This window comes from Methylosinus sp. sav-2 (genome assembly GCF_004366495.1).
Taxonomy (GTDB): domain Bacteria; phylum Pseudomonadota; class Alphaproteobacteria; order Rhizobiales; family Beijerinckiaceae; genus Methylosinus.
This window is the reverse complement of the sequence record NZ_SOEJ01000011.1, coordinates 114,512-170,039: the sequence shown is the minus strand read 5'-3', so window position 1 is coordinate 170,039 and position 55,528 is coordinate 114,512. Positions and strand designations below refer to the sequence as shown.

General features: G+C 65.9%; 50 protein-coding genes (1 of these 50 only partly in view). 21 read left to right on the top strand and 29 right to left on the bottom strand.

Annotation, left to right across the window (positions count from 1 at the left end):
- Positions 1 to 371 precede the first annotated feature (371 nt).
- Together EDE12_RS16930 and EDE12_RS16925 are read left to right on the top strand one after the other, a co-directional pair.
- Positions 372 to 1,616, top strand: coding sequence for a glycosyltransferase family 4 protein (locus tag EDE12_RS16930; RefSeq protein WP_026600191.1), 1,245 nt, complete (start codon positions 372 to 374; stop codon positions 1,614 to 1,616).
- 496 nt (positions 1,617 to 2,112) lie between these two features.
- On the top strand, positions 2,113 to 4,563 hold the full coding sequence (locus EDE12_RS16925; protein ID WP_026600190.1) for a TonB-dependent receptor: 2,451 nt from the start codon (positions 2,113 to 2,115) through the stop codon (positions 4,561 to 4,563).
- Between the two features lie 3 nt (positions 4,564 to 4,566).
- Here the strand turns inward: EDE12_RS16925 and mdoH are convergent, their stop codons facing one another.
- Both mdoH and EDE12_RS16915 read right to left on the bottom strand, forming a co-directional pair.
- Positions 4,567 to 6,804 (bottom strand): glucans biosynthesis glucosyltransferase MdoH, encoded by a 2,238-nt coding sequence (gene mdoH, locus EDE12_RS16920; RefSeq protein ID WP_026600189.1) that lies wholly within the window; start codon positions 6,802 to 6,804, stop codon positions 4,567 to 4,569.
- Positions 6,792 to 8,330 (bottom strand): glucan biosynthesis protein, encoded by a 1,539-nt coding sequence (locus tag EDE12_RS16915; RefSeq protein ID WP_026600188.1) that lies wholly within the window; start codon positions 8,328 to 8,330, stop codon positions 6,792 to 6,794. Before EDE12_RS16915 ends, mdoH begins: the two co-directional genes overlap by 13 nt.
- 266 nt (positions 8,331 to 8,596) lie before the next feature.
- On the opposite strand from EDE12_RS16915, the gene glmU reads away from it, so the two are divergent.
- From glmU to glmS, 4 genes are all read left to right on the top strand, one after another.
- The gene (glmU, locus tag EDE12_RS16910) at positions 8,597 to 9,955 is read left to right on the top strand and encodes a bifunctional UDP-N-acetylglucosamine diphosphorylase/glucosamine-1-phosphate N-acetyltransferase GlmU (RefSeq protein ID WP_026600187.1); all 1,359 of its coding nucleotides are present in this window, start codon (positions 8,597 to 8,599) and stop codon (positions 9,953 to 9,955) included.
- A 109-nt stretch (positions 9,956 to 10,064) separates the two neighbouring features.
- Positions 10,065 to 10,346 (top strand): type II toxin-antitoxin system RelE/ParE family toxin, encoded by a 282-nt coding sequence (locus tag EDE12_RS16905; RefSeq protein ID WP_026600186.1) that lies wholly within the window; start codon positions 10,065 to 10,067, stop codon positions 10,344 to 10,346.
- A gap of 14 nt (positions 10,347 to 10,360) precedes the next feature.
- Positions 10,361 to 10,720, top strand: a complete 360-nt coding sequence (locus tag EDE12_RS16900) for a HigA family addiction module antitoxin (RefSeq protein WP_084484781.1) — start codon at positions 10,361 to 10,363, stop codon at positions 10,718 to 10,720.
- Between the two features lie 229 nt (positions 10,721 to 10,949).
- A complete protein-coding gene (gene glmS, locus EDE12_RS16895; RefSeq protein WP_026600185.1) occupies positions 10,950 to 12,776 on the top strand; it encodes a glutamine--fructose-6-phosphate transaminase (isomerizing) in 1,827 nt (608 codons plus the stop codon).
- Positions 12,777 to 12,864: 88 nt separating this feature from the next.
- Here the strand turns inward: glmS and EDE12_RS16890 are convergent, their stop codons facing one another.
- Positions 12,865 to 13,509, bottom strand: a complete 645-nt coding sequence (locus tag EDE12_RS16890) for a PadR family transcriptional regulator (protein ID WP_083967395.1) — start codon at positions 13,507 to 13,509, stop codon at positions 12,865 to 12,867.
- Between the two features lie 152 nt (positions 13,510 to 13,661).
- A complete protein-coding gene (locus tag EDE12_RS16885; RefSeq protein ID WP_051592648.1) occupies positions 13,662 to 15,857 on the bottom strand; it encodes a methyl-accepting chemotaxis protein in 2,196 nt (731 codons plus the stop codon).
- A 651-nt stretch (positions 15,858 to 16,508) separates the two neighbouring features.
- Here EDE12_RS16885 and EDE12_RS21910 point away from each other — a divergent pair.
- Positions 16,509 to 16,736, top strand: a complete 228-nt coding sequence (locus EDE12_RS21910) for a hypothetical protein (protein ID WP_166671876.1) — start codon at positions 16,509 to 16,511, stop codon at positions 16,734 to 16,736.
- Positions 16,655 to 17,317, top strand: a complete 663-nt coding sequence (locus EDE12_RS16880) for a hypothetical protein (RefSeq protein WP_026600183.1) — start codon at positions 16,655 to 16,657, stop codon at positions 17,315 to 17,317. The genes EDE12_RS21910 and EDE12_RS16880 overlap by 82 nt, the downstream gene beginning before the upstream one ends.
- Before the next feature lie 95 nt (positions 17,318 to 17,412).
- Here the strand turns inward: EDE12_RS16880 and EDE12_RS16875 are convergent, their stop codons facing one another.
- Genes EDE12_RS16875 through EDE12_RS16865 form a run of 3 tightly spaced genes read right to left on the bottom strand, consistent with a single transcriptional unit; the run spans position 17,413 to position 19,414 of the window.
- Positions 17,413 to 18,051 carry a hypothetical protein gene (locus EDE12_RS16875; RefSeq protein ID WP_024878748.1) on the bottom strand — a complete coding sequence of 213 codons (639 nt, stop codon included), beginning with the start codon at positions 18,049 to 18,051 and terminating at the stop codon, positions 17,413 to 17,415.
- Positions 18,048 to 18,872, bottom strand: a complete 825-nt coding sequence (locus tag EDE12_RS16870) for a hypothetical protein (protein WP_024878747.1) — start codon at positions 18,870 to 18,872, stop codon at positions 18,048 to 18,050. Before EDE12_RS16870 ends, EDE12_RS16875 begins: the two co-directional genes overlap by 4 nt.
- Positions 18,869 to 19,414: a hypothetical protein gene (locus tag EDE12_RS16865; RefSeq protein WP_026600182.1), complete on the bottom strand. Its 546-nt coding sequence runs from the start codon at positions 19,412 to 19,414 to the stop codon at positions 18,869 to 18,871. Before EDE12_RS16865 ends, EDE12_RS16870 begins: the two co-directional genes overlap by 4 nt.
- A gap of 597 nt (positions 19,415 to 20,011) precedes the next feature.
- Between EDE12_RS16865 and cobT the strand changes: the two genes are divergently transcribed.
- Entirely contained in the window at positions 20,012 to 21,022 is a 1,011-nt protein-coding gene (cobT, locus tag EDE12_RS16860; RefSeq protein WP_026600181.1) for a nicotinate-nucleotide--dimethylbenzimidazole phosphoribosyltransferase, read from the top strand.
- 34 nt (positions 21,023 to 21,056) lie between these two features.
- Here cobT and glpE read toward each other — a convergent pair whose 3' ends face one another.
- On the bottom strand, positions 21,057 to 21,854 hold the full coding sequence (gene glpE / locus EDE12_RS16855) for a thiosulfate sulfurtransferase GlpE (protein ID WP_024878744.1): 798 nt from the start codon (positions 21,852 to 21,854) through the stop codon (positions 21,057 to 21,059).
- Positions 21,855 to 22,077: 223 nt separating this feature from the next.
- Here glpE and EDE12_RS16850 point away from each other — a divergent pair, with 223 nt between their 5' ends.
- The 5 genes from EDE12_RS16850 to EDE12_RS16830 all read left to right on the top strand — a co-directional run bounded on the left by EDE12_RS16850 (position 22,078) and on the right by EDE12_RS16830 (position 29,373).
- Entirely contained in the window at positions 22,078 to 23,847 is a 1,770-nt protein-coding gene (locus EDE12_RS16850) for a symporter-like protein (RefSeq protein ID WP_026600180.1), read from the top strand.
- A gap of 41 nt (positions 23,848 to 23,888) precedes the next feature.
- A complete protein-coding gene (locus tag EDE12_RS16845) occupies positions 23,889 to 25,622 on the top strand; it encodes a DUF6270 domain-containing protein (protein WP_134188180.1) in 1,734 nt (577 codons plus the stop codon).
- 175 nt (positions 25,623 to 25,797) lie between these two features.
- Positions 25,798 to 26,067, top strand: coding sequence for a 30S ribosomal protein S15 (gene rpsO, locus EDE12_RS16840; RefSeq protein WP_018266720.1), 270 nt, complete (start codon positions 25,798 to 25,800; stop codon positions 26,065 to 26,067).
- A 358-nt stretch (positions 26,068 to 26,425) separates the two neighbouring features.
- Positions 26,426 to 28,570, top strand: a complete 2,145-nt coding sequence (gene pnp, locus EDE12_RS16835; RefSeq protein WP_024878741.1) for a polyribonucleotide nucleotidyltransferase — start codon at positions 26,426 to 26,428, stop codon at positions 28,568 to 28,570.
- 233 nt (positions 28,571 to 28,803) lie between these two features.
- Positions 28,804 to 29,373 (top strand): hypothetical protein, encoded by a 570-nt coding sequence (locus EDE12_RS16830; RefSeq protein WP_026600179.1) that lies wholly within the window; start codon positions 28,804 to 28,806, stop codon positions 29,371 to 29,373.
- Positions 29,374 to 29,469: 96 nt separating this feature from the next.
- Here the strand turns inward: EDE12_RS16830 and EDE12_RS16825 are convergent, their stop codons facing one another.
- Complete coding sequence (locus EDE12_RS16825; RefSeq protein WP_134188179.1) at positions 29,470 to 29,880, bottom strand: hypothetical protein; 411 nt, start codon at positions 29,878 to 29,880, stop codon at positions 29,470 to 29,472.
- Positions 29,881 to 30,096: 216 nt separating this feature from the next.
- On the opposite strand from EDE12_RS16825, the gene EDE12_RS16820 reads away from it, so the two are divergent.
- Together EDE12_RS16820 and hisG are read left to right on the top strand one after the other, a co-directional pair.
- A complete protein-coding gene (locus tag EDE12_RS16820; protein ID WP_036291406.1) occupies positions 30,097 to 31,236 on the top strand; it encodes an ATP phosphoribosyltransferase regulatory subunit in 1,140 nt (379 codons plus the stop codon).
- Positions 31,233 to 32,207: an ATP phosphoribosyltransferase gene (gene hisG, locus EDE12_RS16815; protein ID WP_026600177.1), complete on the top strand. Its 975-nt coding sequence runs from the start codon at positions 31,233 to 31,235 to the stop codon at positions 32,205 to 32,207. The genes EDE12_RS16820 and hisG overlap by 4 nt, the downstream gene beginning before the upstream one ends.
- Before the next feature lie 428 nt (positions 32,208 to 32,635).
- On the opposite strand, the gene EDE12_RS16810 is transcribed toward hisG, so the two are convergent.
- The 11 genes from EDE12_RS16810 to coxB all read right to left on the bottom strand — a co-directional run bounded on the left by EDE12_RS16810 (position 32,636) and on the right by coxB (position 42,308).
- Positions 32,636 to 33,415, bottom strand: a complete 780-nt coding sequence (locus EDE12_RS16810; protein WP_024878736.1) for a WecB/TagA/CpsF family glycosyltransferase — start codon at positions 33,413 to 33,415, stop codon at positions 32,636 to 32,638.
- A gap of 151 nt (positions 33,416 to 33,566) precedes the next feature.
- Positions 33,567 to 34,166, bottom strand: coding sequence for a GNAT family protein (locus tag EDE12_RS16805; protein ID WP_026600176.1), 600 nt, complete (start codon positions 34,164 to 34,166; stop codon positions 33,567 to 33,569).
- A gap of 10 nt (positions 34,167 to 34,176) precedes the next feature.
- Entirely contained in the window at positions 34,177 to 35,589 is a 1,413-nt protein-coding gene (gene thrC, locus EDE12_RS16800; protein WP_026600175.1) for a threonine synthase, read from the bottom strand.
- Between the two features lie 95 nt (positions 35,590 to 35,684).
- The gene (locus EDE12_RS16795; protein WP_026600174.1) at positions 35,685 to 36,413 is read right to left on the bottom strand and encodes an SURF1 family protein; all 729 of its coding nucleotides are present in this window, start codon (positions 36,411 to 36,413) and stop codon (positions 35,685 to 35,687) included.
- Positions 36,403 to 36,783, bottom strand: coding sequence for a DUF983 domain-containing protein (locus tag EDE12_RS16790; RefSeq protein WP_024878732.1), 381 nt, complete (start codon positions 36,781 to 36,783; stop codon positions 36,403 to 36,405). The genes EDE12_RS16795 and EDE12_RS16790 overlap by 11 nt, the downstream gene beginning before the upstream one ends.
- Before the next feature lie 105 nt (positions 36,784 to 36,888).
- The gene (locus EDE12_RS16785; RefSeq protein ID WP_026600172.1) at positions 36,889 to 37,752 is read right to left on the bottom strand and encodes a cytochrome c oxidase subunit 3; all 864 of its coding nucleotides are present in this window, start codon (positions 37,750 to 37,752) and stop codon (positions 36,889 to 36,891) included.
- A 107-nt stretch (positions 37,753 to 37,859) separates the two neighbouring features.
- Positions 37,860 to 38,450 (bottom strand): cytochrome c oxidase assembly protein, encoded by a 591-nt coding sequence (locus EDE12_RS16780; protein WP_026600171.1) that lies wholly within the window; start codon positions 38,448 to 38,450, stop codon positions 37,860 to 37,862.
- Between the two features lie 7 nt (positions 38,451 to 38,457).
- Entirely contained in the window at positions 38,458 to 38,643 is a 186-nt protein-coding gene (locus EDE12_RS16775; RefSeq protein ID WP_024878729.1) for a hypothetical protein, read from the bottom strand.
- Between the two features lie 12 nt (positions 38,644 to 38,655).
- A complete protein-coding gene (locus EDE12_RS16770; RefSeq protein ID WP_024878728.1) occupies positions 38,656 to 39,594 on the bottom strand; it encodes a heme o synthase in 939 nt (312 codons plus the stop codon).
- Between the two features lie 154 nt (positions 39,595 to 39,748).
- Positions 39,749 to 41,416, bottom strand: a complete 1,668-nt coding sequence (ctaD, locus tag EDE12_RS16765; protein WP_024878727.1) for a cytochrome c oxidase subunit I — start codon at positions 41,414 to 41,416, stop codon at positions 39,749 to 39,751.
- A 55-nt stretch (positions 41,417 to 41,471) separates the two neighbouring features.
- Entirely contained in the window at positions 41,472 to 42,308 is an 837-nt protein-coding gene (gene coxB, locus EDE12_RS16760; protein WP_245511942.1) for a cytochrome c oxidase subunit II, read from the bottom strand.
- Positions 42,309 to 42,696: 388 nt separating this feature from the next.
- On the opposite strand from coxB, the gene EDE12_RS16755 reads away from it, so the two are divergent.
- Positions 42,697 to 43,230: an invasion associated locus B family protein gene (locus tag EDE12_RS16755; protein WP_024878725.1), complete on the top strand. Its 534-nt coding sequence runs from the start codon at positions 42,697 to 42,699 to the stop codon at positions 43,228 to 43,230.
- 59 nt (positions 43,231 to 43,289) lie between these two features.
- On the top strand, positions 43,290 to 43,946 hold the full coding sequence (locus EDE12_RS16750) for a hypothetical protein (protein ID WP_024878724.1): 657 nt from the start codon (positions 43,290 to 43,292) through the stop codon (positions 43,944 to 43,946).
- Here the strand turns inward: EDE12_RS16750 and EDE12_RS16745 are convergent.
- The 6 genes from EDE12_RS16745 to EDE12_RS16725 form a co-directional block, all read right to left on the bottom strand.
- Positions 43,924 to 45,258, bottom strand: a complete 1,335-nt coding sequence (locus EDE12_RS16745) for an FAD-binding oxidoreductase (RefSeq protein WP_245267434.1) — start codon at positions 45,256 to 45,258, stop codon at positions 43,924 to 43,926. The genes EDE12_RS16750 and EDE12_RS16745 overlap by 23 nt on opposite strands.
- A 135-nt stretch (positions 45,259 to 45,393) precedes the next feature.
- Entirely contained in the window at positions 45,394 to 45,516 is a 123-nt protein-coding gene (locus tag EDE12_RS22490; RefSeq protein ID WP_256367021.1) for a hypothetical protein, read from the bottom strand.
- 241 nt (positions 45,517 to 45,757) lie between these two features.
- Complete coding sequence (locus tag EDE12_RS16740) at positions 45,758 to 47,026, bottom strand: methyltransferase (protein WP_198029898.1); 1,269 nt, start codon at positions 47,024 to 47,026, stop codon at positions 45,758 to 45,760.
- Positions 47,026 to 47,766 (bottom strand): TlyA family RNA methyltransferase, encoded by a 741-nt coding sequence (locus tag EDE12_RS16735; RefSeq protein ID WP_026600166.1) that lies wholly within the window; start codon positions 47,764 to 47,766, stop codon positions 47,026 to 47,028. Before EDE12_RS16735 ends, EDE12_RS16740 begins: the two co-directional genes overlap by 1 nt.
- A complete protein-coding gene (locus EDE12_RS16730; protein WP_026600165.1) occupies positions 47,760 to 48,398 on the bottom strand; it encodes an NrsF family protein in 639 nt (212 codons plus the stop codon). The genes EDE12_RS16735 and EDE12_RS16730 overlap by 7 nt, the downstream gene beginning before the upstream one ends.
- Positions 48,395 to 48,952 carry a sigma-70 family RNA polymerase sigma factor gene (locus tag EDE12_RS16725; RefSeq protein ID WP_026600164.1) on the bottom strand — a complete coding sequence of 186 codons (558 nt, stop codon included), beginning with the start codon at positions 48,950 to 48,952 and terminating at the stop codon, positions 48,395 to 48,397. The genes EDE12_RS16730 and EDE12_RS16725 overlap by 4 nt, the downstream gene beginning before the upstream one ends.
- Positions 48,953 to 49,218: 266 nt before the next feature.
- Between EDE12_RS16725 and EDE12_RS16720 the strand changes: the two genes are divergently transcribed.
- Both EDE12_RS16720 and EDE12_RS16715 read left to right on the top strand, forming a co-directional pair.
- On the top strand, positions 49,219 to 50,511 hold the full coding sequence (locus EDE12_RS16720; RefSeq protein WP_036291401.1) for a L,D-transpeptidase family protein: 1,293 nt from the start codon (positions 49,219 to 49,221) through the stop codon (positions 50,509 to 50,511).
- Between the two features lie 4 nt (positions 50,512 to 50,515).
- Entirely contained in the window at positions 50,516 to 50,884 is a 369-nt protein-coding gene (locus EDE12_RS16715; RefSeq protein WP_024878717.1) for a hypothetical protein, read from the top strand.
- Between the two features lie 37 nt (positions 50,885 to 50,921).
- Here EDE12_RS16715 and EDE12_RS16710 read toward each other — a convergent pair whose 3' ends face one another.
- The 3 genes from EDE12_RS16710 to EDE12_RS16700 all read right to left on the bottom strand — a co-directional run bounded on the left by EDE12_RS16710 (position 50,922) and on the right by EDE12_RS16700 (position 55,317).
- Positions 50,922 to 52,655, bottom strand: a complete 1,734-nt coding sequence (locus EDE12_RS16710; protein WP_026600162.1) for a methyltransferase domain-containing protein — start codon at positions 52,653 to 52,655, stop codon at positions 50,922 to 50,924.
- Positions 52,656 to 53,035: 380 nt separating this feature from the next.
- Positions 53,036 to 53,464, bottom strand: coding sequence for a hypothetical protein (locus EDE12_RS16705; RefSeq protein ID WP_036291399.1), 429 nt, complete (start codon positions 53,462 to 53,464; stop codon positions 53,036 to 53,038).
- A complete protein-coding gene (locus EDE12_RS16700; RefSeq protein ID WP_024878714.1) occupies positions 53,464 to 55,317 on the bottom strand; it encodes a methylmalonyl-CoA mutase family protein in 1,854 nt (617 codons plus the stop codon). The genes EDE12_RS16705 and EDE12_RS16700 overlap by 1 nt, the downstream gene beginning before the upstream one ends.
- 190 nt (positions 55,318 to 55,507) lie before the next feature.
- Here EDE12_RS16700 and EDE12_RS16695 point away from each other — a divergent pair, with 190 nt between their 5' ends.
- Positions 55,508 to 55,528, top strand: partial view of a phosphopantetheine-binding protein gene (locus tag EDE12_RS16695; RefSeq protein ID WP_026191495.1) — the start only. It continues 255 nt past the right edge of the window; only the first 21 of its 276 coding nucleotides appear in the window; its start codon is at positions 55,508 to 55,510; the stop codon falls past the right edge of the window.

Genomic DNA, 55,528 nt, shown 5'->3' with positions numbered 1-55,528 from the left:
GACGAACCAGCCGGGTGGCTGAACTCCGCTAAAGACGAAGAAACGACTTCGTTCGCCGCTCGTTGGCAGCGCCGCCGTCGATGAATGCCTTATAGAGCGACCCCCTCTGGACTGTCAACGGCTCCTTTCAAAATTTTTCACGAAACCGTCGTGAAAATTATATCCATTTGAAAAACAATGGATAATATTTCCTCGGGCGGGCGTGTCGTTCCGGGGATGACGGTTTTTCTACGAGCGCGGCGCCTCGGAAAGCCAGCGTCGGCTCTGCTGCGCCGGCAAAGCGATAGATAAAACCCGAGCGCCGCGGCGCTTACCTCGGCTTAATGCGCGGAAGGCTAAGCTCGCGCTAAAGCCTTTTGACGGGAGCCCCCATGGCTGGTTTCGCGCCCAATGTCGTCATCTGCATCGACCACGCCTCCGTCACCGGCGGCCAGGCCAAAGTGGCGATCGAGAGCGCATTGGGTCTCGCCGCCCATGGCGCTCGGCCGATTGTCTTCGCCTCGGCTGCGCCGGTGGACGAGCGGCTCACCGCGGCCGGGATAGAGGTCGTCTGCCTCGGCCAGCATGATCTTCTCGGCAATCCGTCGCGGATCGCCGCCGCCTTTCAGGGCACGTGGAACTTGCGCGCCGCCAAAGCGCTGGGCGATTTGCTCGCCCGCCTGCCGCGCGACAATACGATCGTCCATGTGCATGGCTGGGCCAAGGCGCTGTCGCCGGCCATTGCCGCGCCGATCCGCGCGTCAGGCCTGCCGCGCGTCTACACGCTGCACGAATATTTTCTGTTCTGCCCGAATGGCGGCTTCTACAATTACCAGAAGCACGAGCTCTGCCGGCTGGAGCCGCTCTCCGCCGCCTGCTGGGCGACGGCCTGCGATGCTGTGAATTATCCGCGCAAGATCTGGCGCAGCGCCCGCCTCGCCTATGCGCGCGGCCCCGCCAAATTCGCCGAGCTCTTCGCCGATTACATCTGCATCTCGAATTATCAGGAGGAGATCATCGGCCGCTATCTGCCCCAAGGCGTGCGGCTGCATCGCGTCTCCAATCCGGTGGACGCCCAGGACCTCGGCCGCAAGAGCGACCCGGCCTCGGGGGATTTCATCTTCGTCGGGCGCCTGTCGCCGGAAAAGGGCGCCTTTCTCTTCGCCGAGGCGGCGGCGCGCGCGGGGGTCGATCCGGTCTTCATCGGCGATGGGCCGATCGCCAATGAGCTACGCGCGCGCTATCCGCAGGCGCGCTTCCTCGGCTGGCTGCCGCCGAGCGAGGCGCGAGCGCATATGCGCGCCGCGCGGGCGCTGGTCTTCCCCTCGCTGTGGTACGAGGGCCAGCCCCTCACCGTCATGGAGGCGAAGGCGATGGGAACGCCTGTCATCGTCTCCGACGTTTGCGCTGGACGAGAGGAAGTGACGGATGGCGAGACCGGCCTGTGGTTTACGAGCGCCAATGTCGAATCGCTCGCCGGCGCGCTGACGCGGATGAAGGATGATGCGCTGGTCGCGCATCTGTCGGCTGGCGCGCACGCCGCCTATTGGCGCGATCCGCCGACGTTGGATCGGCATATCGAGCGCATTCTCGCGGTCTATCGCGAGATCGCCGAGCGCCACAAGACCGCGGCGTGAGGCGTAGCTCTTCCTGATTTCGTCATTTGTGACGATGATATTCGTCGCGAAGACGTGTGTGCGCGGACTTCCTTCTCTTTCGAGCGCCATTCGTCTCGACGGAACTCCCGGCGCCGGCAAAATGAACGCAGCGTTCCTGCGGCCTGCGACTGCCGACGCATGAAAATTCTCGATATGCGCTACATGATAGAATGAATTGACGAATAGTATTGCATATATGAAATAGCCGTTCTTAATATATACGATGCTTGCGGAGTTAATTCTAAAGACATCGCCATCGATATTGAAATGAATGGCAATTTGGCCTTGCAGAAGCTCGAATATAGCGCTTAAGCTGCGAATAATTCAGCCAGAAGGCCGTCGATCGACATCGGCCGGCGCGAGTGTTCGCGCGTTCGCGGCAACACCAATTCGTTCTTTTCCGAGGAGAATAGCCATGACTTTCCTTCGCGCCGACCTCCGCCCCGCTCGCGCCGCCTCTCCTTCGTTGAATCGGATGACGAAACGCCTCGGCGCGAGCGTGCTGGCGCTGGCGGCGGCGATCATGTCCCCGGCGGCGCGCGCCCTCGACGGCGGCGAGCAGAAGCCGCGCGAGGCGGCGATCGAGGACGTCATCGTGACCGGCACGCGCGACTATGGCGTCAAGGCGCGCGAGAGCACGGCGCCGATCACTGTTGTGAGCGGCGAGCGGCTGAAGGCGACGGGACGCACAAATCTCGTCGACGCGCTGCAGCGGCTGGATCCCTCCTATTCGATCTATGGCGTCGGCGGCGACATCAACAATCTGGTGCGCTCGCCGCGGCTGCGCGGCCTGACCGCCAGCCATGTGCTCGTGCTCGTCAACGGCAAGCGGCGGCACGGGACCGCCAATCTGTCCTCGACCGGCTTCACCAAGGGCGCGGCCGGCGCCGATCTCGATCTCATTCCCGTGGCGCTCGTCGATCATGTCGAGATTCTGGAGGACGGCGCCGCCGCCCAATATGGCTCCGACGCCATCGCCGGCGTGATCAACGTCATATTGAAAGCCGATTCCGAGGGCGGCGGACTCTCCGCGCTCGTCGGCTCCTATGGGCAGAGCTACAATCCCAACACGCATGGCAATGGGCTGACGCGCAATCTCCAGGCGGACAAGAGCTTCGCGCTCGGCGATCAGGGCTTTCTGACGCTCGGCGCCGACATCACCTCGCATCTGCACAGCAATCAGACCGGCCCGGACCGCACGCAGGACGGAACCGGTCTGCGCGTCGGCCCCGGCACGCCCTATCCTTGGGTCGATCCCAACGTCTCGGCGATCATAGGCGATCCCGCCTATATCACCGGCTCGGCCGGCCTCAACGCCGGATATGAGCTGGACAATGGCGTCCAGCTCTATCTCTTCGGCACGGGCGCGGGCCGGCGCGGCGAATCCTTCCAGAACTATCGCGCGCCCAATCTCAACGGCGCGGCGGGGAACAAGATCATCGACCCTTCGGGCTTCGTTCCCGCCGAGACGATCCACGAGGAGGACTGGTCACTGAGCGGCGGCGCCAAGGGCAAGGTCTTCGACGATGTGCGATGGGATCTCAGCCTGACCTACGGCTCCGACAAGATCGACGTCGGGCTGAATCGATCCGCCAATGTCGCGCTGTTCAACGACACGCTCAAAGCCTTCGGCGCCGGCTGGACTCCGCGGCAATTCTACATCGGCCAATATTTCCGCACGCTGCGCACCATCAATCTCGATCTCGGCAAGGAGTTCGCGCCGAGCTTCCTGCCCGCGCCCGTCAATGTCTCCGTCGGCGCGGAGAATCGCCACGAGACCTATGCGGTCCGCCAGGGCGACTTCTTCTCCTATTATTCCTCCGGCCCTGCGGCCTGGGTCGGCATCCGGCCGACCGACGCGAGCGACCACAGCCGCGAATCCTTCGCCGGCTATGTGGACCTCTCCAGCAAGCCGCTGCCCGATTGGAAGATCGACATCGCCGGCCGCTACGAGACGTTCAACGACTTCGGCGACACGATCAACGGCAAGCTCTCGACGCGCTACGACATTTCCCCCGCGATCGCGCTGCGCGGCACCGTCAGCACCGGCTTTCGCGCTCCCACGCTCGCAGAGCAGTTCTTCTCGCAGACGACCGTCTCGCCGACCACCGCCAATATCGTCCTGCCGCCCAACTCTTCCGCGGCGAGCGTCGCCGGCGCACAGCCGCTCAAGCCGGAAAAATCGACGAATATCAGCCTCGGCGTGGTGACCGAGCCGCTGCGCGATCTGCATGTCTCGGTCGACGCCTATCAGATCGACCTGCGCGATCGCATCGTCGCGACCGGCAGCCTCACCGGCCCCTCCGCGCTCGCCGCCATCGCCGCGAGCGGCAATACGTTGCAGGCGGGCGCGACAGGCACGGTCAGCTTCTTCGTCAATGGCGCCTTCACGCGCACGCGCGGCGTCGATGTGAAGGCCGATTACGCTTACGACCTCGGCCCCTATGGCGCGCTGCGCTTCGACGCCGCGGCGAGCTTCCTCGAGACGACGATCCTGTCCGTCTCGCAGTCGCCGGCGGCGTTCAACGGCGCGCCGCTGCTCAACGCCGCGGCGCGATCGAACATCACCGATCTCACGCCACGAACCAAGGTCATATTCGGCGGGTCCTACAGCTATGACGCCTGGACGTTCTCGCTGCACTTCACGCAATATGGAAATGTGAGCTCGGTCGTCGCCTCGCCGCTCACCGGCAGCGCGCCCTTCTACACCAATGTCATCACGCCGAAATTCATCACGGACGGCGAGATCGCCTATGATTTCGGCTCGGGCCTGAGTGCAGCGATCGGCGGCAACAATCTCTTCGGCGTGCGGCCCGATCAGACCCTGCCCTGGACGCGCAGTCTCGGCGCCGCGATCTTCCCGACCTTCTCGCCCTTCGGCGTCAATGGCGGCTACTACTACGTGCGCGCGTCGCTGAAGTTCTGACGCTCAGCTCGCGAGCCGCGTCGCATCCTCTTGCGCCGCGGCCTCTTCCTTCTCGGCGCGGCGCGGCAGGCGCGCGAGCATGCCGAGCAGAGCGCGGTCGCCGAGCACGACCAGCCGCTCGCCGCGGTTGAGCCATTCGACCGCATCCTCGAGCGCTTCCGCATCGGCGAGCTTGGCCTCCGCCAAAGCGCGATCGGCGGAAACCATTCCGCGCTTGCGCGGCGGGCGCGCCGGCAGCCAGGCCTCGTGCAGCGTGCGCAAATCGGGATCGCCATGGATGGCGACGAGGCAATTCTCCTCGTCCTGTCCGGCGCGCGCCAGCAGACGATGCAGCGCGCGGCCCTTACGCGCGATCTTGGGCGTCGTCGTCTCCTCCGGCGTCACCAGCACGCCGGCGCGGCGGAACACGAGGCCGAGCCAGCGCTGGCCGGTGATATAGGAGATGCCGATCGCCAAAATGAGGCCGGCGATGGTCGGCGACATCCAGGCGACGAGCGAGGGCGAGATCATCAGGCCGGCGATCAAGGTCAGCGCGCCGAGCGCCACATGCCATTGATGGCGGCGCACGATAGCGTTGAAAGGAACCGAGCCGTCGTCGCGCCGCTGCGGGTCCCAGCCGGTGTCGAAGCCGAACAGAATGTGGAAGACATGGCCCGTCTGGATCAGCATCATGATGGGCGCGAGCAGCGCCGACATCAGCACCTCGAACAGAGTCGAGACGAGCAGCATGATAATGCCGCCGGAGCCGCGCCGCGTCTCGCGATCGATCATCGCGAGAATGAGGCCGAAGAATTTCGGCGCCAGCAATATCGCCATTGTGAGCGCGAACAGCGCTAGCGAACGTTCCGCGTCGAAGCGCGGCCACACCGGGAAGAGCGTGAATTTGGCGGTGAAATATTCCGGCCGGAAATAGCTCGCCTGAAAGACGAGCGCGATGCCGACCAGCAGCTGGCAGAGCCATAGCGGCGAGGTGAGATAGCCGAAGATTCCGGTGAGGAAATGCTGCCGCGTCGCCCAGTGGAATCCGCGCGCCCCGAGAATGCGCGAATGCTGCAGATTGCCCTGGCACCAGCGGCGGTCGCGGATCGAGAGATCGATCAGCGAGGGCGGGCTCTCCTCGAAGGAGCCGCCGAGCGTCGGCATCATATAGACGGCGTAGCCGGCGCGGCGGATCAGCGCCGCCTCGACGAAATCATGGCTGAGAATATGCCCGCCGAAGGGCGGGCGGCCCTTGAGATCGGGCAGGCCGCAATGATGCGAGAAAGCCTGCGTGCGGATGATCGCGTTATGACCCCAATAATTGCCGTCGCGCCCCATCCATTGCGCGAGGCCGGCGGCGATGACGGGACCATAGATGCGCGCCGCGAATTGCTGCACGCGCGCGAATAGCGTGTTGCGATTGATGATGAGCGGCAGCGTCTGGATGATGCCGGCGTCGGGGTCGGCCTCCATCGCCGCGGCGAGACGCACGATGGCGTCGCCGGCCATCAGGCTGTCGGCGTCGAGCACCACCATATGCTCATAGGCGCCGCCCCAGCGCGTGACGAAATCGGCGATATTGCCGGCCTTGCGGCTCGTGTTCTTCTCGCGGCGGCGATAATAGACGCGCGCCTGCGGCCCCAGCCTGCGGCGCATGGCGGCGAAGGCGCGCTCCTCGGCGATCCAAATATCGGGATTCGTGGTGTCGGAGAGGAAGAACCAGTCGAAATGCGCGCCGAGGCCGGTCGCCTCCACATCCTGCAATATGGCCTGCAGCGCGCCGAAGACGCGGCTCGGCGCCTCATTGTAGATGGGCATGACGACGGCGGTGCGCGCTGTGAGCGTTTCCGGCGGCGGCGGCGGCCTCCGCGCGAACAGCAGCGCGACGAAGCCGACGACGGCGCTGGCGAAGGAGAGCGCGATCCAGGAGAAGTTCAGCACGAAGAGCGCGAGCAGCGCCCATTTCAGCGTGGTGACGCCGCCGACGTCGATGACGCGGTACATCTCGTAGCCGCCATAGGCGGTCAGCGCGAGGCCGCCGCCGAAGGTGACGAAGCGCGAGATCCAGGGCGTGCGCCAGAACTTCGGCGCCAGGCGGCGACGACGCTCCTTCGCCTTGAAGCGCCAGAAGGATTGCGTCGGCATCTCGAGCCGGCGCTCCGCCGGCATGGGCGGCGCGGCGGCGGGATCGACGGGCGGCGTCGGCGGGGCGGCGACGTCCGGCGGAACGGGTTCGACGAGGGAGAGAGCTACACCGTCCATCTATAGAGCCAGGTTTCGCTGATCGGCTCGTCGCCCGATTGGAGGACGAGGCGCAGCTCGCAAAAGGTCTCGCCGACAGGATCGACGTCGAAGACGACGCGGCATGTCTTCGCCTTCGGATTGGGATAGATGCGAATGTTCGTCGCCGATCCGGGCGATGTCGTCAAGGCGGGCCGCAAATTGGCGACACGTTGCGGATCGCCCAGATTGTCGCCTGCAAACTGGACGATAAAGCGGCGCAGTTTCGGCGACGGCGCGCGGCCGCCGAAAGCGGCGACGGCGACCGCGAAAGGCGGGCGCGCGGGCGGGCTCCAGCACCAGAATTGCCGATAGGCGAAAGTCGCCTCCTTGCCCGCGGCGAGCGGCTGCTTGGGCCGCCAATAGGCCACGATATTGGCGTTCACCTCCGATTCGGAGGGGATCTCGACGAGCTGCACCGAGCCCTCGCCCCAATCGCCGATCGGCTCCACCCACAGCGAGGGACGCAGCTCCCAATGCTGTATGTCGTCCTGATAGGTCTCTATGTCACGGTCGCGCGTCAAAAATCCGAAGCCCTTCGGATTGGAGTCGACAAAGGCCGAGATTTGCAGCGTCTCGCGGTTGGAGACCGGGCGCCAGAGCCATTCGTCCTTGCCGGTGAGCATTTGCAGCCCATTGGTCTCGGCGACGAAGGGGCGCGGATCATCGGAACGGCGATGGTCGAGCGGGGTGAACAGCGAGGCCGCCGCCGCGCCGCCGAGCCCCAGATGATCGATGGCGACGCGCGGAAACAGCGTGAATTCCGCGTCGATGATCGTCGCCTCGCCCGGCCGCAGCGTGAACAGATAGGCGCCCGTGACGCTCTGCGAATCGAGCAGAGCGTGAATGACGAGGGCGTTGCCGGCGAGCGTCGGCTTCTCGATCCAGAAGCTGCGGAAGACGGGAAACTCCTCGCCGCGGGGATCGGCGGTGCGGATGGAGAGGGCCCGGGCGGTGACGCCCAAAGTCTGGCCGCGGGCGAGCGCGCGATAGAAGCTCGCGCCCTGGAAGAGAGCCAGCTCCGTGTCCGGCGCCCCGGCGCTCTGAGGGGCGATGATGCGAAAGCCGGAGAAACCGATGTCCGGCAGCTTGTCGCCGACTTTCAGGCCGCCATAGTCGAATTTGGCCTGGTCATAGACGACGCGCTTGGCGACCCTGTCCTCGACGACATAGAGCTCGACCGGCGCGCCGAAGATGAACCCCCTATGCAACGGCTCGAGCGAGAAGCCCCGATTCTCGCCGCTCCATATGGCCGCGCCGGCCTTGGTCTTTATGCCGACATATTGCTCATAGCTCAGATTGGCGAAAGGCTCGCGCAGCTCCGCCGGCGGGGCGGCGAAGGGGCGCTTGGCGAGCGCGCGGGCGAGCTCGACCACCACTTCACGGCCGAAGACGGCGGGCGCCGGCGGCGGGGCCGACGGAGCCGATTGGGCGAAAGCGCGGCCGCCGGAGACGCCGCCGGCGAGCGCGGTCAAGGAGGCTTTCAACAGGTCTCTGCGTACGAACATGCGGGACCGGGACCCGTGACTGACGAAGGAGCGGGAAAAAACGGCGGACTTGTCTATCGGATATACCTGAAAGACCGGACTTCGGAACACGAAACTTTCTTTTTTGGTTGCGCGGAGGAAACCTCGCGCCGAGCCTGCGCTTGCTCCCCCGCCCGCGAATCTGCCAAGACGAATATGATCAGGACGAATATGAACGAGAGGAAAACGGCGCCGGGGGCCGCCCCCGCTGTCCCCTCCCCGCCATGAGCCAGAGGCCGCGCAGCAAGATGGAAGCTCGATCGACCGACCGCCGCTCCCTCGCCGTAATACTCGCCGCCGGCGAGGGCACGCGCATGAAATCGCGCCGGCCCAAGGTCCTCCATGAGGTCGCCGGGCGATCCATGCTCGGCCATGTGCTGGCCGCCGCCGCCGCTCTGGACGAGATCGCCGTGGTCATCGGCGCCGGCAAGGAGGATGTCGCCGCCGAGGCCCGCCGCCAGCGGCCGGACGCGAAAATCTTCGTTCAGGAGAAGCAGCTCGGCACCGCCCATGCCGTGCTGGCGGCGCGAGAGGCCCTCGCCGGGGCGGACGATATCGTCGTGCTCTTCGCCGACACGCCGCTGGTGCGCGCCGAGACGATCGCCGCTTTGCGCGCGGCGCTGGCCGAGGGCGCCGCCGTCGCCGTGCTCGCCTTCGAGGCCGCCGATCCGCACGGCTACGGCCGGATACTCTGCGACTCAGAAGGGCGCCCCGCCGCTATTCGCGAGGAGAAGGACGCGAGCCCGGCCGAACGCGCCTGCCGGCTCTGCAACGCCGGCTTGATGGCCATATCCGGCGAAAAGGCGCGGGCGCTATTGGACGGGATCGACTCGGCCAACGCCCAAAGGGAATATTATCTCACCGATATCGTCGCCCGCGCCGCCGCGGCCGGGCTGGGGACACGGCTGGTGGTCGCGGCGGAGGAGGAAGTTCTCGGCGTCAACGACCGGGTCCAGCTCGCCCGCGCCGAATCTGTCGCCCAGGAGCGCCTCCGCCGCGCCGCCATGCTGGGAGGCGCGACGCTGATCGCCCCGCAAACCGTCTTTCTCTCCCATGACACGAAGATCGGCCGCGATGTGACGATCGAGCCCGGCGTCGTCATCGGCCCCGGCGTCGAGATCGCCGATGGCGCGGTTATTCACGCCTATTCGCATCTCGAGGGGGCGCTGGTGGGCGAGCGGGCCACGGTCGGCCCCTATGGGCGGCTGCGGCCGGGCGCCAGGCTCGCGGCGCAGGCCAAGGTCGGCAATTTCGTCGAGATCAAGGGCGCGGACATCGGCGAAGGCGCCAAGGTCAATCATCTGACCTATATCGGCGACGCTTCCGTCGGCGCGCATTCCAACATCGGCGCCGGCGTCATCACCTGCAACTACGACGGCTTCTTCAAATATCGCACCATCATCGGCGAAAACGCCTTCATCGGCTCCAATTCGGCTCTGGTCGCCCCGGTGACGATCGGCGACGGCGCCTATGTCGGCTCCGGCTCGGTCGTCACCAAGGACGTCTCGGCGGACGCCCTCGCCGTGGCGCGCGGCCGGCAGATGGAGAAGCAAGGCTGGGCGGAGAGCTTCCGCCGCGTCCAGAAGGCGAAGAAATCGGGCAAGTGATCTTCTCCGGCAGCGATCTCCAACCACGCCAAACGTATCTGCGAGTGATACAAGCGCCTTGCTTTCCGTATCTCTGAGCGATACATAATGGCCGGCGACAAGGCTGCTTATGATCCGATCATTCCGGGACCGGGCGACTGAGGCTCTTTTCCGCGGGCGGCTTCCGAAGGGATATCCCGCGGACGTGTTCAAGGCAGCGCGGCGTAAGCTGGAAATGCTCAACGCCGCGGCTCGGCTCGACGACCTGCTCATTCCGCCGGGCAACCGGCTCGAGGCGCTGTTCGGCGATCGGGCCGGACAACATTCGATCCGCGTAAACGACCGCTGGCGCATCTGCTTTGTCTGGACCGACGCCGGCGCAGAACAGGCCGAGTTCGTAGACTATCACTGAGCAGGACTAGAACCATGGCGAGCGAGATGGAGATCGTCGAGACGCTTCCGCCGATGCACCCGGGCGAAGTGCTACGGGAAGAGTTCCTCGAGCCGCTCGGCCTATCCGCCGGGCGCGTCGCCAAGGCTTGCGGCGTGCCTCGGACGCGAATCGAGCGTATCGCCAGTGAAGAGATCGGGATCACCGGCGACACGGCGGCGCGGCTGGCCCGCTTCTTCGGCACGACGGCGGAATTCTGGTTGAACCTACAGGTTCGCTATGAGCTGGCGACGGTCGAGAACGCCGCCCACGCCGAGCTGGCGAAGATCACGCGGTTCGAGGCGACGGCGGCGATGAAGGCCCGCCCAGCTTCATCGGTCGAAAAAAAATTATAGCCGAACCAAAAGTCGCAGCGACCCTTGCATCCGCCCTCGCCAAAGCTCGTCGCTCGCGACGGGCGTCCTCGAGGACGCCCTATGCCGGAGCCACTTCTCCCGCGAACGGGAGAAAGAATCGCGTCCTGGCCGGCTCCGAGAAATGCCCTAATGCTCTGTCTAGGATAATCGTAACCGAAATCGCGGTAATCTGATCGCCCCCGAGCGCTTGGACCGAGGAGACATTTGCATGTGCGGCATCGTCGGCATTCTCGGACGCGAGCCCGTCGCGCCCTCTCTCGTCGAGGCGCTGAAGCGGCTCGAATATCGCGGCTATGATTCCGCGGGCGTCGCGACGCTGGAAAAGGGCAAGCTCACGCGCCTGCGCGCCAGCGGCAAGCTGCGCAATCTCGAGGAGAAGCTTTCCACCTCGCCGCTGCTGGGAACGAGCGGCATAGGCCATACGCGCTGGGCGACGCATGGCCGCCCCACCGAGACCAACGCCCATCCGCATACGAGCGGCGGGCTCGCTGTGGTCCACAATGGCATCATCGAGAATTTTCGTGAATTGCGCGAGGAGCTGACCGGCAAGGGTCATGTCTTCGCCACCGAGACGGATACGGAAGTGGTCGCCCATCTCGTCGGCGAGGAGCGCAGCAAGGGCGCCGCGCCGCGCGAGGCGGTCGCGGCCGCGCTCGCTCGGCTGGAGGGCGCCTTCGCCCTCGCCTTCCTCTTCGAGGGCGAGGAGGATCTGCTGATCGGCGCCCGCCGCGGCGCGCCGCTCGCCACGGGCTGGGGCGACGAAGGCGTCTATCTCGGCTCCGACGCTCTTGCGCTCGCGCCTTTCGCGCGTCAGATCGCCTATCTCGAGGAGGGCGATCATGTCGTGCTGACGCGCGAGAAGATCACCTTCTACGACGTCGCCGGCAAGGAGTCGGAGCGCCGCCGCCAGCCGTTGCAGGCGGGCTCCTTCCTCGTGGACAAGGGCAATTACCGCCATTTCATGGCCAAGGAGATTCACGAGCAGCCGGAGGTCGTCGGCCGCACGCTCTCGCATTATCTCGATCTCTCGGCCGGCGAGGTGCGCCTACCCTTCACCCTGCCCTTCGACCCCAAAAAGCTCTCGCGCGTCACCATTTCCGCTTGCGGCACGGCCTATTACGCAGGACTCATCGCGCGCTATTGGATCGAGCGCTATGCGCGGCTCGCGGTGGATATCGATATCGCCTCGGAGTTCCGCTATCGCGAGGCGCCGCTGGCCGAGAATGGGCTGATGATCCTGGTCTCGCAATCGGGCGAGACGGCCGACACGCTGGCCGCGCTGCGCTACGCCAAGGCGCAGAGCCAGCACATTCTCTCCATCGTCAATGTCGAGACCTCGACCATCGCGCGCGAGAGCGACACCGTGGCTCTGACGCTCGCCGGCCCGGAGATCGGCGTCGCCTCGACCAAGGCCTTCACCTGCCAGCTCGCCGTTTTCGCCAGCCTCGCCATTGCGCTCGGCCGCGCCCGCGGCGTGCTGAGCGAGGCGGACGAAAAACGCCTGGTGCGCGAGCTGGCGGCGACGCCGGGCCAGATGGCCGCCGCCCTCGCCCGCGAGGCGCTGGTCGAGCCGGTGGCCCGCGATGTGGCGCGCGCCTCCAGCGTTCTGTATCTCGGCCGCGGCGGCGCCTATCCGCTGGCGTTGGAAGGCGCGCTGAAGCTGAAGGAGCTCTCCTATATTCATGCGGAAGGCTATGCGGCCGGCGAGCTGAAGCACGGGCCGATCGCGCTGATCGACTACGCCATGCCAGTGATCGTGCTGGCGCCGCCGGACGCCACTCTGGAGAAAACCGTCTCCAACCTACAGGAGGTCGCCGCGCGCGGCGGTCATCTCATCCTCATCGGCTCCGCCGCGGCGCGCGAGGCGGCGGCGGCCGAGCTCGCCGGCTTCATCGAGCTGCCGGAGATCGCCGGCGCCTTCGCGCCGCTGGTCTATGCGGTCCCCGTGCAATTGCTCGCCTATCATGTGGCGGTGTTCATGGGGAAGGATGTGGACCAGCCGCGCAATCTGGCCAAGAGCGTCACTGTGGAGTGAGGCGTCCGCTCCCCTCATCCTTCGAGACGCGGCCTGCGGCCGCTCCTCAGGATGAAGGGTTCGGCTTGCCGTCGCGAACGACAACGCGTCACAGCCGCTCGATCTTGCGGGCCGCCTCGTCGATGAGATCGGCGACCTGAAACAGCAGCTCCTTGTCCGGCGCGCCGGCGAGGCGCTGCTGCAGCACGGTCTTGAGATTGCCCATCGCCCGGAACACCGGCCCCGTGTCGACGCCCGCGCTTCTGGCGCGCAGCTCCTCCAAACGGGCGAGCGCCGTCTCCGCCTCCTTGCGATTCTCCGCGAGATGGGCCTTGCCCGCATCGGTGATCGCATAGAGCTTCTTGGCGCCCTCGGTCGGCTGGACCTCCACCTGTCCCAGCTCCTCGAGCAGGGTCAGCGTCGGATAGACGATGCCGGGGCTCGGCGCATAGGCGCCGCCGGTGCGCGTCTCGATCTCGCGGATGACGTCATAGCCATGGCGCGGCTCGCTCTCGAGCAGCAGCAGAATCACCAGCCGCAATTCGCCGCCCTCGAACATCCGCCGCCGTCCGCGGCCGCCGCCCCGCTCGCCCTCGCCGGGACCAAAGCCATGCCGCCCGCCGGCGCCGCGCATACCGCGGCCGCCACGGCCGAAGGGCTCGTCCCCGCCGCCGCGCATTCCCCTCATCCAGCCTCGCATCCAGCCGAAGGCCGGATGATCGCCGTGATCGGAATGTATGTGTTGATGCCTCATAAATGTGTCTCCTTTCGTTTAGACAGCTCTAAGATATATCTTATAACCATCTCGTCAAGCCCCTTCCGCGAGAAAGGTTGCGCCGGGACTCGAGGCGAACGAGACGCGCGGCGGGAAAAAGCAGTCAGGAGGGGCGACTTGAAAGATCGGCTCTAGGCGGCGCGCAGGCCTTTGGGCGGGCGCCGGGCGCCGCCGACGTCGAAAAAGTCGGTCATGTCGCGCAGCGCCCGCGCGCGCTCAGCGAGCATGTGACTCGCCGCAGTGCCGTCCTCGACCATTGCGGCGCTGTGCTTGGTCATTTGATTGAGCTCGCCGATAGAGGCGTTGATCTGCTGCAGCGCGGACGCCTGCTCGCCGGTTGCGCGCGAGATTTGCCGCACGGCGCCGTCCAGCGCATTCACCTCGCCGACGATCGCCCGCAGATCGCGCGCCACATTGCTCACCAGCTTCACGCCCGCGCCGACGGCGCTGCTCGACTCGCCGATCAGCAGCTTGATCTCCTCGCCCGCCTCGGCGGAGCGCAGAGCGAGCTGGCGCACCTCCTGCGCGACAATGGCGAAGCCCCTGCCCGCGGCGCCGGCGCGCGCCGCCTCCACGCCGGCGTTGAGCGCCAGCAGATTGGTCTGCGCGGCGAGCTGGTCGATGACCGAGAGAATCTGCGCCACCTGCAACGACGAGGTCTCGATCTTCGCCATGGCGCCGATCGTCTCGTCGACGAGCCCGCCGGAGGCCTCCGCCTTGGCGCGCGCCGAGGCGACCAGCGCATCGGCGCTCGCGGCGTTTTGCGCCGTCGCGCGCAGCGCCGCGGTGATGCCGGCAATGCCGGTCGTCATCTTCTCGAGATTGCCGGCCTGGCCTTCCGCGCGCTGCGCCAGAGCGTCGGCAGCATGCGCCATCTCGCCGGCCTGCGCGGTCATGTTCTGCGCCGCCTCCGTCACCAAAGCCATGCCGCCGCGCAATGTCTCCAGCGAATGATTGAAGTTGACGCGCAGCGCCTCGTATTGCGGCCCGAAGGCCTCGCTGATGCGATGGGTGAGCGCGCCATTCGACAATTGCCGCAGCCCATGGGCGAGCGTCGCCACCACCGCCTCGGTCGCCCGGCTGGCGGCGGCCGCCGCCTCATCGGCCGCATCCTTGGCGATGGCCGCGCGGCGGAATGTCTCGACGGCGCGCGCCATCTCGCCGACATCGTCGCGCCGCTCGCAATGCGGCACGAGGCCGCTCTTGTCGCCATTGGAGAGCGCGTTCACGCGGCTCGCGATCTCGAGCAGCGGCCGCGCTATGGCCGAGCCCGTGCGCCAACCGCCGAGCGCCGCGACAATGCCGGTGAGCGCCGCGGCGACCAAAATCCGATCGGCGATGCCGAGCGTCGTCGCCGCCAATTGCGCCTCGGGCGCGCTGAGCACGAGACTCCAGCCGAGACCGCGAAATCCGATGACCGGCGGCAGCTTCGCATAGACCGCCGACAGTCCGTCGATATTGCGGGATATCGCCTTCTCGGCGCCGATCTCGCGGCCGAGCCGATCGATCATCGGCGCCGCGGGCCTGCCGATCGCCTCGAGCGGAAACGCGCCCACGCCGACGCCAGTCGGCTGGAAGACGAGCAATGTCTTATGGCTCGCATCGACGAGATCATACCGAATATGGGAGCCGCCGAGATCGCCGCCGACGATGCTCATGCGCTCATATTCGCGCCGGACATAGCGGCGGAATATGTCGAGATCGACGAAGCTCACCCAGACGCCGATGACCTCGCCGTCCTTGCCGAGCGCGCGCGCAGCGATGGGAAAGGCGAAATCGGGCTCGGCCGATCGCGGAAGAATGTCGTTCACATCGATGAGCGTGTCGATGACGACATTGGTCGCGCGCTTGTTCTCGAGCACGGTCTTGCCGGCCATCGCATCGACGAACCAGCGCTCGCCGGCGAAATTCTGCGCATAGAGCGCTTCTGTCGGCAGCGGCTCGCCATCCTTGTCCTTGGTGTTGACGGCCAGCACCGAGCCGTCGCGCCCCAGCAACATCGTCAGATTGCTGTTTCGCTGCGTGGCGATCCAGCCGTTCATGAATATGGCGATGGGGCTACGCCCATCGACGCGCCGCCAATTCTGCGACTGCCAGATGATGGGCTGCGCCGTCGCCTGAATGACCGCATCGGCGGCGAAATCGCCGAGCGCGCGATTGATCGTGGCGCCGAGATCGAGCGTCGCCATGCGCAACGGCGAGAAGGACACATTCTCGAGATGCGGCGCGACGGCCAGCTCGAAAAACGCATAGAGAAACAAAATCGGCAGGACGCTGAAGCCGATCATCGCCACGGTGATCTTGGTCGCGATGGTCGCGCCGCGCATGTTCGTTCCTTCTCCAGCAAGCGACGGCGCACGGCCGATCGGGGCCGACCAATGTCCGACCAGCCCTCGGTCGGACGTAAAGAGACAAAGCTGCGCGCTGCTTCGAAACGAAAATTGTTTCTGCACTTTTACGGTTTTAGGTAAATAACTTTCTAACATGCGCCTCAGCGGCCGAGCGTCGCATGGGCGCGGCGCGGGTATTCGGGCGCGGCGCGTGAACTTCCAGCGCCGCCGACCAGCCGACGTCCGAGCCCGCCGAAACCAGACCATTCGCATTTTTCTGAACTCCCCCCCGCCAGATCGATATTTATCTATTTTACATGAAGAAGACAGCAGGCGCTGCTTTCTCTCATCGCCGGCGCGCTCGACGAGAAGCTTTGCTCCTTTCGCTAAAAAATTTCCGCCACAGCGGCATAAAATAGGAGTTCGGCGCTGCCGCACAGCGCGTCTGGTGCAAAAACAAGCTGAAAGCCCACCGTTTCAGCGTTGCGCGAATTCGCATTCGTAATGTAAATACAACATATATCTAAGGCTGAGCCGATTGCGAGCCTTTAAAAAGCGCCGGCGAAGCGTCCTCATCGACGCTCAGGGGCTTCTGGCGCGCGCCTCGGCTCGCATTCGATACGAGGGTTTTTATGCGCTCGAGCTGTGATGCGAGACAAAAATGGCTCCGCCACGGAGACGCAGCGCAGCTATACGGGCGTCGAGGATGTCGGCGCCGGCTATTATGCGACCTATGACATTTCGCAGAACGAGCAAGGACAGATCGGCGCAAGAGAAGAGAAATGGAGTGAAGCGTGGCGTATCTCCTCAGTGAAGGTAGCGAGCAATTCGATCGAAGCTTTCTCGCCGCGAGCGAGCAAAAGCTCGCCGATGTGATCCTCGCGGCCTTGCCGGATTCGGTCACGCCGCTGCGGCTGACCAGGATCGGCGTCATTGGCGCCGTCATCGCCGCGGCGGCGCTGATCGGCTGCCGCTGGTCGCATGCATGGCTGCCGGTCTTCGTCGCCGGAATAGCCATCAACTGGCTCGGCATGGCGCTCGACGGACCGCTCGCACGACGCCGCGCGCTGACGCATCCTCGGCTCGACGCCATCGGCCAGACCAATGATCTGATGTCGCAAGTCCTGCTGATCGTGATGTTCGGCGCGTCGCCATTTCTATCGCTTCAATCGGCCTTGGTCATTCTCGCCTGCTATCTGCTCTTCTCGGCCTATAATTACGTGCGCACGATCGCGCTGCAGGCGCGCCCGATGACCTATATCGGGATCGGCCCGACCGAGTTCCGCATTCTCATGACCGCATGGCCCTTTGCAGCGCTGGCCGGCGGCATAGATGTGACGGCGCCGGGCGGCGCGACCCGGCTGGACGCCGCAATGCTGATCCTCGCCGCGATCGGAGTTGCAGGACTCGCCGTGAAGGCGCTTGCCGACGCAAGGCGGCTCGCCGCGGAGGAGTGAGTCTGGAAGAGACAACGGCGCGGCCGTAAGGCGCGGAGACGCGCCGGCGGACCTTCGGCCTTGGTCACCGCGAAAATTCAGCCGAATCCCTCTCGTTAGTTGCTCAGTCGACGGGCGATGGGAACGAAGGACGGAAGAGGAATGCTATCCCCCGTCGGTCGGCATATCGTGAAGTCCTCGGGCTCACGCTCCACCATCAGCCTGGTCGCGGCGTCATTCGCCAGCCTCGCCCTGTCAAACCACTTTTCGGCGACGCGCTGCTTCAAATCGGCGAGTATTTTCATGTCATCGGGCGTTGCAAACAGACTGTTGATGGCTCGGACGCCTTCCGTCCCCGATACGATATCTGCGTCGCGCGCGAGAATGACGTGTATCCAACCATATGCCGTCATTGCGGCATAATACTTGTCCGCCATCGCCGTTGAGCAATTGCCGATCGGACAACGCGAGATGGCGTCGAGGACATAGCCCGTCTCCATCTTTTTGCTTTCGTAGTTCCCGAGGAATTGCTCCCACACTTTTTTGCTCCAGCCGGCGACGGGGGTTCTTCCCGGCTGATAAGGGCCATGCGGAAAGGGGGCGCAGGTCCCGGCCGTTTTCGCGCGATGGGCGACTAGAAGATTTGCGGCGACGTTCACTCCGGCGAAGCACAGGAGGAAGACGACAACGAGAAGCTTCGTGTCGAGCAGCCAATCCGGCAGCCCACGGCGCAATATCGAATGGCGGCTTTTCATGGGCAGCTTTTCTGCGTCGCGGGAAGCAAAAACGAAGCGATTTCTTTCGGAACTCCGAATCCGAACGGGCCGAAGTTCTTTGCGGACAGATATCCATTGCTCGACAGGTCCTCGACCGTCGCTATGACCGACGGGTGCAGGCCGATCGATTGCGTCTCGCTTGCCATGCCATCGACATTCGTCCCACCCGGCCTTCGAGCCCTCGACAGTCGATACAGACTCGCAATCTGTTCCGCCCTGTCATTGTGTGTTCGCAGCGTGTCGAAATAGCGCTTGAGCTGACTGGCGAATTTCGCCCGAAAGTAAGGCTGGCAAAATCGCTGGCGCTCTAGCCGGGACACGCAGGACAAATAGCCAGCGACATCCTTAATGTGCATCTGCCCGCGAGGATCTTGGACGTCCGCCGCCCACTGCTGCTCGGGGTCGACCCAATATTCGACTCGAGCGAGGGGCGTATGGATGGTCTGGGCTCCAGTCGGCATGCAAGCCTCGTCGAGACGCACTTCGATCTGCCTGATCTCTGGCGATCTACCCGCGAGCGCCTGATCGATCGCTTGTTGGCGAAGAGCGCGTCCCTCCGGGGAACGGGGCGGAACCATGCCCGTGACCGGATGGCCAATCGTCAGCGCCAGCAATTCAGGAAGGATGAAATTGTAACCTGCGTAGCAGATCGCGAACACGCCGGCGATTTTCATCAACTGTTTGACGAGTTTGAAACCTTCCGGCTTTGCACCGTCCTTTGTCTGGCTCAAAGAAAGTCTTTGGGTCTCCCCGCGGTTACGCTCATTCTCCGATTTTGTTCCGCGTTTTCCGAAGCTCATTTATCGCTCTCCGCATAGCGATGACATTCCTGCCCGACCGTCCAGTTCGGCGAGGATTTCGGCGGCGGGGAGCCGCCGAGAAACTCCTCGTTCACCTCGATCCGATCGGGCGACTGAAAGATGAAGATGCGCATTTGGCGCGGCGCGGCGTCGAACAGCTTTTTCCATTTCTCCATCGCCGCGCAATAACGGCGCGTGCGCGCCGGCCCGTGGCTTTCGAGATAGTCGCGTGGACTGGTGAAGTCGTCCGCGCCGAAGGCGCCGACTCGGAACCCGGCGAGGATGTGCTCGGGGGCATTTTTTAAATCGAAGGGAGATGGACCCTCGAAGGCGATCTTGGCGCGCTGCTCCGGTCTCGCATTCTCGATGCGCCAAACGGTCGGTCCGGCGGCGATCACGAGAACCGCCGCTGCGCCCGCGCGACCGAGATCGAGCGCGATTTCCGGGGCCTCCTTTTGGTCTTTGACGCTCGGCGGACTATCGACGATGGCGACATGAAGCAGCCGATTGTAAAGCGCTGGCTCGTCCGGCGACGTGGCCATTGCCCTCAATCGCTTGGCGCTCTTCGCAAGCCTTTTTACGTCCCCGCCGAAAATGATGTCGCGAGGAGACGCCGAACGGCGGATATTCTCCTCGTCCAGAGCGTCTAAGCTCGGAGCGTTCAGAAAAATTATCGCCGGAATCCGCCCGGCCTGCGAGACGAATCCGATCAAAGCTACAATTCCAAAAAGCAATAGAAATGGTCTCATAAATCGAAAATCCACACAGAGCCGAACCAGCCGCTCGTCGCTCTCGAGTGTGAGTCCTGAAAATTAAGAAATAGCGAAATTCATCCACGGCAAAGACTTAAACAGAGAGGGCCGACGTGAGGCGTGCGATTGGTGACAATGAAACAGATGACGCCGAACGCGAGCGTATTACGACTCGATCGACTCATAGCGGCGAAGCAATCTAGGCCTTGCTTCGCGGCGCACGCAGTTGGTCGCAATGTCGCGACCGATGCCTATTTCTAAGCGCTCGTCAGTTTCGGCTCGGACACCCACAATCATCGAATTCGGCGCCTTGCCGAAGGTCCTATTTTGACGCATCGCTCCCCTCCCCGCTTGACTCCCGCCCCCGCCATGCCCCACCCACGCGGCATGAGCACGCCCTTCGACGACATCCGCAATCTTCTCGCCGATCTCCCCGCCCCCAGCAGTGACAGCGTGGACGCCGTGCGGCGGCGCGACGCCGAGCTCACCAAGCCGCCGGGCGCGCTGGGGCGGCTGGAGGAGATCGTCGAATGGCTGGCGGCCTGGCAGGGCAGCGCGGAGCCGCGGATCGAGCGGCCGCTCGTCGCCGTCTTCGCGGGGAATCACGGCGTCACGGCCAAGGGCGTCTCCGCCTTTCCCGCCGCCGTCACGCGGCAGATGCTGGATAATTTCACCGTCGGCGGCGCGGCGATCAATCAGATCTGCAAGGCCAATGGCGTCGGCCTCAAGGTCTTCGAGCTAGCGCTCGAGCATCCGACACGCGATTTCACGACGAGCGCCGCAATGGAGGAGCGCGAGGCCGCCGGCACTCTGGTCTATGGCATGGAGGCGGTGGACGGCGGGATCGATCTTTTGGCGCCGGGCGAGATGGGCATAGGCAACACCAGCTCGGCGGCGGCGATCTACGCCGCGCTCTATGGCGGGCCGGCGGCGCGCTGGACCGGGCGCGGAACCGGCGTCGACGACGAAGGGCTCGCGCGCAAGAACGCCGTCATCGACGAGGCGCTCGCCTTTCACGCCGGACATTTGTCCGATCCGCTGGAGATTTTGCGCCGGCTCGGCGGGCGCGAGATCGCCGGCATGATGGGCGCGATGCTCGCGGCGCGGCGCAATCGCATCCCCGTGCTGCTCGACGGCTATGTCGCCTGCGCGGCGGCGGCGCTGCTGCATGCGACGAGCCCGGACGCCATCGCCCATTGCCTCGCCGGCCATGTCTCGGCGGAGGGCGCGCATAGGGATGTGCTGGAGCGGCTCGGCAAGAAGCCGCTGCTCGATCTCGGCATGCGGCTCGGCGAGGGCTCCGGCGCCGCGCTGGCGATCGGCGTCGTCAAGGCGGCGCTCGCCTGCCACAGCGGGATGGCGACTTTCGCCAGCGCCGGCGTCAGCGGCAAGGATTAGGACGCGTCATTCCCGGCCGCTGAATTTCCCGGGCTCACGACGCCGCCGCCAACACCTTGCGGCGCTTCACCTCCGCGCGCATCAGATCGAGGCATTCCTTGGTCGAGGCCATGTCCAGCGCGGTGAGGCCGAGGCCCGTCTCGAAGGAAGGGTCGGCGCCGGCCGCCATCAATTGCGCCACGGCGCGGGCGCGGCCGGAGGAGGCGGCGAACATCAGCGGCGTCGCGGCGTTGACATTTATGTGCTGAATGTCGATTCCGGCGCGGATCAGCAGCGCGATATTCTCCTCTATCTCGCCGACACAGGCGAGCCACAGCGCCTGATTGCCGTCCACATTGGTCGCATGGAGATCGGCGCCGGCCTGCAGCAGCTCGGCCACCAGCGCCGGCGGGGCGAGGCGCGCGGCGACCATCAGCGGCGTCACATTGTCCTTGTTGCGGCCATTGGCGTCGCCGGGCGCAAAGCCGTGCTCGGCCAGAAAAGCCTCCAGGGCCGGGCTCAGCGCCGCCGTGGCGGGGGGCGCGGAACGCTCGGCGATCGCCCAGGCCTCATAGCCGCCGTCGAGGCTGTAGACGTCCGAAAAGCCCTGCTCGGCGAAATATTTGGCGTAGGCCTGGCTGGAATTGCCGTGATAGCAGCAGAACACGACCGGCCGGTCCTTCGGCGTCAGAGTGACGAAGGAGGAGATGTTCTCCCGCGTCGCCAGCTCGGCCCCGTCTATATGGCCGCGCGCGAAAGAGTCCGGATCGCGCACGTCTATCACCAGCGCGCGCCCGCGCCCGATGATCTGACGCGCCGCGATGACGTCGATCCTGCGAAAATTCGCCTGCATGCCGCATTTCTCCCTTCGATCGCCCCGCGACATGCGAAGTCGGGGCCAACCGCCCCTCAGGGACCGCGCGCGCTGGTTTTCGGCGCCCTCGTCGGCTAGAGTCATTCCGGTTCCAATCGAACCAGAATGACTCTCGATTTCCTTGTTCTGCCGTGTTTTCTTCACGCGAACCGGTTCCCACTTCGCTCGAAAACACTCTAGGCTTCACGGAAGGAGGCGCGACATGCGGGACACGGTGGAGAATTTCGAGGAACGGGCGCGGCTCGACGGCCGCATCGCGCTGGCGATCGTCACTTTCGCCACCGCCTATGGGCTCGTCGCTCTGCTCGATCGCGTCGGCGCGCCGGAGCGGCTGGTGGCGCTGGTGTCGCCCTATTTCACCGTGGTCGCTCTGGCCGCGCTGGGCTTTCTGCTGCATTCCATGCGCGTGTCCTTCTATTACGCGGCGGGACGCGCGGCGCCGGCCGCCTATGTCGGATTCGCGCAGGCGGCGCTGGTCACGGGCCTCGCGGCGCCTTTCGCGGCGCGGCTCACCGGCGCCGGCTCGCCGCTCGGCGTGACGCTCGGCCTGCTGCTCGGCGTCGCGCTCATCGGCGCGGCGATGGGGCCGATCCTGCGCAAGACCGGGGCCTTCTCGCTGTCCGATCTGCTGGCGGCGCGCTTCTCGCGCATGGAGCCGCGGCTCGGCATGATCGCCGTCGCCGCGCTCACCTCGGCGATCGTGGCGCTCGCCGGCTATCAGACGGCGGTGGACGCGCTGGTCGGCTTCACTGGCGCGGGCCGGCCCTTCGCGGCCTTCTTCATCGGCGCGGCGATTCTCCTGATCGCGGGACCGGGCGGCGTCGGCGGCGTGCTGTGGAGCGCCTGCGCCGCCGCGGGCGTGCTGATGGCGGGCTTCGCTCTGCCGCAGATCGCCCTCATGGCCGAAGGCTTTCCGACGCCCTTGCCGCTCATCGGCGATCAGGCCGCCTGGAGCGAGGCGACGCGCATCATCCAGAATTGGCGGCTGGCCCGGCCTGCGCCGGTCGCGCTCGAGATCACCACAGCGCTCGGCCTGGCGCTCGGCTTGGCCACTCTCGCGCCCGCCCTCGCCCCATCGGTGGCGACGCGGGATGTGGCGGCGGCGCGGCGGGCCGGGATCGCGGCCATGTTCTGGACATTGACGGCGGCGGCGCTGGTGGCGGCGACCGTCGCCTCCTCCGCGCTGATCGTCTCCAATGTCGCCGTCGGCCAGACACCGGAACGGCTCCCCGAATCCATCTATTCGGCGAGCGCGCGCGGCCTGCTGCAGATTTGCGGCGCCAAGGCGGACGGGCCGGCGCAGGCGCGCGCCGCCTGCCTCGCTCGCAAGCTGGCGCCCGCCGCGCCGCTGCGGCCGGAGGATATTTCCGTGCGCGCGGAATATCTCATCGGCGCCCTGCCGCAATTGGCCAAGCTCGGCGCCGCGCTCAGCGGCCTCGTCGCCTCCGGCGTCATCGCCGTCGGCCTGGCGCTGGCGGCGGCCAGCCTGCACGCCTGCGCCGCCGCGGTCGGCCATGACGCGCTCTATCGGCTGCGCGCCGAATCGGCGCTGACCAGCCGGCGCCTCGCCATCACGCGGCTGGCGCTGGTCGGCGTCACCGCGCTCGGCTCGGCGACGAGCGCGGCCAACGCCATAGACGCGCGCACGCTCGTCGGCATGGCGCTCGCGCTGTCGGCGGCGGGCTTCGTTCCGCTGATCGGCCTCGCGCTGTTTCCGCGCGCGCAAGACCGCGACGCGATGGTCGGCCAATTGGCGGGCGTCGCGACAATGGCGGTGACGCTGGTCGTCGATTCGGCGCCGCCGGACATAGAGCAGCTCGCCTGGGCGGGACTCTGCGGCGCCATAGCCGGACTGCTCGCCGGCGGCGTTTCGGCGCAGGCTTTCTCGAGAGAGACGCCGCAATCACGTAATTTCGTGGAAGAGATTTTACGCGGCGAAGGCAATGTGCTACATCTCGATAAAGGAGCCTGAGATGCAATATTGTGTCGAATCGCTGTGAGAAGAAGCTGACAATGGCGAAAAAGCACAATTCGGGTAAAAACATCAGCGTTGTTGCAAGAGAAAGCTCTGAGTTCCCTGCCGAGAAGGCCTATGTCGAGGATCGCCGCAAGAGCTTTATAACATTGGGCGGCTGCTCTACTTATGAGAGCGGTCTCCGGCTGAATGAAGGTCTTTTCCGATCGCGCGGACATTTGTGGCGCCGCCCGACGATCGCGCTGGTCGCCGATCCGATCGAGAAGATCGATTCGCGCTTCTCCTGCCTGCCGCCGGAATTCCTGACCTATCTCGTCAATGACGCGAAAAAGCTGCATCTGCCGAATCTTCTGGAGATGGACGCGGAGCTGCTGATCTTCGACTTGACGCGCGATCTGCGCAGCGGCGTCGTCGCTCTGAGCGAGACGCAATTCGTCATCGATCCGCTCGAGGGCGTCCATATTCTCGAGGGCCTGACGCCCGAGACGATGAATCAGGACGTCTTCGACAAGGTCTTCAAAGGCGGCGAGCGCATTTCCTTCCACGCCAATTGGGCGCGGTTCTTCCCGCTGTGGAAGCGCGCCTTCGCGCGATCGATCGAGATTTTGTCGCGGAAATTCTCGCGCCTCGTGCTACTCGAGCATTATTTCACCTGCAAGGTGAATGGCGTCCCCTACACCTATGACTTCGCGCCCGGAGCCGCGGAGATGGCGAATGTCGCGCTCGAGAAAATGTATGATTTCGCGCGCAGCTTCGACAATATCTCCTTCATCTCGCTGCCGCGGAAGCTGTTCATCACCGGCCGCGAGGCGCCCTGGGGCGGACCGAGCGACACGCATTACTTGCCAGAGGTCTATCTTCTCTACGCCGAGAAGACCGCGCAGCTGCTCTTCCCCGAACGCGAGGACGGCAGCCGCGCCATCATCGATCAGCTCTTCCTCCGGGCGGCGGAGCGCGATGATCTGATCGTGCAAATTCAGGCCCTCACCGAGGAGCGCGACCGGCTGGCGACCGACAACGCCGCTTTCGCCGCCGCGCGCGACGCCGCGCTGGAGGAACGAGACGAGATGCGCGCGCGGCTCGAAGGCGCGGCCGACGATACGCTCACGCCCCGCGACGATCATGCCCCCGCCACAGCGGAGAATGACGCCGATTTCGTCGAGTGTGAGAGCGCGACGATCGAGACGAGAGTGATCAGAGCCGAGCGCGACGCCGCCCTTGCCGAAAAGGCCGCGGCTGTCGCCGAGCGCGCTCTCGCGCTCTATGAGAGAGAGGCGATGCGAAGGGAGCGCGACGCCGCCGTCGCGGACCGTGATCGCATCCTCGGCGAAAATGCCGCCATGGCCGCCGAATGGAGCAAGGAAGCTCACGAGAAGGAGGCGATGCGGGCCGAGCGCGACGCGGCCATTGCGAACGCCGAGGCCTTTGCGGCGGACCGCGATCGCATCATGGGCGAAAACGCCGCCATGGCCGCCGAATGGAGCAAGGAGGCGCATGAGAAGGAGGCGATGCGCGCGGAGCGCGACCAAGCCGTCGCCGACGCCCACGCCTTTGCGGCCGATCGCGATCGCGTCCTGGCCGAAAGCACCGCCTTGCTCGTCGAGCGCGATCGGGCGTCCAGCGAGATCGACGAGATCATCGCCCAGCTCGAGGCCGCTCTCGCGCATAGCGAGGAGCTCGCCGCCGAGCGCGACCGCCTCGCCGCCGAGAAAGCCGCGCTCATCTCTGAGCGCGACGACGCCCGCGGAGCGAGCCTCGTCGACGCCCAGTGACGCCGCGAGAGGCCCGGCGGAGAGGGCTCTCTATCCTTCCCTCCCTTTTCTGCTATAAGCCCCTCGCGCGCCCGGTTTTCCGGGCGGCTCCGCTCGCGGCGACCCTCGCTGGACGACATCCCGGCCCCGGCCGCGGCCTGCGGACCCACACCAGAAAACGAAAAGGACCTCACCGATGTCGATCACTGCGGAGCGCAAGCAGGCGCTCATCAAGGAATATGCGACCAAGCCGGACGACACCGGCTCGCCGGAAGTGCAGGTGGCGATCCTCACCGAGCGCATCACCAATCTGACCGGGCATTTCAAGACCCATGTGAAGGACAATCATTCGCGTCGCGGTCTCTTGAAGCTCGTGTCGCAGCGTCGCCAGCTGCTCGACTACGTGAAGTCGAGAGACGAGCCGCGCTATCGCTCCATCATCGAGCGTCTCGGCATTCGTCGCTGAGTTCACGCCCGCTCGCGGGACGAGCCTCGAAAGAGGCCGAGAGAAAGCGAGATCGCGGTCCGCCGCGATTTCGCGTATGAAAAAACGGTTCGGCCGAACGATTCGGCCGCTTCATTGCCGGAAGGGATGCGCGAAAGGGCGGCCCTTCCAACGTTCGGCGGGCGGCATGGGGCCGCGCCGCCGGCCCTCGGCAGATCGTCATGGCAGGATCGCCGGACGCTGAGGCGAGGATCTTTCGAAGCGTTCGCGGCTTCGCGTCTTTGAAAATCCCCGCCCCGCAGCCTCTCGCCGTCTTGCCCATGACGCCTCGCCAAGCCGACGCGCAACATGGCGCGTCATGAGAGAAAGACGAAAAGACATGTTCCAGATCCATCGCGAAGAGCTCGACTGGGCGGGTCGCAAGCTGATCCTCGAGACCGGCAAGATCGCCCGCCAGGCGGACGGCGCCGTTTTCGCCAGCTGGGGCGAGACCACTGTGCTCGCGACCGTCGTCTCGGCCAAGGCGCCCAAGCCCGGCCAGGACTTCTTCCCGCTGACCGTGAACTACCAGGAGAAAGCCTTCGCCGCCGGCCGCATTCCGGGCGGCTATTTCAAGCGCGAAGGCCGCCCCAGCGAGCGCGAGACGCTGGTCTCCCGCCTCATCGACCGGCCGATCCGCCCGCTCTTCCCCGACGGCTATCGCAATGACACGCAGGTCATCGTGACCGTGCTCAGCCATGACCTCGAGAATGACCCGGATATTCTCGCCATGGTCGCGGCCTCGGCGGCGCTGACGCTCTCCGGCATTCCCTTCATGGGGCCGATCGGCGGCGCCCGCGTCGGCTATATCAACGGCCAGCTCAAGCTCAATCCGACGATCGAGGAGATGAAGCTCTCGGCGCTCGACCTCGTCGTCGCCGGCACGTCGGACGCCGTGCTGATGGTGGAATCGGAGGCGCAGGAGCTCTCCGAGGATCTGATGCTCGAGGCGGTGATGACTGGCCATCGCGGCTTCCAGCCGGTGATCGACGCGATCATCCGCCTCGCCGAGCGCGCCGCCAAGGATCCGCGCGACCTCAATGTTGTCGACAAGACCGAGGTCGACGCCGCCGTCGACGCCATCGCCGAGGCCGAGCTGCGCGCCGCCTATAAGATCACGGTGAAGCAGGATCGCTACGCCGCGGTGGACGCAGTGAAGGCCAAGGTCTTCGCCGGCCTGCTGCCGGAAGGCGGCGAGGCGAAATTCTCCAAGGAGCATGTCGCCGAGGCCTTCCACGATCTGCAGGCCAAGGTCGTGCGCTGGAACATTCTCGACGACGGCATTCGCATCGACGGCCGCGACGTGAAGACGGTGCGCCCGATCGTCGCCGAGGTGGGCGTGCTGCCGCGCGCGCATGGCTCGGCCCTGTTCACCCGCGGCGAAACGCAGGCGCTGGTCGTCGCCACGCTCGGCACGGGCGAGGACGAGCAATTCGTCGACTCGCTCGAGGGGACCTATAAGGAGCGCTTCCTGCTCCACTACAACTTCCCTCCCTACTCCGTCGGCGAGACGGGCCGCATGGGCTCGCCCGGCCGCCGCGAGATCGGCCATGGCAAGCTCGCCTGGCGCGCCATCCGCCCGATGCTGCCGGCGGCCGCTGAATTCCCCTACACGCTGCGCGTCGTCTCGGAGATCACCGAGTCCAACGGCTCCTCGTCCATGGCCACTGTCTGCGGCTCCTCGCTGGCGCTGATGGACGCGGGCGTGCCGCTGAAGAAGCCGACGGCGGGCATCGCCATGGGCCTCATCCTCGAGGGTGAGCGCTTCGCGGTTCTCTCCGACATTCTCGGCGACGAGGACCATCTCGGCGACATGGACTTCAAGGTGGCGGGCACGTCGGACGGCGTCACCTCGCTGCAGATGGACATAAAGATCGCCGGCATCACCGAGGAGATCATGCGCGTCGCGCTCGCCCAGGCGCGCGACGGCCGTCTGCACATCCTCGGCGAGATGTCCAAGGCGCTCACCACCTCGCGCGCCGAGCTCGGCGAGTTCGCGCCGCGCATCGAGACGCTGAAGATCGCCACCGACAAGATCCGCGAAGTGATCGGCACCGGCGGCAAGGTCATTCGCGAGATCGTCGAGAAGACCGGCGCCAAGATCAATATCGAGGACGACGGCACGGTGAAGGTCGCCTCCTCCGACGGCAACTCCATCAAGGCGGCGATCAATTGGATCAAGTCGATCGCCTCCGATCCGGAGGTCGGCCAGATCTATGAGGGAACCGTGGTGAAGACCGCCGACTTCGGCGCCTTCGTCAATTTCTTCGGCGCCAAGGACGGCCTCGTTCACATCTCGCAGCTCTCCAAGCAGCGCGTGAACAAGACCACCGATGTGGTGAAGGAAGGCGACAAGGTGAAGGTGAAGCTGCTCGGCTTCGACGATCGCGGCAAGGTGCGCCTCTCCATGCGCGTCGTCGATCAGCAGACCGGCGAAGACCTCGAGGCCAAGGAAAAGGCCGAGGCGGCTAACGCCGGCGAGTGACACGACAGATGGGGCTCGCCCGGCGCGGACCCTCATCCGACCCGGCTGCGCCGGGCCACCTTCTCCCGCAAGCGGGAGAAGGAAGCGCCTTTTTCTTCGAGTAGGCGCGATATCGAAAAAGCGGGCGCCGCGTTCGACGCCGCACCCCTTCTCCCGCTCGCGGGAGAATATGGCCCCGCGAAGCGGGGTCGGATGAGGGCGCCTCGCGATCCGTTTCGCAGGAACTTTTTCCAATGCGATTGCATCTCGCTTTTCTCGCCGCCCTTCTCTCCTCCGCCTCCCCCGTCGTCGCCGAGACCGCGCCGCTCGAGCGCATTCTCTCCGCGACGCCGATCTATCTCTCCGATGGCGGCGGCCGTGATCTCGCCGTGCTCGTCGACAATCTCGACACTGGCGCCGATCTCTATGTCTATCTCGGGCTCGATCAGGACGCTCTGCGCGCCGGCGCCAAGCCTGCCTTCGTCAAGAAGAACGCCGCCTGGAATGGCGGCATGGCCGGCCAGCGGCCTTCGCTGGCGGTGAGCGACAAGGGCTCGCTGCTGATCAAATCCGAGAATGATTCGATCGGCCGCGACCGCTGGAGCGAGACTTTGACGGTGATCCGCCGCAATGGCGCGCTCATCGTCGCCGGCTTCACCTATGCGGCGCGCGACACGATCGACCCCAACGCCGGCGGGACCTGCGACCTCAATTTCCTCGCAGGCAAGGGAACGCGCAACGGCAAGAAGGTGGAGATAAAGGCGCAGACCATTTCCCTCGCCGATTGGTCGGAGGACAAGCTTCCGAAAGAGTGCAAATTCTAGAGCCGACCCCTATCGCCTCGCTCCATTTGCGAAGGCCGAGCGTGAAGGCCAAACATGCTCGTCGACGAGAAATACTTTGCTCCGAAAACGCCGGCCTCAGTCATCGCCGTGGGCGATGCTTTCGAAGCGCTGCTGATTCGGTCGATGCTCGAAAGCCTCGGCGCGGCTGTGCTCTTGCACCTCGTCGGGACGCCGGAAGATTTCCTGCTCACGCTCGAGCGGAAAGAACATGATCCGAAACTCGTCGTCATCTGCGGACACGGTGACGAAAACGGCTTGGTGTTCGGCGATTATGGCGATGGCGTAGACGTCGGCGCGCTCGTCGACGGCTCGCTGCCGGCGGCCGCCATCGCAAAGCGCGCTCGAATGCCGGGAGCGATCGTCGTCAGCACGGCCTGCCTGTCCGGCGATGCGGCTTTTGCGAAGGCCTTCCTCGAAGCGGGCGCCGCCGCCTATATCGCGCCAGCGGACTGTCCCGACGCCTCGGACGCCGCGCTCTTCGTTCACTATTTGCTTCATTCTCTGCTGAGGCGAGGCCTGTCCCCGGAACGGGCCTTCGACCGAGCGCGCCACGCCGATCCGGCCTTAGACATGTTCCGGCTGCACAAGCCCTGATCCGAGGCGGCTGAACCGCCGCCCGCTTCATTCACCCTCCCTCCGGAAAGCGGATGCGAATGTCATCCACCCTTGCTAAGGAAGGACCGCAAAAGAGGGACTAAAGGCGTGAACGAGGCGGCGAAAACCGATTTTTCGAGCGGCGACGCTCTCGGCGCGATATTGGCGTCGTTTCAGCGCGCGGGCTTTACCCGCTGCGAGCCGAAGATATTGCAGCCGGCCGGCGTCTTCCTCGACCGCTCGGGCGAGGATTTCCGCGGCCGTCTCTATCTGACCAGCGACGCCGCCGGCGACGACGTCTGCCTGCGGCCGGAATATACGATCCCCGTCTGCCTCGCCTATCTCGCTTCGGCCACGGCGGGCGCGCCGGCCTCCTTCGCCTATGGCGGCACTGTGTTCCGCTTCCCCGCCGAGGGCGAGACGGGCAGCGGCGAGCTGTTGCAGGCCGGGCTCGAGAGCTTCGGCCGTGACGATTGCGAAGCCGCCGACGCCGAGATTCTCGCCGCCGCCCTCGAGGCCGCCTCCTCGGCCGACGGCGGCGCGCTGCATGTGGAGACCGGAGACGCCGGCCTCGTCTCCACCTTTCTGGATCGGCTCGACCTGCCGCCCGCCTGGCGCCGGCGTCTCGAGACGGGACACGCCCGCGGCGAGTCGCTCACTGAGATTTTCGCCCCGCCGGCCAATGGCAAGGAGCACGCCGGCGTGCTCGCCGCGCTCGAGAAGGTGGACGCCAAGGAGGCGCGCGCGCTCGTCGAGGATCTTCTGTCCATCGCCGGCATTTCGCCGGTCGGCGGCCGCAGCGCCGGGGAGATCGCCGAGCGCTTTCTGGATCAGGCCGCTCTCGCCGGCGGCGCCGGAGTGAGCGCCGAGACGCATGCGCTGGTCGACGCCTTTTTTTCCGTGCAGGGGCAGATCGACGAGGCCTCCGCCGCGCTGCGCAAGCTCGCGAAGGACGTCTCGCTCGATCTGACCGCGGCGCTCGACTCGCTCGACACGCGCTCCGGCTTTCTCGCGGCGCGCGGCGTCGATCTCGATCGCGTGCGCTTCTCCGCGAGCTTCGCCCGGAGGCTCGATTATTACTCGGGCTTCGTCTTCGAGGCGCGGCGCGAGCCCGCCGGCCCGGCGCTCATCGGCGGCGGGCGCTACGACCGCCTGCTGAAGACGCTGGGCGCGAAACAGGACATCCCCGCTGTCGGCGCGGCCATATGGGTCGATCGGCTGACGGCGCGCAAAGGAAGCGCGGCATGACCGCAACGACGACCGACAGACTCATCGTCGCCGTTCCCTCCAAGGGCCGGCTGCAGGAGAACGCCAACGCCTTTTTCGCCCGCGCGGGCATAGAGGTGACGCAGGGGCGCGGGGCGCGCGACTATCGCGGCCAGCTCGCCGGAGTGGAGGACGCCGAGGCGGCCTTTCTCTCCGCCTCCGAGATCACCTCGCGGCTCGCCAGCGGCGACGTCCATCTCGGCGTGACCGGGGAAGACCTCGTGCGCGAGACGATTCCCGACGCCGCGAGCAAGGTGGAGATTTTGGCGCCGCTCGGCTTCGGCAAGGCCAATGTGGTTGTCGCCGTTCCGCAGGCCTGGATCGACGTGCGGACCATGGCCGATCTCGCCGATGTCTCGGCCGGCTTTCGCGCGCGCCATGGCCGCGGCCTGCGCGTCGCCACCAAATATATTCACACGACGCGGCGCTTCTTCGCCAAGCACGCCATCGGCGATTATCGCATCGTCGAGAGCTCCGGCGCCACGGAAGGCGCGCCGGCGGCGGGCTCCGCCGATCTCATCGTGGACATCACCACCACCGGCGCGACGCTCGTCGCCAATGCGCTGAAGACTTTGGACGATGGCGTGATCCTGCGCTCGCAGGCCAATCTCGTCGCCTCGCTTTCCGCGCCCTGGACGCCGCGGGCGCGGGAGGCGGCGCGCATCATCCTCTCGCGCATAGCGGCCGAGGAGCAAGCGCGCACGACGCGCGAGATCCGCGCCCGCCTGACGCTGGACGAGGCGCTGCTCGCCGAAGCTACGGAGAAATATTCCGTGGAGCTGCGCGAGCGCGGCGACGGCGGCTTCGTCACCTTCTCCGCCCCGGCGGATGGCGCGCCGCAATTCGCCGATTGGCTGATCGCCAAAGGCGCGCGCACCGTGACCAGCGCGCGGCTCGATTATGTGTTCAGCGCGGAAAACGCGCTGTGGAGCCGGTTGCAAGGGCGGATTTGACGGGGTTTGGCCTGATACGTTTTCCCGCTGATCGCTTCGCATTACGATCGAGAACTCGCCCCGCGTCATTGCGAGCGAAGCGAAGCAATCCAGAGTTGCGGGGTGGCTACTGGATTGCTTCGTCGCTACGCTCCTCGCAATGACGCGAACCGATTATCCGGATTGTCATGAGGAGCCGGCGTCTCGAAGGGTCGTCGAAGCGCCGCCCGCTGGAGCATCCTTCGAGGCTTTTTGCGTTCCACAAAAAGCGCCTCAGGATGAGGGGACTGAATTTCGGGCTTTTCCCATTTTGAGAATTCGCCGATGATCGGCGTCGTCCCCGGCGCTGGCGGAGTGGCGCGACGCGCCGGGGACCCAAAGCCGAACTCGTTACACTGCGGCTTCGGACGCCCGCCGGCTTCGACGCGCCGGCGGATGTGCGAGGACTGTCAATGCGTGTGGCGCAATAGCAGCAGCAACGCGATCGGATTGGTCGTCACATAGCGCAAGAACAGCCGGCGCGGCTCGAGCCGAAGACGGAAGGCCCATTCGAGCCCCGCCTTCTGCATCCACATCGGGGCGCGCTTCTTGGCGCCGGCCACGAAATCGAACAGGCCCCCAGATGTCTTGATCACTTTGACGTTTCGAAGGCGATCGCTCCATTTTCGCACGAATTCCTGCTCGCGCGGCACGCCCAGCGCCAGCCAGACGATATCGGGCGCCAGCTCGTCGATCTCGTCGATCTTGCGCTCCAGCTCCTCGCCGGTGAGATAGCCATGCGAGCGGCCGACGATGCGCAGGCCTGGAAAGCGGCGCATTGTGACCTCATAGGTCGCGCGATTGATCTCTTCCGTCGCGCCATAGAGGTAGAAGGTGACGCCCTCCCGCGCGGCCATTTCGGCGACGAGCGGATAGAGATCGGTGGTGGCGACGCGCTCCGGCAGCGCCCGCGCGCCCAGCAGGCGCGAGGCGAAGACGAACGGTTGGCCGTCGGCGCTGATGAGATCGGCCTCGTCGACGAGCTCGGCGAATTCGCGGCTGGCGCGGCGACGCGCCAGCACCTCGCCATTGACGGAGGTGAGATAGAGCGGCCCATTCTCCCGCGCGGGGCGGAGAGCCGCCTCGATCATCAGCCGCGCGGTCGCCGCGAGATCGAGCCGAGCGACGCGAACGCCGCCAACAGTGACCTCCTCGATGTCCCGGAACGCCGGTTTACGCTGGAACGCCATGAATACGCTACCCTTTTTTCGCCTGCCGTCCCGTTTCGAAACGTGGTCGGCAATGTCGAAGGGTAGGCTGAGAGATACGTGCCAGACAGAATCGGGGCTGTTCTGTGCGGATTCGAAACGGGATGACGGACGGAACTTCGGTCCTGTCCGCTCAAAGCGGCCGGCGGGCCGGCGAGGGATCGCTGTCCAGCCGCGCGAAGAGCAGATGGTCGCGCCATTGGCCGTTGATGTTGAGATAGGCCCGCGCGAAGCCCTCCTGATGGAAGCCATTGCGCTCCAGCAGCCGAATGGAGGCGGCGTTGGACGGCAGGCACGCGGCCTCGACGCGATGCAGGCGCTGGCGGCTGAAGGCGTAATCCAGCGCCGCACGCACGGCGCGGGACATATAGCCCTTGCCGGCATAGGGCTCGCCCATCCAATAGCCGAGCGTCGCCGCCTGGGACACGCCGCGCCGCACATGGCCGAGCGTCAGGCCGCCGACGAGAACATCGTCCGCCTCGCGGAAGACGAAGAAGGAATAGGCCTCGTCGCGCGCCATCTCCTCGGCGTGGCGGCGCACGCGATAGCGAAAGCTCCCGCGGGTGAGATCATCGGAGGGCCAGGTCGGCTCCCAGGGCGTCAGAAAGGCGCGGCTTCGCTCGCGCAAAGACGCCCAGGCGACGAAATCCCGCATCTCCGAGCTGCGCAGATAGACGCCATCGCCGCGCAGCGGCAGATCGCGATAGGCGGGAACGAGGCCGAAGAGCGCCATGGCAACCCTCTCAGACCGTGGCGCGCGCCGCGCGCGCGCGCTCGGAAATGAAGGCCGCGACCTTGCCGGAATCATTGTCGAGCACGGTGAAACGCTCGCGCGCGCCCTGAATATGCGCGAGATGCTCGGGCAGCGGCGGGCGCTTGCCGATGGCGCGCTCCACCGCATCCGGGAATTTCGCCGGATGGGCGGTGGCGAGCGAAACGATCGGCGTCGCGGGGTCGATCGCGAGGCGTTTTCTCGCCGAATGAACGCCGGTGGCGGCGTGCGGATCGAGAATATAGCCGGTCTCGCGATAGGTGCGGGCGATCTCTTGCGTCGTGTCGGCCTCATAGGCCGCGCTGGCCTCGAATTCCGCGCGGATCGCTTCGAGCGGCGCGGTGGCGACGGTAAAGCCCTTGGACTGATCCAGCGCGCCCATCAGCCCGCGAATCTGCGCGGCGTCGCGGCCATAGACGTCGAACAGCAGACGCTCGAAATTGGACGAGATCTGAATATCCATCGATGGCGATTGCGTCGGCGTCACGCCGCGCAGCTCATAGCGCCCGCTCGCCAGCGTGCGCGCGAGAATATCGTTGGAATTGGTGCCGATGACGAGCTTGCCGACCGGCAAGCCCATGCGCTTGGCCACATAGCCCGCCAGCACATCGCCGAAATTGCCAGTAGGCACCGCGAAGCTCACCTCGCGATGCGGCGCGCCGAGCGCGACGGCGCTCGTGAAATAATAGGCCGTCTGCGCGACGACGCGCGCCCAATTGATGGAATTGACGCCGGCGAGCCCGACGCTCTCGCGGAAGCGCGCGTCGCGGAACAGCGATTTCAGAATCGATTGCGCATCGTCGAAGGAGCCGCGCAGCGCAATGGTGTGGATGTTGGCGGCCTCGACCGTCGTCATCTGCCGGCGCTGCACATCCGAGACCCGCTCATGCGGATAGAGGATGAAGACATCGACCCGATCGAGCCCCGCAAAGGCCTCGATCGCCGCCGCGCCGGTGTCGCCCGATGTGGCGCCGACGATTGTCGCGCGCAGATCGCGGCGGGCGAGGACGGCGTCCATCATGCGCCCGAGCAATTGCATGGCGACGTCCTTGAACGCCAGCGTCGGGCCATGGAACAGCTCGAGGACGAAGAGATTATCGGCGATCTGCGTCAGCGGCGCGATGGCGCTGTGACGGAAGCTCGAATAGGCGCTCTGCGTCAGCGTGCGCAGCGCCTCGCCGTCGAAAGCCTCGCCGAGGAAAGGCGCGATGATGCGCGCGCTGGCTTCCGGATAGGGAAGGCCGGCGAGAGCAGCGATATCGCCGCGCGCCATCGCCGGATAGGAGACGGGCGCATAGAGCCCGCCGTCGGAGGCGAGGCCGGCGAGGAGAACGTCTTCGAAGGCGAGCTCTGGAGCTTCGCCGCGTGTGGAAATGTAGCGCACGGCGTCTCTTCTAACCCGCGAAGGCGGCGCCGGCAAAGTCCGAAGGCGCCGAAATCGTCGTGAGATTCGGCGCCGCTCGAGAATGAGCGGCCGCGTCAGCGCTGCTTCAGCCGGCCGAATGCGTAGAAGGCGAAGCCTCCGGCGACCGCCGCGGACAACGAGAACCAGGTGATGGCGTAGGAGAGATGATTATTGGAAAGCTCGATATTGTGATCATAGACGCGCGGCAGGCCGGGCGTCGGCGCCGCGGGATCGAGCTCGAGCAGAAAGGGCGCGGCGTCGGCGATCTGCAGATATGCGGCGAGCGCGCGCGCGTCGCCGGTGTAGAACAGCCCCTCCTGCGGCGAATCGGCGGGCGTGAAGAGATTGCGCGCCTGCGGCCCGCGCAGCAGGCCGGTGAGCGTGATGGGACCGGAGGGCTCGCGCTTGCGCGTCTCGTCGCCACGCTGCGATAGCGGCAGAAAGCCGCGATCGACCAGGATCGCGCCGCCTTCGTCGAGCAGCAGAGGCGCGATCACCCGATAGCCCGGCTCCACCCCCGCGCCGGAGGGCGGCGGCGAGAAGATCAACGCCTCGCGCGAAAGATCGAAATGGCCGGACGCTCGGACATGGGTGAAATCATAGTCCTGCGGCGCGAGAGCATCCCATTGCGCGCGAGGCGGCGGCGCGACGGGCACCGCCGTCGCGCGCGTCTCGACGCGCTCGATCAGCGCCTCTTTCCAGGCGAGGCGACGCAGCTGCCACACGCCGAGCCCGGCGAGCAGCGCCGCCATGAAGAGCGAAAAGATCGCCGGCCCGAGAAGGGCGCGCGCTTCAGCTCTCATCGGCGCGCTGCCCCTCCTCCGCCTTGTTGAAATATTGCAGCGCGATCAAGAGGCTCTTGGCCGGCCGCAGCAGGCCGGCGCAGACGATGACCGTCAGCGGCAGGAAGATCAGCCCATGCACCCAATAGGGCGGCGAATAGGCGACCTCGACATAGAGCGCCGCGCCGACGACGATGAAGCCGGCGATGGTCATCACGAAGACGGCCGGCCCGTCGCCCGAATCGGCGAAGGCGAGATCGAGACCGCAGACCTCGCAGCTCGGCGCGAGCGTGAGGAAGCCGCGAAACAAATGTCCTTTGCCGCAACGCGGGCAGCGGCCGAGCAGGCCGGCGACATAAGGATTGACGGTGGAGTGTTCGTCCGCGGCCATGATTTTCCTATCCCTTTTGCGAGGGCGAGAGATCGACGAAACGAAAAAAGCGCCGACGACCCCGCCGGCGCTTCTCTCGAGGAAGCCGAGATGGGCTCGTCCTGGTCACTCCATATGGCCGCCCCAGTTGCCCCACACATAGATGGAGGCGAACAGGAACAGCCAAACGACGTCGACGAAATGCCAATACCACGCGGCGAACTCGAAGCCGAGATGCTGATCCGGCTTGAACTGGCCGGCGAGCGTGCGCGCGAGGCAGACGATGAGGAAGATGGAGCCGACGATCACATGGAAGCCGTGAAAGCCGGTCGCCATGAAAAAGCTCGCGCCATAGATCGAGCCTTTGAAGGCGAAGGGCGCATGGGCGTATTCATAGGCCTGGACGCAGGTGAAGATCAGGCCGAGCGCGATAGTGGCGATGAGGCCCTTCTTCAGCGCGTCGCGATTGTTGTGCAGCAGGCCGTGATGCGCATAGGTGAGCGTCGCGCCGGAGGTGAGCAGGATCACCGTGTTCAGCAGCGGCAGATGCCAGGGATTGAGCACCTCTATCCCATGCGGCGGCCACACGCCCTGGAACAGCTCGGTGCGGGCGAACTGCTGCGGATCGGCCGGGAAGATCGCCGAGTTGAAGAAGGCCCAGAACCAGGCGACGAAGAACATCACCTCGGAGAGGATGAAGAGGATCACGCCATAGCGGTGATGCAACTGCACGACCGCGGTGTGATGGCCCTCATGCTCGGCCTCGCGGATGATGTCGCTCCACCATGACCACATGGTGAAGAGAATGCCGGCGAATCCGACGCTGAACAGCAGCGGGCCGCCGATCTTCACGCCCAGCAGCGGCAGGCCCTTCATCCAATAGATAGCGCCGATCGCGGTGAACAGCGCGGAGAGCGAGCCGACGAGCGGCCACGGGCTCGGATCGACGAGATGATAATCGTGATTTGGTTTCGCGTGTCCGTCCGACATATCAGTATCCTCGAGATTTCGCCGGCCGGGCCGGTCTCGTTCACAGGGCTCCATTCGCTCGAGTGGTTCGCCCCGCCGCGGACGCCCCCCGTCGCATTCTTTTTACGTCACGTCTTCGGCTTTACGCCGCTCGCCGCCTCCTTGGGCTTTGCTTCCTTGGGCTTTTTGGAGGCGAAGAAGGAATAGGAGAGCGTGATCTCCTCGACGTGGCGCATCGTCTCATCGGCTTCGAGCGCCGGATCGAGGAAGAACACCACCGGCCATTCGGCGCTCTCATGCGGCGCGAGCTTCTGCTCCGAGAAGCAGAAGCAGGCGAGCTTGTCGAAATAGGCGCCGGCCTGATCCGGGCTGACATTGTAGGCCGCGACGCCGCTCGTCTCCTGATCGGAGAGATTGACGACCTTGTAATAGATTGTCGCGGTCTCGCCGGTGCGCACCACGATGCGAGGCGTCTCCGGCTCGAAGCGCCAGGGCAGATCGCGCGCGACATTGGCGTCGAAGCGCACGCCGATGCTGCGCTCGCCGGGCTTGGCCGGCGCGAGCTTGGCGACCTGCGTCGTGCCGCCGAAGCCGGTGGCCGAGCAGAAGGCGCGATAGAGCGGGACCGAGGCGAAGGACAGAATCAGCATGGCCACGGAACCGCCGATCAGCAGCAAGGCGCCCCGGCCGTGGCCTTTCTCTCTATGATCCGCGCCCATCACGACCTCACCCGGCCCGCGGCACGACGTTGCCGCCGAGCTTCACTATGGTGACGAAATAGAAGAGCGCCACGAACAGGGCGACGGCGACGCCGATCGCTATGTTGCGGGCGCGGCGGCTCTTCGCCTGTTCCGGCGTGAGGACGACGCCCTCGCGCGGCTCGGATGTGTCTTCGGGTCGGCCGATCGTCATGGGTTGCTCCGCTCAAGCGAGCCAGGACGAGAGGGCGAGAAGCCTCTCGATCACCAGAACCATGAACAATAGGGACAAATAGACGATGGAGAAGAAGAAGAGGCGCATCGCCGCGCGGCGCGCCTTCTCGCCCTCGCGGCGCAGATAGACCTCGATGGCGCAGCCGAACAGCGCCGCGCCGAGCAGCAGCGAGACGACGCCATAAACCGGCGAGGCGAAGCCGAGCAGATAGGGCGCGACGCCGATGGGCGCGAGCACGATGGAATAGACGAGGATCTCAAGGCGGGTGCGCGTCTCGCCATGCACATTGGGCAGCATGGGAATGCCGGCGGCGCCATATTCCTCGCGCTTGACCAGGGCAAGCGCCCAGAAATGCGGCGGCGTCCACATGAAGATGATGCCGAAGAGAATGACGCTGGAAAGATCGACGGCGCCGGTCGCAGCGGCGAAGCCGACGACGGGCGGCAGCGCGCCGGCCGCGCCGCCGATGACGATGTTCATCGGCGTCGAGCGCTTCAGCCACATCGTATAGACGACGACATAGAAGAAGATGGTGAAGGCGAGCAGGCCGGCGGCCAGCCAATTGGCGACCAGGCCGAGCGTGAACACCGCCATTATGGAGAGGAAGAGGCCGAAGGCGAGCGCCTCCTCGCGGCCGAGACGGCCAGCGGGAATGGGCCGGCGGCGCGTGCGCGTCATCAGCCGGTCGATATCGGCGTCGTACCACATGTTGAGAGCGCCGGACGCGCCCGCGCCGACGGCGATGGCCAGCAGCGAGGCGAAGGCGATGAAAGGATGCGGAGCAGTCGGCGCCAGCAGAATGCCGGCGAGCGCCGTGAACACGACGAGCGACATCACGCGCGGCTTCAGCAGAGCGAAATAATCGCCCGGCGCGGCGACGGGCGCGCGCGGGGCCGAAGCTTCGTCGAGGATGAAGGAGGCGTCGCTCATGCTCTCACTCTTTTATTGGCGATCGTTCTCGTTCTCGATCTTTCGACGATCGTCTTGCACAGATCGTTCCGAAGGTCTCGCGGGGCTCTCGTCCCGGGAGAAGAGCCGGATCGCTCCGGCCGCGACAGCTTGCGCCGCGGCCGGAGGAATTGCCTCAGTGGTGGCCCGAGCCGGTGATGCGCGGCAGGGTCTCGAACTGATGGAAGGGCGGCGGCGAGGGCAGCGTCCACTCGAGCGTCGTCGCGCCCACGCCCCAGGGATTATTGCCCGCCTCACGCTTGCGCAGGAAGGCCTCCGCGACCGTGTAGAAGAAGAGCAGGACGCTGACCGCGGCGATGGCGGCGCCGACCGACGACCAATAGTTCCACAGCGCGAACGCGTCCGGATAGTCGATATAGCGGCGCGGCATGCCGGCGAGGCCGAGGAAGTGCTGCGGGAAGAAGACGAGATTGATGCCGACGAAGAGCAGCAGGAAATGCGCCTTCGACAGAGTCTCGTTGTACATGTAGCCCGTCATCTTCGGGAACCAGTAGTAGAAGCCCGCGAAGACTCCGAACACCGCGCCGAGCGACATGGTGTAGTGGAAGTGGGCGACGACGTAATAGGTCTCGTGCAGCTGACGGTCGGCGGAAGCGTTGGCCAGCACGACGCCGGTGACGCCGCCGAGCGTGAACACGAAGATGAAGCCGATCGCCCACCACATGGGCGCGCGGAAGGAGATCGAGCCGCCCCACATGGTCGCGATCCAAGAGAAGATCTTGATGCCGGTCGGCACCGCGATGACCATTGTGGCGAAGACGAAATAGCGCTGCGCGTTGAGCGACAGGCCGACCGTATACATGTGGTGCGCCCACACGATGCAGCCGAGGAAGCCGATCGACACCATGGCGTAGGCCATACCGAGATAGCCGAACACGGGCTTGCGCGAGAAGGTGGAGACGATGTGGCTGATGATGCCGAAGGCCGGCAGGATCAGAACATAGACTTCCGGATGGCCGAAGAACCAGAACAGATGCTGGAACAGGATCGGATCGCCGCCGCCCGCCGGATCATAGAAGGTGGTGCCGAAGTTGCGGTCCGTCAGCAGCATGGTGATGGCGCCGGCGAGCACGGGCAGGGTCAGCACCAGCAGGAAGGCCGTCACCAGCATGCCCCAGGCGAACAGCGGCATCTTGTGCAGCGTCATGCCCGGCGCGCGCATGTTGAAAATGGTGGTGATGAAGTTGATCGAGCCGAGGATCGACGAGGCGCCGGCCAGATGCAGCGACAGGATCACATAATCCATCGCCGGCCCGGGGTGGCCCGTGTTGGACGACAGAGGCGGATAGAACACCCAGCCGCCGCCGAAGCCGAGCGAGCCCGGAGCGCCCTCCGCGAAGGTCGACAGCACCACCAGCACCAGCGCCACGGCGAGCAGCCAGAAGGAGATGTTGTTGAGACGCGGGAAGGCCATGTCCGGCGCGCCGATCATGATCGGCACGAACCAATTGGCGAAGCCGCCCATCAGCGCCGGCATGACGAAGAAGAAGATCATCAGCACGCCATGGGCGGTGATGAACACATTGTAGAGATTCTTGGCCGCGTCGAGATTGGTCGGGTCGGTCCCGTGCAGCAGCGCGGAAATGCCCGGGAACACCGAGATGCCAGGATGCGCGAGCTCGGCGCGAATGGCCATGGACATCAGGAAGCCGATGAGGCCGCCGACGACGGCAAGGATCAAATAGAGCGTGCCGATGTCTTTATGGTTGGTCGAGAAGAGAAAGCGGCGCAGGCCGGTGGGATGGTCGTGGTGGGCCCCCGCCTCGGTCGAGATGGCGTCCATGGTCGTGATCCTCGAAGAATGCTTGGCTTTTGTTCGGTTGGGCGATGCGAGAAGGTCAGCGCGCGGCGCTCTCGTCGGCGACGCGCACGCGCCCGACGTCGGCCTGGGCGAACTTCTTCTTCGCCTCGACCAGCCATTCGGCGTATTTCTCCTTGGAGACGACGCGGATGGCGGCCGGCATGAACGCATGATCCTTGCCGCAGATCTTCGAGCACTGGCCGTAGAAAATGCCTTCCTTCTCGGCCTTGAACCACGTCTCGTTCAGGCGGCCGGGCACTGCGTCGATGCGGACGGTGAAGGCCGGAATCGTGTAGGAGTGGATCACGTCGGAGGCGATCACCTGCAGCTTGACGACCTCGCCGACCGGCACCACCGCCTCATTGTCGACCGAGAGCAGGCGGACATCGCCATTCTCGGGCTTCAGCTCGGCATCGGACTTCAGGAACTGGTCGAAGGAGAAGCCGCCGCCCTGATCCTCGGGATAGGCGTAGGACCAGTACCATTGATTGCCAGTGACCTTGATCGTCACCTTCGGCTCGGGAATCTCGACCTGATGCGCCAGCAGGCGGAAGGAGGGGATGGCGATGAACACCAGGATCAGCACCGGAACCAGCGTCCAGGCGACCTCGAGGCCGGTGTGATGGGTGAGCTTGGAGGGAACCGGATTGGCGTTCTCGTTGAAGCGCCAGCAGACGTAAATGAGAAGGCCGAGAACGAAGAGACCGATGAAGCTGATAATGGGCAGCAGAATGACATTGTAGAAAAACTGCGTCTCGGCGCCCACTTCCGTCACCGTCGTCGGAAGACCGAGACCTCCCGGCGAGGGCTGGCCGATCACCTCGGCGGATGCGACGCCCGCGAGCAGGAGCAGGGAGGATACGGCGCCGGCCATCAAGGCCGCGCGGCGGAGTGTGGGTCGTCTGCCGATGAGCATGAAGATCGCCTCTCGGACCTCAGGAACAAGGTCGTTATGATTTTGTTATCCGGTAGCTATAGATCGGCCCGAACCCGCCACAAATCCGGCCCGTCAGGTATTCCCACGCGGGTTCAACCACAAACAGCGGCGCCGCGCAATCGCTGCGGCGCCACAGTGTGCCTGACAAAAAGTCGCGCCACCTGCCTCTGCGCAAAATTGCGGCGTCGGCGCCCCGCCGCTTGACAGCGGGCGGCCATTTGCTACGCAGGACCGGACCTTCGAGGTTTTTCGTAACGCCCCGTTTTGGCCCGGTTTCGATCCTAAGGGCCATAGGAATCCGCATCGAAGAAAAGATGGAGCGAAAATGAGGCCGCACGCCGCCGTTCTCCGGCTCGCGAGGTTGCGACATGTGGTCGCGGGGCTGTTTTTCGCAGTCGCAGCATGGTCTGCGACCTCGCCCGCCGCGGCGCAGGGGGCTGTCAAATCGAAATATGGCGATTGGGAGATTCGCTGCGAGACGCCGGCCGGCGCGGCTGCCGAGCAATGCGCTCTGATTCAGAGCGTCGCCGCGGAGGACAAGGCCAATGTCAATCTCGTCGTCGTGGTGCTGAAGACCAGCGACGGCAAGAGCCGGCTGCTGCGCGTCATCGCGCCGCTGAATGTCTTGCTGATCAAGGGCCTCGGCCTCACCATCGACAAGACGCGCATCGGCGACACCGGCTTCGTGCGCTGCCTGCCGTCGGGCTGCGTCGCCGATGTGGTGATGGACGATGCGCTCGTCGACCAGCTCAAGAACGGCAAGACGGCCACTTTCGTCATCTATCTGACGCCGGACGAGGGCGTCGGCCTGCCCTTGTCGCTCGCCGGCTTCAAGGAGGGATTCGCCAAATTGCCGTGATGGCGGTAATGGCGTTTCTCATGCGCCGCCGAGTGGCGGGCTGAAGAATGAGAGGGCCGATGGACACGAGACCGATGATGCGGCGCTTTTTTGCGATTCTCTCGATTTCCGGCGTGGCGACGGGGCTCGCGGCGAGCGGCGCCCGCGCCTTCGACCTGCCCAATCCCCTCTCGGTCTTCGACGGCGGCGAGAAAGAGCCGCAAAAATCCGATCGGCCCGTGCAGGCCGCTCCCGGCGCGGCGGTGGACTGCCCGGAAATTCTCGTCGACACCGGCGCGGCGACGCTGCGCGTTCCGCCGGGCGCGGATAATTCCTCGGTGCGCTATCAGCTCTCGCTGTCGCATCTCGCGCGCGAATGCACCGTGTCGGGCGATCAGATTCTCATAAAGGTTGGCGTGGAGGGCGCGGCCGTGCTCGGCCCGAGCGGACAGCCCGGCTCTTTCTCCGGCGCGCTGAAGATCGCCGCGCGGCGGCAGAAGGACGAATCGATCCTCGCCTCCAAGACCTATCACGTGTCGGCGAGCGTTCCCGCCGGCGCCGCGCGCGGCGAGTTCCGCGTGATCTCGGAGCCTTTGGCGGTCCCCTATCTCGGCGCGCAAGCGGCCGATGATTACGAGATTCTCGTCGGCTTCGAAGGCGGCGCGGCGGACAAATCGGCCCCGGCGCAAAAGCGCCGCAAGCGCCACGCCCGCACTACAGAAGCTTCCCCGGATTGAGGATTCCCTTCGGGTCGAGCGCGGATTTGATCGCGCGCATCAGCTCGAGCGCCACCGGGTCCTTCACTCTGCGCAGCAGATCGCGCTTCAGCACGCCGACGCCATGCTCGGCGGAGACCGAGCCCGCATATTTCGTCACCAGCCCGTGGACGATCTCATTGATCTCCTCGCGGCGGGCGAGGAAGGCGGCGCGATCGGCGCCCTCGGGCTGCGAGATATTATAGTGGATATTGCCGTCGCCCATATGGCCGAAGGGCGTCGGCCGCGCGCCCGGCGCATGGGCGATGACGCGCGCGCTCGCCTCCTCGAGAAAGGCCGGAATCGATTCGAGCGGCACGGAGACATCGTGCTTGATCGAAGCGCCCTCGGGCTTTTGCGCCTCCGGCAGAGTCTCGCGCAGCTTCCATAGGCCGGCGCGCTGCTCCAGCGTCGCGGCGAGGGCGGCGTCCTCGGCTATGCCCTGCTCCATCGCCTCGCCGAGCAAGTCGGTCAGCAGCTCCTCGACGCCGCTCTCGGCGGGCGAGGCCAGCTCCATCAGCACATACCAGCCATGCGCGCCGGCGAGCGGATCGCGAACCCCGGCGATATGGCGCGTCGTGAAGTCGACGCCGATGCGCGGAATCAGCTCGAAGGCGACCAGCGCCGAGCCGGCGCGCGCTTTAGCGAGCGTCAGCAAGCTCAGCGCCGCGTGCGGATCGGCAAGGCCGACGAAAGCGGTGGCGCGCGAGCGCGGCAGGGGAAACAGCTTCAACGTCGCGGCGGTGATGATTCCGAGCGTGCCCTCCGAGCCGATGAACAAATGGGCGAGGTCATAGCCGGTATTGTCCTTGCGCAGCTTGGAGAGACCGGACAGCAGCCGCCCATCGGCGAGCGCCACCTCGAGCCCGAGCGCGAGATCGCGCGTCGCGCCATAGGCGATCACATGCACGCCGCCGGCGTTGGTGGCGAGATTGCCGCCGATGGTGCAGCTGCCTTCGGCGCCGAGCGAGAGCGGGAAATAGCGGCCGGCGGCTTCCGCTGCGGCCTGGACATTGGCGAGAATGACGCCGGCTTCGACCGTCATCGTGTCGGAAGCGGGATCGACCTCGCGAATCTTGTCGAGCTTTTGCAGCGACAGCACGATTTGCGCGCCGCTGTCGTCGGGCGTCTGGCCGCCGACGAGGCCTGTATTGCCGCCCTGCGGAACGACGCCGACGCCGGCCTCATTGCAGAGGGCGAGAACGGAAGCGACCTCGCGGGCGCTTCGCGGCTTGACGATGCAAGGAGCGCGGCCGAAAAACGCGTCGCGCGGCTCACGGAGATAGGCGGCCATATCGCCGGGATCGACGATGACGCCGCCACGTCCCACGATCGCGCTCAGGCGATCGAGCAGCCCCGTGTCATCGCGTCCTTTTTCGACGGCGGTCAGCGAAGATTGCCTCGATTGTGGGAGACCCTTCGAAGAAGGTCACCAGTGGCGACGACGACGATGCGCTTCATCGGTGCGGCGGACCCGCACATAAGCGGCGGCGGCGACAGGAAGTCCGCCGAGGACGATACTGCACAATGTTGCGGCGAGAAGCGCATTCATGTGACCATCTCCTTCCAGATTCGAGCCTAGCCTCCCGAGGAGCCGGCTCCCCACGCTGGACATGGACGCAAATCCTATGCCCAACTCGACAGGGCTGGCAAGACAAATTCCCCGCCCAGCCCCGAAACACTTTCTGAAAACCGTCCGTTGTCACATGAAATGCATCGACGGAATGTAGGATTTGCAGGGCCATTCCGCCATAGGTGGGCGCACGAAAAATTGCGCGCCGCCAGCGCTCGCGTCAGCGCGACAATAGCCGCCGGCGCGGCGCGATCTCGGACCCCCGCTCGAAGAGAGCGACCAGCTCGAGATGCGGCGAATGCCGAAATTGGTCGATCGGCGTGATGAATTTTGCGGCATATCCGCCTTTGCTCAAAACCGCGGCATCACGGGCGAAGCTCTGCGGATCGCAGGAGACGGCGACGATGCGACGCACGGCGGAGGCCGCCAGCGCCTCGGCCTGCGCCAGCGCGCCGGCGCGCGGCGGATCGAAGACGACCGCGTCGAAGCGGCTCAGCTCCTGAGGGTCGAGCGGACGGCGGAAGAGATCGCGCGCCTGCGACGAGATCGGCCGCAGCCCCCTCGCCGTGCGGGCGGCGCGGTCCAGCGCCTCCACCGCGGCCACATCCGAATCGATCGCCGTCACTTGCGCCTGCGCCGCGAGCCGCAGCGCGAAAGCGCCGACGCCGCAGAAGAGATCGGCCACGCGCTTGGCCTTCTCGCCGACGCCCTGCGCGACGAGGCGGGCGATGGCGGCCTCGCCCTCCGCCGTCGCTTGCAGAAAGGCGCCGGGCGGCGGGAAGACTTGCGTCTTGCCGATCATCACCCCGGGCGGGAGGCGCAACGTCACCAGCCGCCCATGATTGGCAAGACGGGCGAGATCGAGGGTCTCGGCGAGCTCCAGCAGCGCCAGAGTCTCGCGCTCCTCCAGCTCGCCGGCGCCGCGAATGTCGATATCCAGCCCGCCGGTCGCCGCGGTTACGGCGAGGTCGAGCGGCTTGCCGCGACTGGCGAGCGCCTGCGCCAGAGCGCGCGCCGCGGCAGGGGCGCCGGCGAGGCCCGGCTCGAGCAATGGGCAGGCGTCGATCTCGACGAGATCATGCGAGCGCGCGCGCATGAAGCCGACGCGCGCCGCGCCTTTCTCATAACGAGCATGGAAGGTCACGCGCCGGCGCCCGGCGCCATGGGCGTCGATCAGCGGCTCGACCGGCCAGTCGAGGCCGGCGTTGCGCAGCGCCGTCTCCGCGAGGCCGCGCTTCCATTGCGCATAGGCGGGCGCGGCCAAGGTCTGCACCGCGCAGCCGCCGCAAACGCCGTAATGCGGGCAGAAAGCCTCGATGCGATCCGGCGACGGCTCGAGAATATCCACGACACGGGCGCGCTCGCCCTCCACCTCGGCGAGGACCGTCTCGCCCGGCAGAGCGAATGCCGCGAAGACCAGCCCCTCCTCCGTGCGGGCGACGCCCTCGCCCTTATGGCCGAGACGTTCGATGACCAATCTTTGCAACATCAGGCCCGCCGCGCATGGAGGAGAAATTCGCGATTGCCGTCGCCGCCCTCGATCGGCGAGGCGATGACGCCGAGCACATGCCAGGCCAAAGCCTCGACCTCCGTGGCAATACGCGCGCAGACCTCGGCGTGGATGGCCTCGTCGCGCACGACGCCCTTCTTGCCCGCCCTGCGGCCGGCCTCGAATTGCGGCTTGACCAGAGCCAGGAGGCTCGCGCCCTCGGCCGCGAGCGGTAGCACCGGCGGCAGCACCAGCGCCAGCGAGATGAAGCTGGCGTCGATCACGATCAGCGACGGCGCCTCGGCCAGATGCGCGCGCGTCAGAGCGCGCGCGTCCAGCCCTTCCAGCGAGGCGACGCGCGCATCGCGCCGTAGCCGCTCGTGCAATTGGTCGTGGCCGACGTCCACCGCCACGACATGGCGCGCCCCGGCGCGCAGCAGCGCGTCGGTGAAGCCGCCGGTCGAGGCGCCGACATCGAGGCAATAGCGGTCCCGCGCATCGACGGCGAAAGCCTCCAGCGCATGGGCGAGCTTGACGCCGCCGCGCGAAACGTAAGGATGCGGGGCCTGAGCGACGATCTCCGCGCCGGGCGCGACGAGCTGCGACGGCTTGGCGATTCTGCGGCCGTCCGCCTCGACGAGGCCGGCGAGAATCGCCTCGCGCGCCTTGGCCCGGCTCTCGAAAAAGCCGCGCTCGCACAAAGCCACATCGGCGCGGAGCGGCCCCTGCGCGCTCACCATCTCAGCAATCGCGCGCCGAGCGCCGCTCCGGCAAGAGTGACGAGGGCGATGGCCAGCGAATACCAGACGGCGACGAAGAGCGGGCTGTCATCCGTGCAATGGGTGGCGTAGAAGCTCGCCGCCAGCGCGCCGGCGACGAGGCCGGCGACCGCCCCGGCGACCGCCGGCCGGCTGGGCGCGCCGCGCCGCAGCGCCAGCATGAGTATGGCGAGCGGCCCCGTCGCGATCAGCGGAATGAACAGGACGCAGGCGCGGGCGTTGTGGCCGACGAGCCGCGCGCCCCAGCTGTCCGCCGGCGCGGCAATGAGCTCGATGCCGACCGCCAGGAGGAGCGCGAGCAGAGCCAGCAAAGGCGCGAAACGCCAATAGCCCGGCTCGACGCCGGGCGTGGCGAGCCGCCGCAGCAGGCCGACGCCGGCGGCGAGCAGGCCGAGCGTCACCGCGAATTTGGCGAGAAAGCGCAGCGTGTGCACGGCCTCGCCGAGGTCGGCCCGCACGCCGATGAAGGCGAGGAGCATGGCCGCGGCGACGATGGCGGCGGCCGCGAGCGCGCCCACGAAAATCTGCGCGAAGCGAAAGCGCGAGGGCGCATGGTCCGCGACGAGCGCGCCGATCAGCTCTTCCGTTCTCATTTCTCGCCCCTCCGATAGAGCGCCGCCAGAGCCTTGATCGCGCGATGCAGAGCGACGCGCACCGCGCCCTCGCTCATTCGATAGCGCTCGGCCGCCTCCCTCACCGAATGTCCGTCGATCGAAAGGAAGCGCACGAGATCGCGCTGACGCTCGCCGAGCCCGCCGAGCAGTCGATCGACATCCTGGCGATCGACGCCATCGTCCGCCGCCTCGGGCGCCGCGAGATCGAAGGCGTCGTCGATCGGCAGCGGCGATTTTGCGCCGCGGCGACGGCGCGCGTCGATCAGCTTGTTGCGCGCTATGGTCATGATCCACGGCGAGATCGGCCGGTCCATATCCCAAGTGTCGCGCTTCAAATGAATGGCGAGCAGCGTCTCCTGCACGATATCCTCGGCCTCGCCGACATCGAGGCCGAGCCGCGCGCAGTCACGCCGGGCGACGCCGCGCAGCGTCGGCGTCAGCGACAGCAGCAGCCTCTGATAGGCGCCCGAATCGCCCGCTATGGCGGCGCGCATCAGCACGGCCCATTCCTCCTCGGCGTCTCGCGCTCCCAAATGCCCACCTTGCCATTCGTGAAAAAGCGCTCTCTCGTTACGTCATGCGCGGGGGATGCGTCGAGAGGCGCGTTTTCGGTTCCCGGATTTTCGTTTTTCGGTTCCCGGATTTTCATGGCGCGTCACAAAAACGCCGGACTATTCGCGCCTTCTTAACGAAAGAATCGCAAATCTATCGACGCGCCGCGCGACAGCGGCCTCGCCCGCCGCGGGCGCAGTCGGATTGGAGCTTCCCCTTGCGTAGGTTTTCGAAGTCCGTCTTTTCGTTGAGCGTTCTCGCGCTCGCCGGCGCCGGGACACAGGCGGCGATCGCCGCGGGCGACGCCTATGACGGCCAGGCCGAATGGGCGCAGCGCTATGACGCCGACCCGAGACTGACCGTCTCGCGCTCGACGACGCCCATCCTCTCCACGCAGACCGTCGCCGCGACCGAAACGGCCATGGCGCAGCTGCAGGAGATCGTCGCGCGCGGCGGCTGGCCCATGGTGCCGGCCGGCCAGCAGCTGCGGCTCGGCTCCAACGGCCCCGCCGTCTCGGCGCTGCGCCGCCGGCTCATCGTCTCGGGCGACATCGGCGCCGAGGCCGGAACGAGCCCCGTCTTCGACTCTTACGTGGAGGCCGCGGTGCGCCGCTTCCAGGCGCGCCACGGCGTCAACGCCACGGGCGTCGTCTCGACGCAGACCTTCGCCGCGCTCAATGTCTCCGCCGAGCTGCGCCTGCGTCAGCTCGAGACCAATCTCGTGCGCCTGCGCAGCTTCTCGCGCGATCTCGGCAATCGCTATGTGACGGCCAACATCCCCGCCGCCACTGTGGAGACGGTGGAGAACGGCGCCGTCGTCACCCATCACACGGCCGGCGTCGGCAAGATCGACCGCCAGTCGCCGGTGATGCAGACCAAGGCGATCCAGGTCAATTTCAACCCGTTCTGGACCGTGCCCGCCTCCGTCATCCGCAAGGATCTGATCCCCAAGATGCAGGCGGACTCCAACTATCTCTCGGACAATCACATCCGCGTCTACAATAAGGAGGGCGTCGAGCTCTCCCCGCAGCAGATCAACTGGAACTCGCTCGAGGCGCTGAACTACAAGTTCCGCCAGGACACGGGCGGCGATTTCAACTCGCTCGGCGTGGTGCGCATCGACATCGCCAACCCTTACGGCGTCTATATGCACGACACGCCGGCCAAGGGCATTTTCGGCGACGACTTCCGCTTCGTCTCCTCCGGCTGCATCCGCCTGCAGAATGTGCGCGACTATGTCGCCTGGCTGCTGAAGGAGACGCCCGGCTGGGACCGCGACCATATCGACGAGGCGATCCGCTCCGGCGAGCGCATCGATGTGAAGATTTCCCCCGCCGTGCCGGTCTATTGGGTCTATGTCACCGCCTGGGCGACGCCCGACGGTGTGATGCAGTTCCGCGAGGATATTTATCAGCGCGACGGGCTCGGCCTCACCGCCTCCATCCCGCAGCAATCGGCCCCCGCCCCGACGCCCGTGGCGTCCCGGCAAGCCTCCCGCTCGCCGCAGCTGCTGCCGGTGTTCGGCGAGGAAGAGAACTGAGCGAATGCGTTGGGAGCAGGCGCTCACGATCCTGCTCCTGCTCGCATTCTATCTCATTCCCTTCGCTTCGGTGCTCGCGACGCGCGGATGGCGCTCGCTCGCCGCCGTGTCGATCCTCTGGCTCGCAGTCATCGCGTTTTTGGCGCGGCCGCTCTTCGACCACCCGAGCGAACCGCGCTGCGGGCTCGGCGAGATGATCTCATTGATCGTCGCGACCCTGGTCGCCGCAGCTTTCGCCACGAGCTTCGTCGGACGCGTCCTGCTGTCGAGCAATCCGACGATGGCGCGCGCGCCGGCGGCGACGATGGTCGTCGCGCTCGGTCTCGCGGGTTTCGCCGGCGTCGCTTGGCTGTTCCGTGGCTTCTTCAGCTGAACCGGCGTCTACTTCGGCTGGAAACGCTCTCGCGTCTTTAGGACGGCTTGTCGACGGCGAAGGCCCATGCGCCGCCATCGAGATCGAAGCGATCGATCTGCGGCCAGCGCGCGCGCAAATGGCGCAGAATGTCCGACCGCACCGGCGACACATAATCCTCGGTCACGATCGGACGGAAGTGCTGAGCCGCCTTGAAATAGGCCGGCGCAGGCTGGCGGTTGATGTTGTCGGAGTCGAAGATGAACTCGACCGCGCGATCCGCATGATGCGGATGAATGCCGCGATGATCCGAGAGATAACGCGCGATCGTCTCGCGATCATAGAGCAGATGCATATGGCTCGGCAGCTGACGCTGCGTGAAATCGAGCGCCGGATTGCCGCCGTCGAGATAGAGATGATGGCCGGTCGCGCCCGTCCACACCGGGCCGAACTCGGTGAAGACGACGCCGCCATTCTTGGTGAGGCGCGCCGATTCGCGGCACGCGCCTTCGATATCGTGCATATGCTCCCACACCGACATGAAGACCACAGCGTCGAAGGAGCTGTCGTCGAATGAGGTGCGGCCGCAAATATCGCCGATGATGACCGGGAAGGCGGAGCCTTGCGCGTCGATGTGGTCTTCCCACAGAGCGAGGCGCTTGGCGGAGGCGATGTGCTCCTGCTCCATCAGCGATTGCGCCTGCGCCTCCGAATAGCCGACGAGCAGCACATTCTTTCCGGCGAGGCTCATATGCCCGCGAATCCGCTCGATGGAGTTGGGCGCGTAATTGAGCAGCGGTCCGGGATAGGCGAGCTTCTCGATCGGCGGCAGCTCATCGATGGGCGCGCTGTTCTCGTCGATCGCTTCGGTGAAATAGAACAGAAAGTCGAATTGACGCGGCGACGTCTTCAGCACATCGGGAATGTCGAGCTCGGCGACATCCTTCAGGGTCGGCGAATTCACATTCTTCAGCTCGGGCGTGTGCTCGGCCAGGAATTTGGCGACGACCTCTGCGTTCGACTCGCGGAAGCCGCGATGATTGTGCTTGCCGAAGCGCGTCGGCTTCGCCACCGCCTCCGTGTTGTCGCGCGTGCGCTCGACGATCGATTGCATCTTCAGCGCGAGCGCCTCCATGCCGCCCATGCTGGAGAAATGCCAGCCGCCATTCGGCACTCTGCGCTCATAGGAATAGAGCTCTCGGTCATAGCCGAGATTGAGACAGCCGCTGCGCGGGCTGATCGGATCGCCGATGCGCGCGCCTTGCGGCATGATGTTCTTCAGCAGGCCATATTGGCAGGCGACCGTGCCGAGCCAAGGCAGATTGTTGAAGTGGCTGATGGTCTCATTGTTCACGAAATATTTCTTCATCACCATCTCGAAAATGGCGATGTTGCGCGGATTGTCGAGCAGCGCGGGAAGCTGCTTCACGCATTCGGCGCGCGGAATCTCGTCTATATCCGACACCATGATGATGGCGTCGTCGGGAAGGCCCATCAAGGAGAGGGGACGCAGAATGCAGTTTCTCTGCAGATTTTCGACGATCCATCCGAGCTCGCGCGCGCTGCCGAAGGAGCCGGGCATGTCGTCGATCAAATAATGGAGAATGTCATAGCCGGCGTCGCGCAGCTCGGCGACCGCGTCACGGAGCAATATCGGCTTGGCCGCGCCGGTATGCGTCTTCGAGGATTCAACGACGACGAAAGCGTCGACCACATTGGTGAGCTCGGCGACCCGCACCATGAGCATGTCAATTTCGTTGAATCCGATGACACAGTCGACAATCTTTGGCATAGGCCACCATCGCTCCGAAACCTGAAGGCTGGCCCGTTTATCTCATGGCGTAGCGGGTGCTGTCCACAAAGGACTCCCGCGCCGAAGCAATGGCGCGCGCGCGTGCAATATCATTGCGCTGCAACATGACTGAAATCGCCGGCGTGGCCGCAATGGAGCGCGGCTCTACTGGCGCGGCGATCACGAATGACAGATCGGCCGCGCTGAAAAAAGTGCAGCGCGCATCGTCACGCTCGCGATGTTTTGCAGCATGCGCGGCTCTGCGCCAATGCTCTGGATTGTCGCGCGGAGCGCTGAACGACAGCGTTTTTCGCCGCTGCGAGGAGAGCCTACGCGCGACTCTTTACGACGCGCGCAGAGACGGCGAAGGCCGCGAAAGATCAATTCCCCGCGCGCTGGGCGCCGCCGCGATGGGCGCGCCATGTGCCGCCACATTTATCGGTGGAAGAGGACCATGCGCCCTGCCCGGTGTTGCCGCGCAGATTGCCGTGAGCGCGCGCGACATGGCCGCCCTGCGTGGTGAAGCGCGTCATAATGGCGCCGTCGCTTTCCACATAGCCCCAATGCGCCATGCGGCCGGCCGCGAGCGCCGCGGCGCCGGCCTGCGTGCCGACGAGCAGATCGCCGCGAATCTCGATGGAGTCGGGCAGCAGCCCCGGGCAGGAGCCGACCGTCGTGCGCGCCTCGAACACCCAGCCGCCGTCATAGCGGCTTGCCTCGGGCGCAGCGCTCGCCGATTCGCGCGGGGCCGCCTGCGCGGCGCCGACCGCCATCATCGAAGCAAAAACGAAAGTCCCCAGCCAACGCATCACCCGGCCTCCTCGCACGCACGTTGCAGCGTGTCGAACATATCGCCGCCGGCGTAAATAAATTCTGCAACGCCCGCCGCTCTGAGCGCCGTCTCGAGCTCTCCCGGCCGGCCGGCGAGATAGACCCGCGCGCCCGCCGCGGCGAGATCGCGCGCCGCCTCGACCGCTTTTTCCGCATAAATCGCGTCGGACGAGCAAATGCATGCGAGCTTCGCGCCGCTCGCGCGGAAGGCCGCCGCGATATCCGCGCCCTCCTCGCCGAACACGGCCTCTATGCCGCCCGCCTCGAAAAAATTCTTGGCGAAATTGGCGCGGGCCGTGAACACCGCCACCGCGCCGAGATTGGCGAGGAAGATGCGCGGCCGCGCGCCCTTCGCCGCCGCGGCGTCGGAACGATCGCGCAGCGTCTCGAAAGGCTCGGCGAGACGACGCGGCCGCAGAGGCGGCGATTTCAGCGCGCCGGCCGGCGCGGGGGCCTCGGCGAGCGAGGCGTCGAAAGGCGCCAGCGTCGCCACCGGCGCTTCGCCGATATCGGGAAAAGCGTTGGAGCCGGTGATCTTGTCGCGCGAGCGCGCGACATTCTGCGCACGCTTGCCGGCGACCTCGGCGATGCGGCCCTGGAAGGAGCCCTTCTCGAGAGCCGCGGCGAGACCGCCCTCGGCCTCGAGGCTCTGGAACTCCGCCCAGCCGCGCTCGCAGAGCGCCTCGGTCAGCGCCTCCATGCCGCCGGAGCCGCTCGCCGGATCGTCCACCGCATAGATGTGGGATTCGTCCTGCAGCACCAGCTGCGTGTCGCGGGCGAGGCGACGGGCGAAATCATCCGGCGCGCCGAGCGCCTGCGTGAAGGGCAGAACGGTCACGGCGTCGGCGCCGCCGATCGCCGCACCGAAAGAGGCGAGCGTCGCGCGCAGCAGATTGGTCCAGGGATCGCGCCGCGTCATCATGCGCCACGCCGTTTCCGCATGGACGAAGATCGGCGCCGGCGTGAGGCCGCAAGCCTCCTCCACGCGCGCGAACAGCCGCCGCAGAGCGCGGAACTTGGCGATGGTGACGAATTCATCGGCGTCCGCCGCGAGGCGGAAGGCGAGCAGCCCGCGCGCTTCGTCGAGCGCGACGCCGCCCTCCTCGAGGGCGCGCAGATAGGCGAGCGCGGCGGCGAGCGCGAAGCCGAGCTCCTGCGCCTCCGTCCCGCCGGCGGCATGGATCACGCGGGCGTCGGCGGCGACGGTCCCGAAACGATAGCCGGCGGCCGCGAGGCTCTTGGCGCGCGCCGCGAAGGATTTGCTCTCCTGCGCCCAAGGCGCGGGCGCGAAACCGTGCAGCGCCTTCGCGCCGAGCGGATCGAGCCCGAAGGAGAGGCGCGTGATGCTGGGCTCTATATGGGCGCGATCGATGAGCCGCAGCAACGTATCCACCGCTTTCGGCGCGGCTGGGGAAAACTCCACCAGCGCGGGAATTCCGTAGTCGAAGCGGATCTTGTCGAAGACATGGGCGAGCGCGTCCTCGCCATCGTCGGAAAGGCCCGTCCCATAGGCGCCCTGGGCGCCGGCGAAGACGATGTGCAAGCCGTCGGCGCCGCCCTCGAGATCGCCGAGCGCGAGGGCGTTGGCCGCATCGGCGCCGGAAACATCGACCCGCGCCAGAATGGACCAGCGGCCGGCCGTGGCGCGCAGCGCCCGCGGACCCGGCGCGGTCGCGCGCGGATAGAGCGGGGATATCTCCACCCCGTCATAGGTCTTGGATATCAGCCGGTCGAAGGACGCGCCCTTGAGCGCCCGGTCGACGATTTTGCGCCAGCCCTCCTCGTTTCCCGGTGGAAAAACGCCGGCCAGCGGCGCGTCTTGCAAACTCATGAGCGAGCCTCGAACAATGACGGGGTTGCGGGCGTCTTCTTGCATGAAGCGCCGCGCGCCGCCACCCATATCCGCAGCCTTCGCCCGCGCCGGGCTTTATTTTCGCCTCGGGGCGCCTTAACGAGAACGCGACGCCGCCCGCCGAGAGGCGGCGGCCCGACTGGCTGAGAAACCCTGAACGGAGGTGGACGTGGCTGAAGATCCGCAGGAT

What these genes read in the sequence shown, in the direction of transcription:
- EDE12_RS16930 (WP_026600191.1), top strand. Translation starts at nt 372, where the DNA reads ATGGCTGGTTTCGCGCCCAATGTCGTCATCTGCATCGACCACGCCTCC.
- EDE12_RS16925 (WP_026600190.1), top strand. Translation starts at nt 2,113, where the DNA reads ATGACGAAACGCCTCGGCGCGAGCGTGCTGGCGCTGGCGGCGGCGATC.
- mdoH (WP_026600189.1), bottom strand. Translation starts at nt 6,804, where the DNA reads ATGGACGGTGTAGCTCTCTCCCTCGTCGAACCCGTTCCGCCGGACGTC.
- EDE12_RS16915 (WP_026600188.1), bottom strand. Translation starts at nt 8,330, where the DNA reads ATGTTCGTACGCAGAGACCTGTTGAAAGCCTCCTTGACCGCGCTCGCC.
- glmU (WP_026600187.1), top strand. Translation starts at nt 8,597, where the DNA reads ATGGAAGCTCGATCGACCGACCGCCGCTCCCTCGCCGTAATACTCGCC.
- EDE12_RS16905 (WP_026600186.1), top strand. Translation starts at nt 10,065, where the DNA reads ATGATCCGATCATTCCGGGACCGGGCGACTGAGGCTCTTTTCCGCGGG.
- EDE12_RS16900 (WP_084484781.1), top strand. Translation starts at nt 10,361, where the DNA reads ATGGCGAGCGAGATGGAGATCGTCGAGACGCTTCCGCCGATGCACCCG.
- glmS (WP_026600185.1), top strand. Translation starts at nt 10,950, where the DNA reads ATGTGCGGCATCGTCGGCATTCTCGGACGCGAGCCCGTCGCGCCCTCT.
- EDE12_RS16890 (WP_083967395.1), bottom strand. Translation starts at nt 13,509, where the DNA reads ATGAGGCATCAACACATACATTCCGATCACGGCGATCATCCGGCCTTC.
- EDE12_RS16885 (WP_051592648.1), bottom strand. Translation starts at nt 15,857, where the DNA reads ATGCGCGGCGCGACCATCGCGACCAAGATCACCGTGGCGATGATCGGC.
- EDE12_RS21910 (WP_166671876.1), top strand. Translation starts at nt 16,509, where the DNA reads ATGCGAGACAAAAATGGCTCCGCCACGGAGACGCAGCGCAGCTATACG.
- EDE12_RS16875 (WP_024878748.1), bottom strand. Translation starts at nt 18,051, where the DNA reads ATGAAAAGCCGCCATTCGATATTGCGCCGTGGGCTGCCGGATTGGCTG.
- EDE12_RS16870 (WP_024878747.1), bottom strand. Translation starts at nt 18,872, where the DNA reads ATGAGCTTCGGAAAACGCGGAACAAAATCGGAGAATGAGCGTAACCGC.
- EDE12_RS16865 (WP_026600182.1), bottom strand. Translation starts at nt 19,414, where the DNA reads ATGGCCACGTCGCCGGACGAGCCAGCGCTTTACAATCGGCTGCTTCAT.
- cobT (WP_026600181.1), top strand. Translation starts at nt 20,012, where the DNA reads ATGAGCACGCCCTTCGACGACATCCGCAATCTTCTCGCCGATCTCCCC.
- glpE (WP_024878744.1), bottom strand. Translation starts at nt 21,854, where the DNA reads ATGCAGGCGAATTTTCGCAGGATCGACGTCATCGCGGCGCGTCAGATC.
- EDE12_RS16850 (WP_026600180.1), top strand. Translation starts at nt 22,078, where the DNA reads ATGCGGGACACGGTGGAGAATTTCGAGGAACGGGCGCGGCTCGACGGC.
- EDE12_RS16845 (WP_134188180.1), top strand. Translation starts at nt 23,889, where the DNA reads ATGGCGAAAAAGCACAATTCGGGTAAAAACATCAGCGTTGTTGCAAGA.
- rpsO (WP_018266720.1), top strand. Translation starts at nt 25,798, where the DNA reads ATGTCGATCACTGCGGAGCGCAAGCAGGCGCTCATCAAGGAATATGCG.
- pnp (WP_024878741.1), top strand. Translation starts at nt 26,426, where the DNA reads ATGTTCCAGATCCATCGCGAAGAGCTCGACTGGGCGGGTCGCAAGCTG.
- EDE12_RS16830 (WP_026600179.1), top strand. Translation starts at nt 28,804, where the DNA reads ATGCGATTGCATCTCGCTTTTCTCGCCGCCCTTCTCTCCTCCGCCTCC.
- hisG (WP_026600177.1), top strand. Translation starts at nt 31,233, where the DNA reads ATGACCGCAACGACGACCGACAGACTCATCGTCGCCGTTCCCTCCAAG.
- EDE12_RS16810 (WP_024878736.1), bottom strand. Translation starts at nt 33,415, where the DNA reads ATGGCGTTCCAGCGTAAACCGGCGTTCCGGGACATCGAGGAGGTCACT.
- EDE12_RS16805 (WP_026600176.1), bottom strand. Translation starts at nt 34,166, where the DNA reads ATGGCGCTCTTCGGCCTCGTTCCCGCCTATCGCGATCTGCCGCTGCGC.
- EDE12_RS16795 (WP_026600174.1), bottom strand. Translation starts at nt 36,413, where the DNA reads ATGAGAGCTGAAGCGCGCGCCCTTCTCGGGCCGGCGATCTTTTCGCTC.
- EDE12_RS16790 (WP_024878732.1), bottom strand. Translation starts at nt 36,783, where the DNA reads ATGGCCGCGGACGAACACTCCACCGTCAATCCTTATGTCGCCGGCCTG.
- EDE12_RS16785 (WP_026600172.1), bottom strand. Translation starts at nt 37,752, where the DNA reads ATGTCGGACGGACACGCGAAACCAAATCACGATTATCATCTCGTCGAT.
- EDE12_RS16780 (WP_026600171.1), bottom strand. Translation starts at nt 38,450, where the DNA reads ATGGGCGCGGATCATAGAGAGAAAGGCCACGGCCGGGGCGCCTTGCTG.
- EDE12_RS16775 (WP_024878729.1), bottom strand. Translation starts at nt 38,643, where the DNA reads ATGACGATCGGCCGACCCGAAGACACATCCGAGCCGCGCGAGGGCGTC.
- EDE12_RS16770 (WP_024878728.1), bottom strand. Translation starts at nt 39,594, where the DNA reads ATGAGCGACGCCTCCTTCATCCTCGACGAAGCTTCGGCCCCGCGCGCG.
- ctaD (WP_024878727.1), bottom strand. Translation starts at nt 41,416, where the DNA reads ATGGACGCCATCTCGACCGAGGCGGGGGCCCACCACGACCATCCCACC.
- coxB (WP_245511942.1), bottom strand. Translation starts at nt 42,308, where the DNA reads ATGGCCGGCGCCGTATCCTCCCTGCTCCTGCTCGCGGGCGTCGCATCC.
- EDE12_RS16755 (WP_024878725.1), top strand. Translation starts at nt 42,697, where the DNA reads ATGAGGCCGCACGCCGCCGTTCTCCGGCTCGCGAGGTTGCGACATGTG.
- EDE12_RS16750 (WP_024878724.1), top strand. Translation starts at nt 43,290, where the DNA reads ATGGACACGAGACCGATGATGCGGCGCTTTTTTGCGATTCTCTCGATT.
- EDE12_RS16745 (WP_245267434.1), bottom strand. Translation starts at nt 45,258, where the DNA reads ATGGCCGCCTATCTCCGTGAGCCGCGCGACGCGTTTTTCGGCCGCGCT.
- EDE12_RS22490 (WP_256367021.1), bottom strand. Translation starts at nt 45,516, where the DNA reads ATGAATGCGCTTCTCGCCGCAACATTGTGCAGTATCGTCCTCGGCGGA.
- EDE12_RS16740 (WP_198029898.1), bottom strand. Translation starts at nt 47,026, where the DNA reads ATGTTGCAAAGATTGGTCATCGAACGTCTCGGCCATAAGGGCGAGGGC.
- EDE12_RS16735 (WP_026600166.1), bottom strand. Translation starts at nt 47,766, where the DNA reads ATGGTGAGCGCGCAGGGGCCGCTCCGCGCCGATGTGGCTTTGTGCGAG.
- EDE12_RS16730 (WP_026600165.1), bottom strand. Translation starts at nt 48,398, where the DNA reads ATGAGAACGGAAGAGCTGATCGGCGCGCTCGTCGCGGACCATGCGCCC.
- EDE12_RS16715 (WP_024878717.1), top strand. Translation starts at nt 50,516, where the DNA reads ATGCGTTGGGAGCAGGCGCTCACGATCCTGCTCCTGCTCGCATTCTAT.
- EDE12_RS16710 (WP_026600162.1), bottom strand. Translation starts at nt 52,655, where the DNA reads ATGCCAAAGATTGTCGACTGTGTCATCGGATTCAACGAAATTGACATG.
- EDE12_RS16705 (WP_036291399.1), bottom strand. Translation starts at nt 53,464, where the DNA reads ATGCGTTGGCTGGGGACTTTCGTTTTTGCTTCGATGATGGCGGTCGGC.
- EDE12_RS16700 (WP_024878714.1), bottom strand. Translation starts at nt 55,317, where the DNA reads ATGAGTTTGCAAGACGCGCCGCTGGCCGGCGTTTTTCCACCGGGAAAC.